The sequence below is a fragment of the Pedobacter sp. ISL-64 genome (assembly GCF_018613605.1).
Classification (GTDB): Bacteria; Bacteroidota; Bacteroidia; order Sphingobacteriales; family Sphingobacteriaceae; genus Pedobacter.
The window spans coordinates 1-57,671 of record NZ_JAGGPU010000017.1; the positions used below are offsets into that span (position 1 = coordinate 1).

Here is a 57,671-nt window from a genome sequence, read left to right on the forward strand (position 1 = left end):
AAACCATAGAATACAGGTTTATTAACAAGGTTTCTGTGCTTCCGTGGCTAAAAATTATGATCTGTTATCAATCGTCATCTCGACAGAAGTGCAACGGAACGGAGAGATCTTTGAACTTGCTCTGTGGAGATTCGCGGTATCAGCGGAAAACCCTTAGTTCTTATTTGCCCGCAGATTTAAGATGATCGACGCAGAAACGTTATAAACTTATCGTCATCTCGACTGGAGTGCAATCCCGAACTTTCGGGAGAGAGATCTTTGAACTTACTCTGCGTAGATTTGCGACACCAGCAGGAAACTCTTTTATACTAATTATAGCAAATTGTTCGTTAATAATCTTCAACAGACTTAGTTTGATATAGTAGGATGCCTGCAAGGAGAATTCTTTGAAAAATTTTATTAAAAAGCTTCATTCCAGGGGTTATTAAGCGTTCTTCTTTAAAATTAAAGGAATTGATTATTAGTGTTTTACTATTGTATTAGTTAAAATTTGTTAATTATTTAGAATAGTTCTAAATAAAGATCTATATTTGTTCATCATTATATGTTTGGTTAGTTGATGATAGCAAGACCTGTTTGCCTGCATTACTCAATGCAGGCGAATCAGGCACTATTCCACGAAAAACTTCGATTTATTTTTTTACATACGACAGTAATAAATTTGATTGAATTGATTGTAAAAAATAGGATATTGGTATATTGTGAGCCTCTAAACATCCTTATTCGCATGAAAAGATCATTTTTAAGCTTCCTTTTGATTTCTTTTTTAACTATAACTGCTTATGCCCAAAAGAAACCTAATTTTTGGGATGACGTGCAAACCATTAAAAAATACGATCAAATGTACAAACCACCCGTTCATCCGGTGTTATTTGTAGGAAGTTCATCCATCAGGAAGTGGGACGACTGTACACAGATTTTTGCCAAATACAATGCTTTAAACCGCGGTATTGGTGGTGCTGTAATTAACGATATTATCTTTTATTTAAATGATGTTGTTTTCCCTTACCAGCCTAAGCAGATTGTACTGTATGTGGGGGAGAATGATTTACCAAACGAAACGGTTACACCTGACACTGTTTTAAACCGTACCATCCGTTTAGTGCAGGCCATTAGGGCAAAGTTACCAAGGGTGCCTATTGTTTACATCTCTATTAAACCAAGTCCGAGCAGGGATAAATTTAAAGAAAAGGCAGTAGCTTCGAATGCACTGATCAAAAAATTTTTAAGTGGAGAAGCCAATACGAAGTTTGTTAATGTTTATCCATTAATGTTAACGAAAGATGGAAAATTAAGACCAGAACTTTTTGTGGAAGATATGTTGCATATGAATGCTACAGGTTATGCCATCTGGCGAAAAGCTGTAGAACCCTATTTGCTGAAATAATTGGTTTTACCACCACTGCCCGCTATTACTTAGCCCCGATTGAACGGAAAGCCCACAGCGCAGTGAGGACTTGCAGTAAAAGCGGGACTGGAACACACCGAAGCACCACAGCTATTGCGCTCCAAAAACAAGCATCATTATTTTCTTACCACCTTAGTACGCCAAAGATTTAGCCATATAAGAACATATAAGTTAATATGCTCTTTTAACTTTATTAAATGGTTTTGGCAAGCTATTTATTGTTCCCCAAAAAAGAAACTATATATTTTCTCACTACCTTAACACCCTAAATATATCACTTTAATTTATGCATTGTATCCCGTTACCTAGCCCCGATTGAACGGAAAGCCCGGAACGAAGTATGAGTGAGGACTTGTAGTGAAAGCGGGACTGGAACACAGCTAAGCACCACAGGCATTGCGCTCCAAAAACAAGCATCATTATTTTCTTACCACCTTAGTACGCCAAAGATTTAACCATATAAGACATATAAGAACATATAAGTTAACATGCTCTTTAGCTTTATTAAATAAGGCACCTAAGCACACCTAAGTTTTCGCTAAAGCGTATGATTACACAGATTTGGGGATTACACAGCTAGTTTTGCATTGGAACTGGTAGTTTTGGTCTTTTAGCTTTGGTCTTTAGTCTTTCAGCTTTAGTCTTTAATCAGAATTAAAATTATATATTTATTATTGCGTTCAAATCATCCTCCCTAACCAGATGAATAAACTTTTACTTGCGATTATATTTTGTTTAATAGGCTATGGTGTGCATGCCCAGGATCTTTTGGCTATTCCGCAGATTGTAAATTATAATAATGAGCAGTATAATGCCGGCATCCAGAACTGGGACGTAGAGCAGGATAGGAACGGTATGCTTTATTTTGGCAACAACGAAGGTTTGCTCACTTTTAACGGACGCTATTGGAACCTTTTCAGGCTGCCCAATTATACCTCGGTACGTTCGGTAGGCATCGATTCTAAAAACCGCATTTATGTGGGCGGACAGGATGAATTTGGATACTTTTACCCCAATGCACAGGGTGTTTTGAAATATACTTCTTTATTAAACCTGCTGCCAGAGAGCATGCGGAAACTGGCCGATATCTGGGGTGTTTCCATCATCAATGACGAGGTGTTTTTTAGGTCGATACATGCTATTCTGCATTATAAAGATGGAGTAATTAAAAGTTATAAAACCACCACCACCTGGCTGTTTATGGGAATGGCGAACAATAAAGTCTTTTCGCAGTCTTCAGATTCAGGTTTAATGATTTACGACCACGAAATGTGGAAACCCTTTTGTAGCGATAGTGTTTTAAACCGCTCGAGCATTACAGCTGTTCTGCCTTATGGGGGCGATACCCTGCTGGTTTCTGTTTTGAAAAAGGGTTTCTTTCTGGTGGTTAACCACCAGCTAATACCTTTAAAAACAAAGTTGGATCAGGTGTTTTTAAACGATAGGATTTATTTTACCAATCAGATCAGCCAGCATTTGTATGGTGTAGCCACCACCTCAGGCGGTGTGTACATTATGAATAGCAAAGGCGAGCTGGTTCAGAAATACAATTATAGAGAAGGTTTGCAGAACAATAACGTAAGGGGTATTCTGATCGATCGTGATAAAAATATGTGGCTGGCCCTGGATGATGGAATAGCCTATGTGGCCATTAACAGTGCAGTTAAGAATATTTTTCCTGACCGTAATAAACAGATTACCAGCTATGCTTTCCGGAAATTTAACCAATCGATCTATATTGGTACATCAAACGGCTTATACCGGGCAAAAGTAAGTTCAGGGGTACAGGATTTAAGCTACTCACCTGCCTATTTTGAAGAGGTAAAGAATACCAAAGGCCAGGTTTGGGGCCTGGATGAGATTAACAACCAGTTATTAATGGCGCATGAGGATGGAACATTACTGGTAGAAGACAATGTAGCCAGGCCGATTTACAGCCTGATCGGAACGTGGATGTACCAAACCCCGGATAATATTTATCCGAGTAGTGAGGTAATTGCCGGAACTTATGCCGGACTGCAAAAAATAACCTATAACAACTCCAGTTTTATCAACGCGGGGAAAATAGGAGGCATTGCCGAAACCTTACGCTTTATTGTAGCAGATAACAATAATCCCGACCGCATCTGGGCATCACACCCTTACCATGGCGTATATAAAATAGAATTGCAACCCGATCATAAACGTGTGCTCCGAACCACTTTGTATACCGATAAAAGTGGTTTACCCTCCAAACTTTACAATTATGTTTTCCATATTAAAAACAGGGTAGTTATTGCGACGTCTGATGGTATTTATGAATATGATGAAGGCAGACAAAAATTTGTCCGTTTTAAATTATTGGCCAATGTCCTAAATGGCGTTTCTGTTCAATACATGAAGGAAGATGGTGATGGGAATATCTGGTTTGTAAGCAATAAAAAAGTAGGCGTGATCGATTTTAAACATCCTTCTGGTGCAAATCCCTTCACTATCTTTTACCTGCCCGAACTGGATGGGAAAGTAGTTGGCGGTTTTGAATCTATTTATACGCTCGATAGCAAGAATATATTTATTGGGGCAAATAAAGGGGCTTACCATATTAACTATGAAAAGTATATTCAAAACATCACCAAGCCAATTGTAACCCTAGGGCAGGTTAAATTGCTTGGAAATAAAGACAGTTTGGTATTTGGTGGTTATTTTGTGAGCAAAGGGGTAATTTCTGCTAAACAAGACCAACAAGAGATACCAGAATACATCAACAGTTTAAATTCTATCCATTTCGAATATGCTTCTACACTTTTTGAGCACGATAAGAACATCAAATTTAGCTATCAACTGGTTGGCTTCGATCGCGAATGGTCTGCCTGGGGCACCAAAAGTGAAAAGGATTACACCAATTTGCCAGCTGGGAAATATACTTTTAACATTAAGGCCAGAACAGACGTAGGCAACGAGTCGGTCGTGGTGGGCTATACTTTTGTGGTGTTACCCGCCTGGTACAATACCATCTGGATGAGAATTTTTTACTTGATCTTAGTTGTACTGCTCATCAGACTGATTATTAAATGGCAAAAGCGGAAACACATTAAAGAGCAGGAACGGATGAGTTATCTCCATCAGCTCGAACTGGACAGGAATGAAAAGGAAATTGTGAGGCTGCAAAACGAAAAGTTAGAAGCGGATGTAAATTATAAAAACAAAGAACTCTCTACCATGACCATGCATTTGGTTCAGCGGGGTAAAGTATTAGCCAAAATAAAAGAAGTAATATCGGCGGTAATTAAAAACCACGATATTAATGAGAGCTCGCCAAGTTTCAGGCATTTAATCAGGCTGATCAGGGATGTAGAAAAAAAGGACCAGGAATTGGATCACTTGAGCGTTCACTTTAACCATGTAAACACCGAATTTTTCAATAAACTCAAAGACCTTTATCCTGATTTAAGTCAGAACGATTTAAAGTTTTGTGCCTATTTATCGATGAATCTATCATCAAAAGAAATGGCGCAGCTGATGAACGTAACCATTAAGGCCATCGAAGTGGGTAGATACCGTTTAAGAAAGAAGCTTCAGCTTAAACCAGAAACCAATTTATATGAGTTTCTGATCAATATTGCCCGTCAAAAGACATCTTAAGCCGATGTTTTTGTTACAATTGAAACATTTTCTATTGAAATAAGTTAATTATCTGATTTTCAGTATTTTTATCGCTTGCCTGTAGGGCTTATGTAGGTCTGTATTTCTTTTTTTTAAGTGAATTGAGGGCTTCTGTATGGTTCGTGTAGTAGCAACAAATTCTGCTATTGTTACGCACCGCTATAGATTTGATTTATGAAACGGGGCCACCAAACTCCCCGGTCATAAACTAACCAAATATTAACTTAAAACTAATTTCTATGAGAGGAAGATTTACATTCGTATTCTTCGTTTACTGTATCTTGGCATTTCCCTTTGCCTTATTGGCACAAGACATTCCCGTTACAGGAAAAGTAACAGAACAAAATGGTGCGCCGTTACCTGGCGTAACCGTTAAGCTTGACGGAACAACTAAGGCAGCATCTACTGATGCCAATGGGGTTTTTAGCATTCAGGCACCTGTGGGTGGAAAAATAACCATCAGTTTAATTGGCATGGCCACGCAAACGGTAACTGTTCCGGCAGGAGGCCGTATCAATGTTTCGCTTACAGCCGATTCTAAAGATTTAACAGAAGTGGTTGTTGTGGGTTATGGTACACAGAAAAAAGCCCTGGTAACCGGATCAATCTCCAGCGTAAAGGCAAAAGATCTGGAATCGATGCCTATTAACAGAGTAGAGCAAGCTTTACAGGGAAGAACATCTGGTTTAACCATTGCAAGTGGTAACGGACAGCCAGGATCGGCTTCAACTGTGAGGGTGAGGGGCTTCACCTCTTTTGCATCTTCTGGTAATAACGATCCGCTTTGGGTTGTTGATGGTGTAATTGTAGATAATGGCGGGATCGGTTATTTAAATCAGTCAGATATCGAATCTATTGAGGTTTTAAAAGATGCAGCTTCGCAGGCAATTTATGGTGCCAGAGCCGCAAACGGCGTAATTATTATCTCAACCAAGAAGGGTAAAGAAGGAAGGTTAGCTATAAATTACAATGGATTTTACGGTACACAAGCACCAGCTAAAAAGCTCAAATTGCTAAACGCAAGTGAATACGCAACAATCAGGAATGAAGCCTATTCAAATAGCTATAATGCAGCAACCGATGGCCCTTTAACACTTCCGTATGCAAATCCATCATCTTATGGAGAAGGTACTGATTGGCAATCGGTTGTTTTTAATAACGACGCCCGCAGACAGACCCATGAGTTTAGCGTTTCGGGCGGAACGAATAAATCTACCTTTTATACTTCTTTTGGTTATCTGGATCAGGAAGGTATTGTAGCCACACCGATTTCTAATTTTAATCGCGCTAACATTCGCCTTAATTCTACATTTAAGCCTGCTAAGTGGATAAGCTTTGGTGAGAATTTAGGCTATAGCCATTCGGTTAACAGCTCATTAGGTAATACCAATAGCGAGTTCGGTGGTCCTTTAAGTTCAGCAATCCATTTAGATCCAATTACCCCGGTTATTCAAACCGACCCAACGGCTATAGGCAAGTCTCCTTATACCATTGCGAATATTATTAGAGACCCCGCAACAGGATTTCCTTATGGTATTTCAGGCCCTGTTGGTCAGGAAATGAGTAACCCGCTGGCTTATATTCAAACCAGATTGGGTAACTACGGTTGGGACCACAACATTGTTGGTAATGCTTTTTTAGAAATTGAGCCTATTGAAAATTTAAAATTCAGATCTTCATTAGGAACTAAACTTGCTTTTTATGGTTCTGAGTCTTATACCCCTTTATTCTGGTTAAGCCCATCTAATACAAATACCAAGACGAATTTCTATCGTGAGATGAATATGACCTTAAATTATAACTGGGAAAATACCATTAGCTACTCAAAAAGTTTTGGTAAACACCATGCATACGCCATTTTTGGTCAAGGTTATTATATGGACAATAATAACCGTGGCTTAAACGTAAGGTTCAACAATATCATTGCGCAAGACTTTTATCAGGCTAATTTAAATTATAAACCGGCCACTGCCGATATTCAGGGTGACGGTAGTGATGGTACCTTGCATGTTGTTAACTCTTTATTTACCCGCGTAACTTATGATTATGATGAAAAATATCTATTTACGGGTATTGTTCGTCGTGATGGTTCTTCACGCTTTGGTACGAACAACCGATTTGGTTACTTTCCTTCAGCCTCAATAGGATGGGTGCCTACAAAAGAAGGTTTCTGGAAAGAAAACAAGATCGTTAATTTCTTAAAATTACGCGGCAGCTATGGAATTACAGGAAACGATGCCATTGGTGATTTCAGTTATGTATCATTGGTGAATAGCGGGCGTAATTATTCTTTTGGTACTACAGATGTAAGTACTATCGGATGGAGTCCGGCTGCTTTATCAAATCCTGATTTGAAATGGGAAGAAACTCACCAAATAGATATAGGTTTGGATGCTACTTTATTTAACGATTTTACGCTTAGTGCTTCTTACTTCAAAAAGAAAACTATTGGCGTATTGCAAACACCATCTATCCCGCTTTATTTAGGTGCAGCTGGTGGTGCCGCAGAAAATGTTGGCGATATGCAGAACACCGGTATAGAATTCGAAGTCGGCTACAGAAAAAAAATCGGAGAACTTAGTTTAGGTATCAACGCTAATATCTCAACCTTGAAAAATAAGGTAACCAAGTTATTGCCCGGAAGAGAGTTTATTGAAGATAACGCACAGAGCTTTCAAGGCATGGGTAACTTTACCCGTACCGCACTTGGACGTGCATTCAATGAGTTTTATGGATATGAAGTGGCTGGTATTTTCCAATCACAAGCAGAAATTAATGCTTACACAGGGCCAGGTGGTACAATACTGCAACCTTCTGCAAAACCCGGAGATATTAAATTTGCCAATTTAGATGGAAATGAAACGATAAATGGTAGTGATCGAACTTATTTGGGTAGTCCGCTTCCAAAATATACCTACGGTATTACCATTAATCTGGCTTATAAAAACTTTGATTTTGTTGCCTTCGGAAACGGTGTAGGCGGAAATATGATCTTCCAGGGATTAAGACGTTTAGATGTAACTTATGGAAACTGGCAACAATCAGTTCTTGATAGATGGACGCCTACAAACCCATCCACTACTGTTCCGCGTGTTGCAGATAAGGATCTTAACGGAAACTACACAAAGTTCTCTAAAAATTATTTGGAAAAAGGAGATTACTTCCGTTTAAAAACCCTTCAGGTAGGATATAATCTTCCAGCTAATGTGATTAAAAAAATTGGCGCACAAAAAGTCCGGGTATATCTGATGAGTGAAAACCTTTGGACCATTACAAAATATTCAGGTTACGATCCCGAAATCGGTGGAACTGTATTGGGGGTAGATAGAGGTATTTATCCACAGGCCCGTTCGTTTATGGTAGGTTTAAATGTTGGATTCTAAAAAAAAATAAAATGAAAAAGAATATTTTAGCTATTGCAGCCCTTTTAACCGCTTCTCAACTAATCGTTTCTTGTCAAAAACAACTGGATGTAAATCCGCGTGAACGTATTCTGGAGACAGGTTATTATCAAACCCAGCAGCAGGCTTTTACTGGTTTGGTAGCTGTTTATGATCAATTGGGTAATCAGTCTAGTGGCTACCTCACAAAACTTAATTTATTTAGCTCTGCATCAGATGATCATTTCGCCGGTGCCGATTCTCCATCAGATTTAGGAGATATGCAAGCGATGAATAACTATACGGTAAACTCATTATCAGGTGCCCCAAGTTATTTATGGAGTAAGGGTTTTACCGGTGTTTACCGTGCAAATGTTTTATTGAAAAAAATAGAAGGTATTACAATGGATGCTTCAACCAAGGCAAGGTATATTGCCGAAGCTAAAGCATTGCGTGCTATATTTTATTTTGATTTGGTACGTATCTTCAAAAATATACCATTAATCTTAGCACCGGTAGAGCCTTCTGGTATGTTTGATGTTACGCAGGTTGCCCCCGCAGATGTGTATAAACAAATAGAAAAAGATTTAGCTGAAGCGTTACCTGCTCTTCCTCTAACTATCCCTACTGCGGATGCAGGGCGTTTGAATCAAGGTGCAGTTCATGCAGTTTTAGGTAAGGTTTACTTATGGGAAGAAAAATGGGCTCCGGCAGCCGCAGAGTTTGCGCTTGTAAATGGTACGGCTCCTGGTGCAAGCACTTATGGCTATAAATTACTTCCAAACTTTGCCGATTTATGGAATGTTAAAAACAAGTTCAATTCAGAATCTATTTTAGAACTCAGCTACAATACTACCTCTAACATGGGCTGGGGTAACGTTGGAAGCCGTGAAGGTAATGTGATGGGCATTCTGGTAGGGCCTCGTAATTATGTGCCTGTAATTGCTGCAAAAGCACCAGACTATGTTTCGGGATGGAGTGTTATGCCAATAACGAAAGAATTATTTGACTTAATTCACTACGACCCGCGTAATAAACCTACTGTTGCCAATTTAGATAGTTTGGAAAAAGCGGGTATTGTAACCTACAAACATGCCAATGATAATACCGGATATTTTGTTGAGAAATATGCGGGAAGAGTTTCTACCAAAGCAGCTGTTGGCCAGTTAGAATTAAACTTTGGTCAGAATATGTACGAAATACGTTTAGCTGATACCTACTTGATGGAAGCCGAAGCATTATTGAAAAGTGGTGCTGCAGTTGGTGCAGGTACCAGGGCTTATATTTTCCTCAATGCCGTAAGAGCCCGTGTAGGTTTAAATCCTGTTGCGGTAACCATGGATAATATCATGAAAGAAAGACGTTTGGAACTGGTGGCTGAAGGACAAAGATGGTTTGATTTGGTGAGATGGGGACTTGCCCCAACTAAACTGGCTTCTAAAGGATTTCAGGCAAATAAAAACGAGACCTTGCCGATCCCACAGGCTGAGTTAAACAACACCAAAATTCTTCAGAGCAAAGAATGGGGTGGAACAAAATAATTGCTCATCTATACACGCTTAAAGTTTAATTGTTAACAGGGAGAAAGCACAGTCTTTCTTCCTGTTTTTTAATCCGATTTTCATTTTTATCTATGCTTTCTACCAAACCGCTTCGTCTTTTTATTGCTTGTATTTTTACCTGCTCTTCTCTTTCCGTTATTGCCCAAAACCAGGCAGAAGTTTGGCTTACCAAGGCAGATCGATCTGTATTATTTGCTAAACAGGCAGCAGGTTTAAGTTTTGCTACAGCTAAAAATGATCACGCAACGATTGTGGTAAATGAAAAAGAAACTTTTCAAAGCATTGATGGTTTTGGTTCTGCCTTAACCGGCGGAAGTGCACAGCACATTGTTAAGATGTCGCCCTCAGCCAGGGCCGCCTTATTGAAAGAGCTATTTGCTACCGATGGAAACAACATCGGCGTGAGTTACATCCGTTTGAGCATTGGTGCTTCTGATTTAAACGAAAAAGTATTTTCATATAACGACCTTCCCGAAGGACAAACCGATTTAATACAGGCTAAATTTGATTTAGGCCCGGATAAGGTGGATGTGATTCCGGTAATGAAGGAAATCCTTGCGATTAACCCTAAGCTAAAAATTATGGGTTCGCCATGGTCTCCACCCTTATGGATGAAAACTACTTATGATGCCCGTGGGGGCATGCTAAAGCCCGAATATTACGATGCTTACGCTAAATATTTTGTTCGGTATGTACAGGAAATGCAAAAAGAGGGTATTCCTATCGATGCCATTACTGTTCAAAACGAACCTTTGCATCCGGGCAATAACCCTAGCTTACTCATGGTTGCACCAGATCAGGCGCTTTTTGTAAAGAAATTTCTCGGTCCGGCTTTTGCTAAGGCCAAGATTAAAACTAAAATTCTGGTGTATGACCATAATGCCGACCGCCCAGATTATCCGATTACGATTTTAGATGATCCGGAAGCCAAAAAATATATCGATGGATCTGCCTTTCACCTGTACGGAGGAAAAATTGAAGCTTTAAGCGATGTGCACAATGCCCATCCCGATAAAAACATTTACTTTTCTGAGCAAATGGTGGTAGAACAACCAGATGCTACAGATATTAAAATTGTGAACCCGGTTAGGCGTTTAATTATTGGCGCTACCCGCAACTGGAGTAAAAATGTACTGGAGTGGAATTTGGCCGCCGACCCAGAAAATAAGCCTTATACCGATAGGGGTGGCTGTTCGATGTGCCAGGGCGCAGTAACCATTGATAAAGATTCTTATAGCAGAAATCTGGCTTATTATTCCATTGCGCATGCTTCTAAATTTGTTCGTCCAGGTGCTGTTCGCATTGCTACTAACGATTTATCCGATCTGCCAAATGTTGCCTTTAAAACACCTAGTGGAAAACATGTTTTAATTGTAGCCAATAGTGGTAAAAATACCGCTAAGTTTAATATTAGCTTTAACGGCCAATCACTTGTTGCAACACTCGATAAAGGCTCTGTAGCCACATATATCTGGTAATTATCTAAAACCTAATCTTATTTTATGTCTTTTACAAAATCAATCTTATATATTTTTCTGTTCAGCATTGTTTCGTTTACAGGGTTTAGTCAAGGGTTTTTAAAAGCCGAGGGTAAAAAAATAGTGAACGCAAAAGGCGAGAATGTTTTGCTCCGCGGCTTTGGTTTAGGTGGCTGGATGTTGCAGGAAGGTTATATGCTCAAAATCAACCAAGAGGCACAACAATACCGCATCCGCGAACGGATAGAAGAACTGATGGGCCCAAAACAGACCCAGGAGTTTTACGATGCCTGGTTGGCCAACCACATGCGCAAAATCGATGTCGATTCGTTGAAACGCTGGGGCTTTAATTCCATCCGTTTACCCATGCACTACAATTTATACACCCTGCCAGTAGATAAAGAGCCGGTTGCAGGCAAAAATACCTGGCTGGAAAAGGGTTTTGCCTTAACCGATAGCCTGTTAGCCTGGTGTAAGGCCAATAAAATGTACCTGATTTTAGATTTGCACGCTGCACCTGGCGGACAAGGGAATGATTTAAACATTGCCGACCGCGATCCATCAAAACCGTATTTATGGGATAGCAAGGCCAACCAGGAAAAAACCATTGCACTCTGGAAAAAACTGGCCGAACGTTATAAAGATGAACCTTATATTGGTGCATACGATATTTTGAACGAACCTAACTACGGTTTCTCAAATCCTGAAGAAGATAAAAACGGAACAAAAGAAAAAGTGAATGCGCCTTTAAGAAAATTAATGATTGAGATTACCAAAGCCATCCGCGAGGTTGATCAAAAACACATCATTATTATCGAAGGCAATGGCTGGGGCAATAATTATAATGGCATTTTTCCACTGTGGGATAAAAACATGGTTTTGAGTTATCATAAATACTGGAATTATAACGATCAGGCGTCAATAGCACACATTATTAAGGCCAGAGATGAACAGCATATTCCGGTTTGGCTTGGTGAAACAGGAGAAAATTCTAATGTTTGGTTTACTGATGCCATCCGCCTTTTAGAAAAAAATAACATCGGCTGGGCTTGGTGGCCATTGAAAAAAATAGGAGCGAATAATCCGATGGAAATTAAATCGAACCCCAATTACGATGCGCTGGTAAAGTACTTCAATAACGGTGGAGACAAACCTAAAGATAGCAATGTATACAGCGGTTTAATGGAACTGGCTATTTATTCGAGATTAGAAAATACGATTATTCACAGGGATGTGATCGATGCGATGATCCGTCAGCCTTTTAGTAATGAAACCAAGCCGTTTAAGCCCAGTCTTATTAGAGATAAAAGCATTGTGTATGCCGTAGATTACGATTTAGGTAAAAATGGCAAAGCTTATTTCGATACAGATACTGCCGATTACCATACCTCAACAGGAAAAAGAAGTGCAGGTAACCGTGGTCGGATTTACCGGAATGATGGGGTGGATATTGCAAAAGATTCTACCCAATACGAAAAGTATTATGTAAACCATATCGAAAAAGGAGAGTGGTTACAGTATACCGTAAATGTTTCGCAAAAGGGAACCTACACTTTAAAAATAAATGCTGCGGCAGATAATGCTTCAGGTAGAATGACCATTATGATCGATAACAAAGTAGCGGCTAAAGATATTGCGGTTCCAAATACCGGAGATAATAAGAAGTTTGCAACCTTTGCGGTAAAGAACGTTGTTTTAAAGGCGGGCAAGCAAAAAATTAAGGTGCTGACAGATGCAGGGGGCTATAATTTTGGTTATATTCAATTTGTAAATTAAAACAAAACATCATCTTGAAAGGCGTAAAACGTATCCTGCTCATTTTGGGAGCAATTGCCATTGCGGTTGTTGTTCTTAGATGCATGAATGTTGCCGACCGATTGCCTGAAGATGCGAGGGGCGAAGCCTATACCGGAGCGGCTACCTGTGTTAAATGTCATAAAGATTTATCGCAGTCTTATGCACATAGTCCGCATGGTTTAACTTCTAAGCCCGTGGTAGATGCAGCTTTATTAAAAATTTTCGCCCCTGATTCGAACAGTTTCCAATATGATGCAACCCAAAAAGTAATAATAGAAAAGAGGGATAGCGGCATATTTCAGGTGGCTTATCAGGATGGCAAAGCTGTGCGTGCGCAAAAGTTTGATATGCAATTTGGTTCAGGCGAAAAAGCCTATACTTATACCTATTGGCAAGGCAAGAAAATGTACGAACTGCCTTTATCTTACTTCGCTGCTATTAAGAATTGGGCCATCAGCCCTGGTTTTCCAAAAGAAAGCTTTTATTATGACCGGGCGATAACGAGCCGTTGTTTAGAGTGCCACACATCTTATGTAGCTATTAAACTCACACAAAAATCTACTTTTTCAAAAGATGAGGAAATGGAAAAGGGCGCTGTTATTTATGGGATAGATTGTGAACGTTGCCACGGACCCGGCAAACAGCATGTTGTTTTTCATCTGGAGAACCCCGAAGAAAAGACAGCAAAATTTATCACATTGTATAAAACACTTACCCGAAAACAAAAGATGGATGTTTGCGCTGTTTGTCATTCGGGCAATACTTTGGTGGCACAGCGATCTGTATTCGGTTTCCAGCCGGGCGACGATTTAGAGGCTTATTATTCGCAGGATTTTACAGGTTTTGGCGGTGGTAATATTGATGTACACGGTAACCAAAGTGCCATGCTAAAGGGCAGTAATTGTTATCGGAAAAGTGAAACCATGACTTGCCAATCCTGCCACAATACACACGAAAATATTAAAGGGAATTTAAGCCTCTATTCTCAGCGCTGTATCAATTGCCACAAAATTACCAATCATAGCGAAGCTACTTTAGCTAAAGGATCGCTCAGTACCAATTGTATCGACTGCCATATGCCTGAAGAATCTTCAAAACTGATCACCTTTCAACAGGCGGGTAAAGATCATTTGAGTCCGTACCGGTTACGCTCACACCATATTGCCATTTATCCCGTTATTAATAAGTAAAACCCAAACTTGTATTAAGAAATTCCCCACTATCCATTAATAGGACTTGGATTTCGTACATTTGGTTTCCACCTTAAAAATTAGATAGTAGCCAATATGCTCATAAAACACTACTTAGCTTTATTCTTCCTCCTTTTTCTCTCAACCCCTATTTTTGCTCAAAAGAAATTTACCATTAGCGGCACCATCCGCGATGCAGGTACAGGCGAAACTTTAATCGGTGCAACCATCCGGATTTCCGGAGCTTCTACCGCAGCAACCCTAACCAATAATTATGGTTATTTTGCTTTAACACAACCTGAAGGTACCTACACTGTGGCTGTAAGTTATACGGGTTATGCATCCATTGTTAAAACCATCAGTTTAATTAAAGATACCAAGCTGAACGAGGAATTAAAAAGTGCAAACGATTTGGATGAAGTAACAGTAAGTGCCAATAACCGTAAAAACGAAAACGTTAAAAGTGCGCAAATGGGTTTGGAAAGGATCGATATGAAATCGCTTAATTCTATACCTGTACTGCTTGGTGAAAAGGATATCTTAAAAACCATCCAGCTGTTACCAGGCGTAAAATCGGGTGGTGAGGGGAACACAGGTTTCTATGTGCGCGGTGGTGCTGCCGATCAGAATTTAATTATTCTGGATGAAGCGGTGGTATACAACTCCTCTCATTTGCTTGGCTTTTTCTCCACTTTTAATGCTGATGCAATTAAGGATGTAAGTTTATACAAAGGTGGTATGCCTGCTCAGTACGGTGGTCGTTTATCGTCGGTTTTAGATGTTAAAATGGACGATGGGAACAATAAGGAATTTAAATTTCAGGGTGGGATCGGATTGATTGCCTCGCGTGTAAAAGCAGAAGGGCCGATTGTAAAAGACAGGGGTTCTTTTATGGTGAGTTTCCGCAGAACGTATATCGATCTGTTTTTAAGGTCTTCGCCCGATTCGACCGTAAATGGGAGTACCTTAAATTTTTATGATATTAATGCAAAGGCAAATTATAAGATCAATGATAAAAACACCATTTATATTTCCGGCTATTTTGGCAAGGATAATATCGGCGTAAAAGATCTATTCGAAAACAACTGGGGCAATGTAACCACCACCATCCGTTTAAACCATATTTTTAGCGATCGTTTGTTTTCAAATACCTCGTTAATTTACAACAACTATAATTACACCGTTCGCTTATTAAATGATGCGACCAACTTTAAAGCAACCTCACTGGTTCGGGATTTTAACTTTAAAGAAGATTTCCAGTATTTCAGCAACAAGCATACACTTCGTTTTGGTATCAATGCTACACAGCACCGTATTTCGCCAATTGATATTGATAGTGATGAAGCATCACAGGTAAATTCGCTTACGCAGGAAAGGCGTTATGGCATAGAATCAGCAGCTTACATTTCTGACGAATGGGCCGTAAACGAACATTTAAACTTTTTATATGGTGTACGTTTGGCTGCTTTTTCTTTAATGGGGCCTGGTAATTTTAGTACGTATGATGCCGATGGGAATACCCTGTCGACAGAAAATGTAGCCAAGGGAAAATTCCATAAAAACTACTTTAACCTGGAGCCACGTTTTTCGGTGAGCTATCTGTTTAACGAAGAAAATTCGATAAAGGCTTCTTATAACCGCAATACCCAGAACGTCCATATTTTAACCAACGCTACTTCCAGTTCACCAACCGATCAGTATGTGTTGAGCAGTACCAATATTAAACCCGAAATTGCCGATCAGGTGGCTTTGGGGTATTTCAAAAATATTCAGGATAACAATTACGAACTCTCGGGAGAAATTTATTATAAGTGGCTCCAGAATCAGATCGACTATAAAAATGCGGCCGAATTATTGGCTAACTCAAATGTAGAATCAGAACTTTTATATGGAGTAGGCAGGGCTTATGGAATGGAACTGTTTTTTAAGAAAAAATTTGGTAAGCTGAACGGTTGGGTGGGATATACCTTATCGCGTACTGAACGTAAATTTACAGAACTTAATGATGGTAAATATTTTCCCGCACGGCAAGATCGTACGCATGATATTTCGTTAGTGGGCATTTACAACATGACCAAGCGGTGGACTTTCTCCTCGAGTTTTATCTACAGCACTGGTAATGCCGTTACTTATCCGGCGGGGAAATATACTATTGGTGGCCAGGCTGCTTATTATTATACGCAAAGAAATGCAGGCCGAATGCCCTATAATATGCGTTGGGATGTAAGTGCAACTTTAGAGGGGAAAGTGAGGAAGAAATACCAATCGAGCTGGAATTTTGGAATCTATAATTTATTGGCCCGGAAAAATCCTTATGCCATTGAATTTATTACTGATCCTGATCATCCAGGCAAAACTGCTGCCCAGCAAACTTCGCTGTTCGGTCTTATCCCTTCGATTACCTGGAACTTTAAATTTTAAAAGCATGAAAAAACTGATTATATACCTTTCGCTGTTCACTTTCTGTTTTACAGGTTGCAAGAAAATTATTCAAATTGAAACCGAAAATGCCGATCCTCAACTGGTAATTGAAGGTGTGGTTAACGATTCGCTGATCGACCAGCAGATTAAGATCAGCAAAACCATCGGTTATACCGAAGCCAATATTTTTCCGAAAGTTTCGGGAGCAAGCGTAACTGTAACCGATAATAAGGGAAATACTTATGTTTTTAAAGAAGGCACAACGCCAGGAACTTATATCAATAAAATGAAGGGCGTGCCGGGTGTTACCTATAATTTAACCGTTACTGCCGAGGGACAAACTTATACCGCCAGTTCAAAAATGCCCAATGTGGTTAAAATGGATTCGATAGGGGTGATTAAAAACTTTTTCTTTGGTCGCGAACGCAAAACTGCTGCTGTATTTTTAAAAGACCCGGTCAACGAAACCAATTTTTACCATTTTAACCTTTATGTAAATGATATTTTATCGGAACGTTTCTATGTAAATAACGATCGTTTAACAAATGGAAACGACTTAAGGATTCAGCTATTTTTTAAACCACCTACTAACGACCACGACAGTGATGAGTTGAATTCGAACGATAAGATTAAAGTAGAAATGGAGTGTATCGATTCGAATATTTTCGATTATTGGTATGCTTTAAGTCAGCAATCGAACCGGGGGCCAAACCAGGGTACAACTCCAGCCAATCCAGCTTCTAATATTTCTAATCAGGCATTGGGCTATTTTAGTGCCAATACTTACCAGGTGCTATCAGCAACTGTGAAATAGTATCCATAAATAAGTCAATTCGTATTATCCAAAACACCTTAGAATTTTTAGTGTTAAATAAAACATGAAAGTATTTATAAGTGGCAACATTGCTTCAGTTGGCATAAAAGAACTGGAAGAAAACAATATTTCGATTACCCAATGGAAAGAAAACCGACAGATTACAGCCGAAGAACTGATTGAAGCCTGTCAAAGTCAGGATGCCTTGATCAGCGTCGGGCCAAATAAGATTAATGCCCAATTTTTAAAGGCCTGTAGTCATTTAAAGGTTATTGCTTTACATTCTGTAGGTTACGATCAGGTAGATGTAGCTGCCGCCAAAAAATTAAATATTCCAATCGGAAATACGCCTGGTGTTTTGAGCGGCGCAACTGCCGATACTGCTTTTTTATTGATGCTTGCCGTATCGCGAAAGGCCTTTTTCTCGCACAAAAAAATCATTAAAGGCGAATGGAAAAACTATGAGCCATCACCCGAACTGGGAATTGAGGTAAACGGCAAAACGCTGGGTGTTTTTGGTCTGGGGAAAATTGGATTAGAGATGGCTAAAAAATGTAAGGCTGCCTACCAAATGGAGGTAATTTATCACAACAGATCACGTAACGAAGAAGCTGAAAAAGAGATCGGAGCCAAATATGTTTCGTTCGAAGAACTTTTGGCACAAAGTGATGTATTATCTGTACATACTGCGCTAACGCCCGAAACAAAGGATAAATTTACGCTTGATGTTTTTAAACAGATGAAACCCAAATCGATTTTTATTAACACGGCCAGAGGTGGTATTCACAATGAAAAAGATTTGATCCAGGCGCTGGAAGACAAGATCATTTGGGGAGCAGGTTTAGATGTAACCAATCCGGAGCCAATGGATAAAGATAATCCTTTACTATCGATGGAAAGTGTTGCTGTTTTGCCACATATCGGCTCAGCTACCGAAGAAACCCGAGCAGCCATGGCACGGATTATTGTTAAGAATGTTCTGGCTGGGTTAAAAGGGAAAAAGTTGCCTTTTGAGGTGATGTAAGATGAATGAGCGTAGTAGGTTGCAAGGAATCGTTCTACTGCAAACTTCAATGATATGTTGTTGAAGGCCTTTTATAGTCGAAAATAAAAAACATTTGCCCTTCGATAGGCTATCATTGGCAGGTTCCAAAAGAAGGTCGTCATCTCGACCGAAGCAACGCGGAGCGGAGAGATCTTTTAATATAGTCCAAAGATCTCTCCTCCGAAGGAGTTCCTTTGGAACACTACGGTCGAGATGACGATTCATTGCAAACCTGCCATCCAGCTTGCAATCCTATTTCCCTTATTCCCTATTTAACAAGATACTTAAACACCGATCTTCCTAAATTTCCGTTAGCATCTATACCCTCGATAATTACTTTATACTGGCCTTTGCCATCTGCATTGTAATATTCGAAAGAAGTATTACCCGTAGCATCGGTTACCACTTTAGGGTTCCAGTAAATGGTAGTTCTTAAATCATTGCGGTTCATGCTCGCAGGAACATCGTATTTTGGAGAATAGAACTGTTTTTCTTTGTTGTAACCCTGTGGTGAGAAAGTAAGTTCGTAGTATTTGGGTAGCATATCCATTAGCTGCGCTTTAGATATTTTAGTGCCTTTAGGTGCTTTCTTTTGATTGAATACAATAACCCCATTTACATTGTTTGCACGGTTTACCAAGCCTAATTCATCTCTTAAAAATACCTCAACTGATTCGATCTGATTGGCATCAAGTGTATTGATCTGGTTTACATCCACGTTCATTCCATTGATAAAGATACCCATCGGGATTTTTTTGCCCTGGTTATAATCTCTGCTCACGTAGAAATTGTTATCTGCAAAAGTAACACCAGCCAACATGCCCTGTAAACAGTTAATCAGTAAACCACAACCTTTTAATCGATCGCCACTCACTTCATGGTCGGCCATTTGGCTAAGTCCGCTTAGTGCCGGGTAATCTTTATGGCTTACTTTAGGAACCACGGCTGCTTTAATGTTTACATCTTTTAAAGTGTGTAAATAAGCATATTGTCTTTTGCTGTTATCGAGGTAACTGGTTAAAGCACTATCGATGTTTAGAACCTCTTCGGCTGCGCTAAAGTTTCTCGTTAAAGCAGGAATAGGTGCACCGTTTAAGCTTAATGTCATGTTTTTATAGTTTACATTATACTTGGCGGTAATGGTCACTTTAGAAGAATCGTTGAACATCAGGTTTTGAAATTTAAAATTCCCAACAGGATCTGTGGTGCTTTCTAAATTAAAACGTTTATCAGGTATGGTTAATAATAAAGCTCCTTTTCTAACCGGTATGCCATTGTTCTGCCTTAGAATACCCGAAATTTCGATGCCTTGCTCGGGTAAGAAATCAATTTTAGGTAATTTATTGGCGATAATATCGGTGTATTTGAAACTGCGGTAGCCTTGGGTAAGTAACAATACATCTAAATCTGCGTTTTTCTTCTCATCGGGTGCATTAAAGTAATAATTTGCTTTTTCGATATAACCCTTTACATCGCTGCTTAATAATAGCTCCGTTAATATAGTACTGGTTGCGTCCTCACTTGATGGAACCTTCGACTCATCTACAACCGCTACCGAGAAGCTGCCTTCTACAGGGGCGCCGTCTTTTTTAGCCGCCACATTTATTTTAACCTTTTTCTTGATTCCGTAGGTAGTTGCAGCGCTGGTTAAAGTTACGGCCATGGTATTTTTATGCTGAACAAAAACCAAGCGCTCGCTTAATGGTTTACCAAATTCATTAAATAAGGTAAACTGTGCAATTCCATTCGGGAATTTAGATTTAAGTACGGTGGTATTGTACGTTTTGTTTGATAATGCTGTTTGCGCACCATAGCAGATAACGCCTTTACTCTGCGCAATTAAATAAAGCTTTTTGCCTTGGTTTTGCTCAAAGAAAGCATCATTTGCTGCAATTTTTATGGCCACATTATCGGCGCTGCTATTATCTATATTTATGGCAACACCATTTGCTGCCACTGCAGGCAAATTATAATTTTGAGTAGTGCCATCAGCATAAGCAACTGCCGCTTTGTAGGTTTTTCCAGCTTCAGCCAATAAGTTGAAACTGCCCATTCCTAAATGCTGAGCGGTAAAAGTAGTAACAGTTTTGCCGTCGTTATCGGTTACCGTGCCTTTAGCGTTAATGCCCAAACCATCACTTTTAATGGCTTTAAAGGCTACCTTGTTGGTTAAGCCGGCTATTAAACTTCCACCTTCAGGGAAAAATTGAAAATCTTTGCTTACGATAGCATTTTTAAGTTGAAAGCTACTGCTGGCTACATCTTTATCAGTTGTATTAATGCTGGTAATCAGTTCGCCTTTTTGTAATTGATATTCTGCCTTTTGCGCATTGCTCATGGCTATTGTTAAAAAGCCATTGGCATCTGTTGTACCCCTTCCTTTGGCAATAACTGTATAACTGGTAACCACTTGCCAGCTTACATTTTTATTGGCATAAGGTTTATTATTGGCATCTTTAAATTGTACGCGCGCATCAATTTTTTCTAACTTATCAGTAGAGGTATTTTTATAAGTGATATGGGTTTTTACTTCCTTGTCAATGGCTTCCCCTACATAAAAAGTCTTGTTAAAATAAGCAGGATCTTCACTATTTAGCATCCATAAAGTATAAGCCCTGATATGGTAGTTACCTTGTTTATAATTAATCTGATCTAAGGGGAAACTGCCGTAAGCAAAACCACCGGTAATCGGTAATTTTAGGGTTTGAATAAGCGAATCTTTCTGATTGATCACATCAACATAAATGATCTTACTAATTGCAGATAAGAAATTCTGGTTTTCGGTAACATATGCTTTAAACCAAACCGTATCGGCAACAGCGTAATAGGGTTTATCGAAATGAAGATAAATTTTCTCTGCAGGATAATCGCTCAATACCTTATTCGTTTTGGTAATGATGCTGTTTATGCTAATGGTGTCGGTTTGTGCCGACGAAGAAAAACTTAGTGCTGATAGAAGTGACAGTATTATAAACGATAATCTAAAAATCTTCATGTATTGGATATTAAATGCTAAGCCCGTAAATATATCCAATTATAAATAGAGCACATAAAATGTGATGATGTTTAACATTTTTTTACAAAAGATTTAAGTTCATTGGTCATTAGTTCTCTGGTTCATTCCCCGTATACCGTCCTCCTGAACTTGTTTCAGGATCTAATACGAGAGTACTTTTTAGGTTAACCGGTTAATTGTTTAAATCGGTTAATCGACTCCAAACGCCCAGCTCCAAACTGACTCTCCTAAAACAAAACAAGCCGCTAAATAGCGGCCCGTTTTAAATATAGTGTTGTTTGCCTGTTATTTAAACTCGATCAAAAATTCTTCTTTAGGTGAACGTACTTTTTTAAGGTTTACCAACCAATCGCCAGCTTCATCCCTGTTTCCCAATGGCAATAGGGTAACACTTTTTAAGCCTTTTTTATCTAAACCTAAAAGTGCATCTAAAGCAGGGCCATTAAAGCCTTCCATTGGTGTGGCATCTACTTTTAACAAAGCTGCTTCTGCAATGGCAATGCCGAAACCGATATAAGCCTGACGGGCAGCATGGTTAAAGTTTTCTTCTGCTGTTCTAGATAAAACCATACCTTTTAACTGCGCTTTGTATGCATCAGTTCCACTTTCTGGTAAGCCACGTTCAGCGTTCATTCTGCTAAAAACGGCATCAATACCTTCTTCAGTATAGTTCTCGTTGGCTGCGAAAATTAGCAGGTGAGAAGAATCGATAACCTGCGATTGGTTATAAGCAATCGGTGCGATTTTTTCTTTTAACTCCTGGTTGGTTACCACAATCACTTTAAATGGCTGTAAACCAGAAGATGTTGGTGCCAAGTGTGCAGCAGCAATAATTTTATCAACCTTTTCTTGTTCAACAGGTTGACCGTTCATTTTCTTAACGGCATAACGCCAGTTTAGGGCATCTATTAAGCTCATATTTTTGAAGATTTTTTTTAAATTTTATGAAGCAAATATGGAGATAAGGAATAAACCTATTGTTGATGTATGGTAAGAAAATAAAATAGCGAGTAATCTGGTCGTCATTTGCATAAAGCTTACATGTCGCTTATATTCTTATATGGTTAATGTTGTTTCATTATTAGAAAATGATCAGTTTGTGGTTCTTGGCGGTTTGCAGTCCCGCTTTCGCTTATAGTCCTCGCTACGCTCCGGGCTATTCCGCTCTATCGGGTTTATGAACAAGGGTTCTGCACCCTGCAACCCCAAAAATGAAATACTGTTTGAACCATCTAGCCCCGGTTGCAGCGTTACCCTGCAGCAACGAGGTACGAGGAAGCGAAGCGTAAAAGCGTAAAACGGGAAGAAACTTATTGTTTTATACAGGACTTGCGCTCCAATAAGGAATGATCTGTTATAAGCAATTGCCATGATTCTTGTTTATATCCAAGTCAACGCCAAAGAAGAGCCTTAGTTTTGGCCGTTGACTTCAGTCAACGGAATATTAAATCTTAAAAGAAATTAAGGCACAAACCTCAAATCGCTGCGCACCGGAAAGTGATCGGATAACTTGGCCTGGGTAATTTTGTAATTTAACACTTCAAGTTCCTTAGAAGTAGCAATATAATCGATCTGAAAATTAGGGAACTTACCATTATAGGTTTTGCCAAAACCGGTACCCTTTTTAATAAAACTGTTGTTTAATCCGGAGGTAATTTGGGTAACTACATAAGAAGCCGGGGTATCGTTAAAATCGCCAGCAATAAGGTAAGGCGTTTTACAGGTTGCCATTTCCTTTTTCATAATATCAACCTGACCGCTACGTTTCAAAAAGGCACTTTTCAGCATTCTTAAAATCCGTTTAGATGGCTGCAGTTCGGTATTCATTTCTTTTACCTTATCCAAGTATTCGTAATCCTGCTTTTCGAAAGAAATAGATTGAAAGTGCACATTGTAAACCCTTAAGGTTTTTCCTTTGATGTTTAAATCGGTATAAATACCCATGTTGCCAGGGAAACCTTCAACAAAAGGGATTTTACCAGAATCCTTGATGGGGAATTTAGAAAATATGGCTAAGCCAGTAGCTTCGTAATCGTTTTTATTGGTGGGTACGAAGTAGTAGTATTTTGTATTTAGTAGTACCTTCAAGCTATCAACCGTATCAAAAGCGCCTTTGTAACGGGTAAAAAACTCCTGGAAACAGATGATATCAGGATTTTGATCTTTCACCACCTGAAGCATTTTTTCTTTTACCGATTCGGTATTGTCTTCTCCGTATAATTTAAAGCTATGCACGTTGTAGGTCATCATCCTGATGCTATTGTCTGCTTTTTCAGTGCCACCTTCATCGCCACCAATGGCAAAAGTTGCTTTTAAAGTTTTAGCACCTAGTGCGATAACCAAAACGGTGGCAATTGCAAAAATCCATTTCTTGCTTAAAAACCACCACACCAAGAAGATAATATTAGCGAATAGGACAAAGGGATAGGCGAGACCAAAAAAAGCAATAATGGCATGTTTTCTTGGATCCATATTTCCGGCAAGAACCCCCAATAGCAATGCAATTGCCAATACAACGGCAATGGGCAAAAGGAGTTTATCCACTAAACTATACTTCTTCTTTTTTGTGGCCATTAATCTTTACTTGCCTTAAATAGTTTTTCTTTTTCTACTGCTGTTAATTTATCGTATCCTGAGGTTGATATTTTATCTAAAATGGCATCTATTTCCTGCTGGGAAACGCCGCCTTTAAATTCGGGTTTTTTAACCGGTTTTTCATTCCGAACTACCTTTAATTTCGGTTTGCGTTCGAACAACTTGCTCCAATCTCTTCCACGCTGCAAACTTTTAATAAAAGTGAAACCTAAAAGTGCGCCACCAATGTGCGCTAAACTTCCGCCGGCATTTACTGATCCAATGGCAATAAAATCGAGTACAAAATAAATAATGGCAATCCATTTAATTTTAACCTCTCCAAAGAAAAGCAACATGATGGTATAATTAGGCACCAGCGTTGCAGCAGCGAAAATAATGGCCATCACTGCGGCAGATGCCCCTACAATGGTTACTCCTGCTAATCCACCAGAATAAACTGGAAATATATTTAATATGGCTATGGCAAATAAGCCGCCAAATAAACCGCCGGCAAGGTAAACAAAATGAAATTGTCTGCTTTTTAAGAAATTCATGAATATGTTGCCGAACCAAAATAAACCGAGCATATTGAATAGGATATGAAGAATCCCATCATGAAAAAACATGTACGTAAATATGGTATAAAAGCGTTCAGGTAGTTTGGAAATACTGGCAGGTAAACCAACATATTCTCTAAGCCATAAATCAAAATCGATAGGGATACGACCTAAAAAAACAATTACACCAATAATGGCGGTGATTAAAAACAGCATCACATTAACCCCAATGTAAAAGAACAATGGGTTGCCCGATTGAAAAACCTTGTATTTTAAATCTTTGAAAGTATTATTCATAGAGTGTATAAAATGTATCGTTTTTGTCTTTCCATATTTTAACGAGTATAAAGCCAATTAAAGCACCACCTAAGTGGGCATAATGGGCTATAGAATCGCCTTCGAACTGGGCAACACCCAAAGATAACTCTACTAAAATATAAATTGGTATAATATATTTTGCTTTCACCGGAACCGGAATAAACATAATAAACAATTCGGCATTTGGATAAAGCATGCCAAAGGCAACCAATAAACCAAATATAGCACCCGAAGCACCTACCATACCGCCAAAATAGATGCTGCGTAGTGTAACCGCTTGTGCCATAGAAAGTTGGTTTGTGTTAAACTCCCCCTGAAATAATGCGGTAAGGTTTATCTTTCCGTTATTAGTGGCACTACCTATAATATGATGTACTTCGTAAGCCTGTACGGCCCACTGCAATGCCAGTGCACCTAATCCGGTAATAAAATAAAAGACAATAAATTTTTTGCCTCCCCATCTCGATTCTAACAAACTTCCAAAAGAATACAATGCAAACATGTTAAAAAAGATGTGTGCTATACCACCATGCATAAACATGTAGCTAATCGGCTGCCATATCTCAAACTTCGGAGAATCAAAATAATATACAGCTAAACGATCATCAAGGTGGAGCGTTGTGAGTAGGTAGCTAGCCGCGAAAAATAAGATGTTAATAATCAGTAGGTTTTTTACTACCGGTGGAATATGTATATTGTTCATTTAATTCTTTATTCTTTTTAAGCGGCAAAGTTTAATCTTCATTTGTTTTCCCTAAACCCTAAACCCTAAACCCTAAACCCTAAACCCTAAACCTATTTCTCAAACTTCTTATCCAACTCTGCCAAAGTAATGGTTTGGATAATCGGTTTGCCGCTCACGCTAAAGTTAGGTGTTTTACAGGCAAAAAGCTCATCAATCAAAGTATTCATTTCCTCTTGACCAAGGCTTGTTCCCGCTTTTATAGCGCTGTTTTTTGCTAAACTTCTGGCCAAGCTATCGCGTTTGCTTAATTTTAGTTCCTGCTGCGAGTTTTTAAAGCCCTCAATCAACTGTTCAAATAGCTGCGTTTCGTTAATATTGCTGCTGCCCAGATCAACCGGAACGCCTTCTACTACCAACGTATTTTTACCAAATTCGCGCACATCGAAGCCTAAACTTTTTATATCATCCAGTAAACTTTTGGCCAGTTCGAAATCATTGGCATTTAGTGTAATGGTTTGCGGAAATAAACTCTGCTGCGATGCACCTTTGCGATCATCCAGATGTACGAGAAAACGCTCGTAAAGGATTCGCTCATGTGCCATTTGTTGATCGATCACCATCAATCCCGACTTAATCTGCGAAACAATATAACGGTTATGCAATTGCATGTACTGCTTTTGCTTGGTTTCTAAAACGGTCTCGTCAGCATAAATAGAGGTTTGTTCTACAATTGGCTGTTCCGTTATTTCGTAAAGCGACCCCCAGTTTTTAGCACTCGGTTTGGCTTCATAATTTCTTGGCGAAGTGGCATAACCCGATGTAGAACTGCTATCGATGGCAAATGGATTAAAATCTGGATTGAAATTAATGCTTGGTGGAACAATATCTTCAACCGCTTTATGAGTAATCATATTGCTAAAACCTGTTTCCTGATCGAAATCTAAAGTCGGCGAAATGTTATAACGGCCAATTGAACGTTTTACTGCCGATTTCATGATTGCATAAATGGATTTTTCATCCAGATATTTAATCTCTGTTTTAGTGGGATGAACGTTTACATCAATTTTTGATGGATCAATCTCTATAAACAGTACATACAGCGGATAACTATCATCTGGTAATAAATCTTCGAAAGCCGAACTTACTGCGTGGTTTAAATACGGATCTTTAATGAAACGGTTATTCACAAAAAAGAACTGTTCGCCCCTGGTTTTCTTTGCAAAAGCTGGTTTACCAATATAGCCTTTAAGGTTAATAATGGTCGTTTCCTCTTCAACAGGAACCAAACGTTCGTTATAGTTGTTGCCAAAAAGGTGGACAATACGTTGTTTTAAATTGCCTTTTGGCAGGTTAAAAATCTCGGTGCCATCATGGTGCAGACTAAAAAAAACAGCGGGGTGCGCCAATGCAACACGTTGAAATTCATCCAGAATATGGCGCATTTCTACCGGATTGCTTTTAAGGAAATTCCTTCTGGCAGGCGTATTGAAAAATAAATTTTTAATCGAAATCTGTGTCCCAGCTGAGGTGGCAACGGGCTCTTGGTTGGTTACCTGTGCACCTTCGATGGAGATACATGTGCCGATTTCATCCTCATGCCTACGGGTTTTCATTTCTACCTGCGAAATTGCCGCAATAGAAGCCATGGCCTCGCCACGGAAACCCATGGTACGGATGGCAAATAAATCTTCGGCTTTTTTTACCTTCGAAGTGGCATGGCGTTCGAAACACATTCTGGCATCGGTAACGCTCATCCCACAGCCGTTATCTATAATCTGAATCAATGCCTTTCCGGCATCTTTTACTACCAGTTGAATTTTATCTGCACCTGCATCTATCGAATTTTCGAGCAATTCTTTTACCGCAGAAGCAGGTCGTTGAACAACTTCTCCGGCAGCAATTTGATTGGCAACAGCATCAGGCAATAAGTGAATAATATCAGTCATGTATTAAGGCAAAGTGAATTTGCTAAATTATGCAAAATAAGCTTAAAGAACCCGATTTGTTTAAAACTCAACATGTAAATGACTGTTGGTAAATAGGATTGAATTGCTTAGCAGACAATTTTACATAAGTTGTCATCCTGAGGAGTAATTTATTTTATAAGAATCAATATAAATGACAAGAGAATTTATAGAGGTGAGTCGATTAGAAGTATCGTCATTTCGACCGTAGTGTTCCGAAGGAACTCCTTTGGAGGAGAAATCTTTAAATTCCATTTCAACAACATAGTTCAAAGATCTCTCCACTCCGCTGTGCTTCGGTCGAGATGACGATTTTTCTATTGGAATCTGTCAATGGTAGCGGAGTCGAAGGATCTTTAAAACACGAAAAATTACTTTCTTTTTTAATCTCTGGCCCATGAGGCTGTCATTCTGAACACAGTGAAGAATCTTTACCGATAAAATACAGCCGCTGAAATTAAGTAGTAAGAATTTAACAGGTGTACTGATTGGTTACAGATGCTTCGTGCCTCAGCATGACAATCGTCCTTTCTGTAAAACCGAATTTACAAAGGCAATGATTTCAATTTTCTATCTTTATCGATATGAAATCCATTTTATACAGCCTTTTTCTAGCTATACTTTTGACTTCTTGTACCAAGAAAGAAGAAGCCGATGTAGTTGTTTATAATGCCAAGGTTTATACCGTAAACAACAAGTTCGAAACAGTTGAGGCCTTTGCAGTGAAGAATGGTAAGATTCTGGAACTTGGCAAAAGTGATGATATCAAATTAAAATACGCTGGCAAAGAAGAGATTAATGCCGATGGGAAAGCTGTTTATCCTGGCTTTATAGATGCTCATGCCCATTTTTATGGCTACGGACAAAGTTTGCAGACAGCTGATTTAAGAGAAACAAAATCGTGGGATGAAGTGCTTAAGCGCTTAACCGACTTTGCCAAAACGCACCCCGATGGTTGGTTAATTGGCAATGGCTGGGACCAAAACGATTGGGACAATAAAGCTTTCCCAACAAATGAAAAACTAACGGCACTTTTTCCTGATCGCCCGGTATTTTTAAACCGCATTGATGGCCATGCGGCCATTGCTAACCAAAAAGCCTTAGATGATGCAGGCATTAAAGGCGAGCAGAAATTGGTAGGTGGCGATATGCTTACCCAAAACGGAAAGTTAACTGGTGTTTTAATCGATAATGCCGTGGCTTTAGTAGAGCGTAAAATCCCATCACCAGACGCTAAACTGGCTGAAAAAATATTTATCGATGCACAGAAAAACTGTTTCGCGGCAGGCTTAACCACCATTGATGATTGTGGCTTAAGTTATCTGGCTGTCGAATTCATCGAAAAACTGCAGAAAGAAAACAAGTTTAAAATGAGGCTTTATGTAATGCTTTCTGACGAGCCTGATAATTATAAATATCTTTTTAGTCGTGGGCCGATCAAAACCGATCGGTTAAATGTTCGGGCATTTAAAGTTTATGCTGATGGTGCTTTAGGCTCGCGTGGGGCCTGCCTGTTGCATCCATATAGCGATATGCCAAATAAAACAGGTTTTCTATTGAGCGATCAAAAACACTTTGAAGAAGTGGCCAAACAGATCGCAGCCAATCATTTCCAGATGTGTACCCACGCCATTGGGGATTCGGCCAATAGGGTAATTCTAAATATTTACAATAAAATTTTAAAAGGCAAAAACGATCAGCGCTGGCGCATTGAACATGCACAAGTGGTAAATGCCAACGATTTCGATCTATTCGGAAAGGCCAGCATTGTTCCATCCGTTCAGCCTACCCATGCCACTTCCGATATGTACTGGGCCGGACAGCGTTTAGGTGCCGAAAGGTTAAAAAGTGCCTATGCTTACAAACAATTGTTAAAGCAGAACGGTTGGATTCCTTTGGGCACTGATTTTCCGGTCGAAAACATTAATCCATTATTAACGTTTTATGCTGCAACAGTGAGAGAAGATGCAAAAGGTTTTCCGAAAGGGGGCTTCCAAATGGAAAATGCCCTAACACCCGAAGAAGCTTTACGCGGAATGACCATCTGGGCAGCAAAAGCCAATTTTGAAGAACATGAAAAGGGTAGTTTGGAGAAAGGCAAATTAGCCGATTTTGTTATGCTCGATCACGATATTTTGAAATCAACACCACAAAACATATTAAAAACCAAAGTTTTAAAAACCTACCTGAACGGAGAAAAAGTATATGAAGCGAAATAGATTGTGTATCCTGGTTGTAGCATTTTGCTGCAATATTTTATGTTTAATGGCCTGCGCACAGGAGCATACAGCGAATGAGAAAAAACTGGCTATTGCCAATGCGATAGCTAATACAACCGTATTGTTAAACAATCAGGATGGTGTTATTCCCTTAAAATCACTGGAGAAAAAGAATATTGCTTCAGTTAGTCTGAGCTTTGCTTACAGTACTGTTTTTGATAGTTTGGCGAATAAATATGATAAAATTACTTCATTTTCTGCCGATTCTTATAAAGATAGCGTGAATTTGAACGATTTAGAAGATGATTTAAAATACTTTAATACCATTTTAATTTCCATTGATGATCAGAATGTAAACAAAGCCAAATACATTAACTTTATCAATAGCATCAGTAAAAATAAACATGTAATTATTTCTTTTTTTGGTAACGGACCGGGTTTAAAATCATTCGACCTGTTAAAATCGCCAATTGTTTGGACTGCCCAGAACAATGCAGATGCTGCCGCAATTGTGCCGCAATATATTTTTGGTGGCATTGCCGCTTCAAATAAGTTAACTACTGCTTATTCTGCCCGTTATACCATGGGCTCAGGTTTTACTACAACGGCCACACGCTTAAAGTACACGGTACCAGAAGATGCAGGTTTAAATTCGAACAACTTAAAAGAAATTGATGCCATTGCTGCTGAGGCCATAGCGCAGAAAGCAACGCCGGGATTGGTGGTTTTGGTGGCTAAAGATGGTAAGGTGATCTTTAACAAAGCCTATGGAACGCATACTTATGACACCAATGTGCCCGATAAGGTAACCGATATTTTCGATCTGGCCTCAGTAACCAAGGTAACCGCAACCACACCTGCCGTAATGCGTTTGTTTGAAGAAGGAAAGTTAAAATTAGATACCAATATTGGTGCTTATATCCCAAAGGCACGTACTACGCCAATGAACAACATTCAGGTGCGCGAAGTGATGTTGCATCAGGCAGGTTTCATTCCCTATATCCCTTTTCATGATTATGTGAAAACTGGCGATTACAGCAGGGATTCCTCGGCAGCATATCCTACCAAAGTGGCCGATAATTATTACATTAAAAAAGGCTTTTTTAAAGATTTTATGTGGCCTAAAATGTTAAACTCGCCAATAAAAACACGTGGCAAATATGTATACAGCGATATCAGCATGTATGTAATGAAAGATATTGTAGAGCATATTAGTGAAGAGCCCTTAAATCAATATACCTACGAAAACTTTTACAAACCATTAGGCATGCAAACGGCAGGTTTTTTACCGCGTAACCGTTTTAAACCAGAGCAGATTATTCCAACCGAAATGGACAGCTATTTCAGGAAAACCCTTTTAGTTGGCTATGTTCACGATCAGGGTGCGGCTTTGGCTGGTGGTGTTTCTGGTCACGCAGGTTTATTTGCCAGCGCCAACGATCTGGCCATTATTTACCAGATGCTTTTAAACCGTGGTACTTATGGCGGGGTAGAATATTTCAAGAATTCGACAGTAGATATGTTTACTTCGAAACAATCGAATGTTAGCCGCAGAGGCTTGGGTTTCGATCGTTGGGATCCAGATACGACTAAACATTACCCATCTGAACTGGCTTCGCCGCAAACTTATGGTCATACTGGTTATACCGGAACTTGTGTTTGGGTAGATCCATCGCGCGGTTTGGTGTATGTGTTTTTGTCTAACCGTGTTAATCCTACCGTTACGGATAAACTATCCAATCTGAAGATTAGAGGAAGAATTCAGGATGTGGTAAATAAAGCTATAGACGAATCGAAGAAATAAACCTGTAAAATATCTAAATATGAAATGAATCAAAACTTTAGCGCTGTTCTTGCTTTTTATCGGAGGGATAAGCGTTGCAAACGCACAACAGATTAAAGATGGAGAAACCATAAATGTAGATGGAATTGCAGTAACCTATTCTGTTGTTAACAAAGAAAAATTAACCATAAAAGATCAAAATTTCGATCGTTACAAAGTGTTGGCTTCGGTAAAAAACAATAGCGGTAAATCTTTTAATATCCGTTTGGCAAGTTCACTCGATCTATCGGGGCTAAACAGCTCAAAAATCATAGAGTTGGATTGCATTAATGCTACAGGAGCAAGGCTAACCTCAAAAAAGGTTCAGGTTGCGATGAAAAGCCATTTGATAAATGTTACTTATCCAACAAAAGATAAAGACGGAAAATGATCAGCGCGATAATGCCAGTACCGCAGGTTATTATTTCGATGAAGGGCAAACGATAGAAAATGATGCCATTTCTATTGTACCGGCGGGTGAAACACCACAGATTTCTGTAAGGAGTTTGTTGAAGAATTAAAATTCTGGCTTGTCAACTTTAATAGCCGATTTGTTAAAGTCGACAACACTATAAAGCAAGCAATTTAATTCCAAATACCGTTTTCTTTTTGTTTCTTCAAAATGCTAATTATGACTTCATTAAAATATTGTGGCTCATTTTCTAAAATTTCTTTAAGTAAGGGATTTTTATCCTTTAACAAATTAAGATATTTATTAACGACATCGTTTTGCTTCGAATTACTACATAACGACCATTTTGCCGAAGCACCAGCCAAAAATAAATTTACATCAGTTCTGTTTTCCATATGCGGTATGTGTGATATAATGTTATCAAGATATTTGGTATAGCCTGTTGCAAAAAACGAAGACCAATTCATGTCATTTAATGACACTGAAATTTTAGTTTGCGAATAAAGCGTATCAATGTTTGAAGATAAAATAAAAATAAATAATTGTTTAAATTCAGCTTTTTCTATCCGATTAATATTCAGTGTGAAATCTTTTTTTAGTGCTTCATTGGTAAGAAATGCTGCACCAAAGAAACCTGTTATTATTGGGTTTAATCTACTATAATCCATTGTGGTATTGTTTACGAAATCAATGGCTTTATCAACAACATCTTTATCTTTATATAAATAATAGGTCTGCAATATTTGCTTAAAATCCCTATTGGTATTTTGTGCAAATGAAATTTTAGATAGCAGTAATGATGCCGCTAAAAATAAAATCATAAATAAGTTTTTCATCTTGTTTAATTATCAGTAAGTATCAATTATTAGAAAGGTTAGTGCTTATGTACATCTTTAAACTTTATCATATCCAATAGTCTTTGTTCCTTTTCATTGTCGAACCCACACGAACTTTTAAATTCTTTTGGGTTCTCGTAAGTTCCGAATAACATATCCCACCAAACAATATCTCCATAATTATTACTGTGTTTTTCGTATTCATGATGAATACGGTGCATCTCTGGTCGTTGAAAAATATAACCGATCCATTGAGGGGTTTTCACATTGGTGTGATAGTCATTAGAAATCTTTTGAATTAATACTTTTCAGGTAATCCCTCTTTTTTTCTATTCTGTAAAATTTGCTCTTCAGAAATATAGGGGAGCATAAATCTTTTATAATGGACAACCCATTCATGCCATTCCCAAAACCGCCAAGGCTTTAAGGTAAATGTTCTGTATAATTGTTTATCCTTAATATTTGGATCGCTTTTAATTCTTTCATCAAAGCTTTCTGCGTAAGTATTAAAATTTGTTCCTTTCATTAAGTTTTCTTGATATTGAATTACTCCATTATAAGAGGAATAAGTATAGTCTTCGGTAATTATCTTGCAAAACCAAGATATTGGCGGAACATTAATCAATATCAAAATAGCAAGGCAAATTATTAGTGTCTTTTTCATGATTTCCAATTTATTTACAAGAACCTTTTCCTAAAGGAGCTTTCCCTGGACTTGTCTTAATTCTACTGTCTCCCTTGTTTTTTAAAGCGCGCATTGATTGGCCTAAATCAGTTTGTAATTCTATCCTTCTAAAAATCTTGGTAAGAAGTAGCATACTCCAAATCATACCCTCGCCGTGTTCTAACCTCTTTCCAACTTAAATAAGGCAAGTCATATCGTTTATCATTAAAATAGCTTGCCCATCCCAAAAACATAATGGATTTTTAGAAAATAACCTGTGTATCTTCAACGGTTTTAATGACGTGTTTTTTTTTGACTCATTAAACCTCCTGTTCATCATGGCAAAATTAACTCCCTTTGAACGTTCTACAAAAGTAAATTCGCCATTATATGTACTGTACCTGAAATGTCCACTATCAAGATCTAAAAAAAGCGATAATACAGAGTGAAGCGGACCAACGTTAGATGCTATGATTACTAGCATTCCAATGAATATATAGATAATTTTAGTTTTCATAATTAGTCGCAGATTGTAGATGTTGGAGCATTGGCTTTTGATACTTTAGCATTTGGATTACCTGAATTTTTCATTGCTTCAATTTTTTTATACAGACCGTTAGGAGTTTTTCCAAAATTTCTATCTGTATTTTGCGCCAATGAAATTTTAGAAGACAATAATGCTATTGCTAAAAATAAAATAATAAATAAGTTTTTCATCTTTGGTTTATGAATGGTTTTGTTGCATATAATTCAATTAGTATTTTTTGTGAGTTCATTTAATATGAATTTAAACTTTATCATCACTATTAATTTGATGATCTTTTGATGCAATTTCCCTAATCGTAAATGCTAAACTTATTATAGATGTAGATAAAAACAATATAATTGTAGCTATAGGATATGTATTTTCTATAGGCTTAGAAAGTACTTGTCAAGCAGGTATTGTAAGAATTAGGAAAGATAGGGCTTGTTGGATACTGTTGCTTTGTACTTTTCGGAAGTAGGTTAATAGTAAGTGAAATATTGAAAAATAAATTCCAGCTATATATAATATATCGATTATGAATATAGTTTCTTTGTTTATGGTTAAGGAAAATATATTTCCTGAGTCATCAATGATTAACAATGGAAGAAGTATTATATACATAAACATGAACAACGAATTTTTTTCGCCAGTTATAAAAAGATTGCTAAAAAAGATATAACAACAAAAAGAATAAGAAGCCTTGGATGTTGAACGTTTTTCATATTAATTACACTCTCCTTTCTTTGCCGGAGCTTTTTTTCTCCTTTAGTAATATTTGTATAACCATTTTCTTTCATAGTTAATAGTTTGTTGTATAAGCCATTTGGGGGTTTCCATAATTGAAACCAGAAGTGCCTTTCCAATCGTTAATTTCAATTTGGTGGTCTGCATCTCTAATAATGTTAAATATATTAATGCATAATTAGTACAATTATAATTGTTTATATCATAGCTAGAATTTTTTTGTGCTAGAGCTTTTGTTTGAACCAATTGAAATTCTTCTGGAGCGATATTTAACATAGTCATGCTAGCATCATAAGCGTGGTCACCATTGTCATTAAGTTTACTTCCAACTGGCCCGGTAATCAGACTTAAAATATCGTGGGATGGATAAATAGCTGGCTTTTGACTTTTATCAAAAAGCGATTCGATAATAATTGAATTTTAGAATCATCAGCTAATTTTTTGCCAAACGAACTATAGATACCTTGTAGATTGATTTTGATAAATATCCAATAAAAAAGTTAAGATCAAAAGGAGCGATGAATTCTCACCACTCTTAAGCGTATTATTATAAAGTTTAACCGAAAAGCAATATATTTAAGATATAATATTTAAACAATTTTCTTAAAGCTTTTTGCAACTAGTGTTATTGAACTTACTAAAAACACCAACATTGGAAAGATAAACCAGGGATCTATCTTATCATAATAACGTAGCACTCCCGACATGTATATCTCAATGCCAAGTAGTATAATTAATGAAAGCGCTAATAAATAGCGATCTTTATATTTTTTTGCTAACAGTATAATTGAAATACAAATAATTGTAGAAATGCCAATTAAGCCTAATGACCAAGAAATCTCTTTATTGTTATTGTGGATGAATGTGAGTATATCATTTATAAACTGATATATACAAAGCCCAATACCAGCAAAAGTTGGAATTCCATGTTCTCCTAATCCGTTAATGAGCAGAAAAGAAATGATTGATAAAATTTTTAAGTATCTCATAGTATTAAAATTAATCACAAGTTCTTTGAGTTTTTGGGGCTTTACCATTAGTACTTGTTGCGTATGGTTTAATTAAATCATATATATTATCCGGAGTGCAAATTCCTGTAATATCTGTTACTCCCAATATTCGTAGTACTTCTAGTGCAAAGTTAGCACAGTTATTATTGGTTAATATATAATTACTTGATGAGAATTTGATAGCAGTATCAATGATCTTTTGTAATTTTTCAGAAGAGATATCTCCGTAATTGGTAGCTGCATTATATGCATGCTCACCATTTTCACCCATTACTCCAGGTCCTGAAACAGTGCTAGGAAAGCTTTCTTTTGGATAAAATCCCAATACCATTGTATTAGATCCCTGTTTAATAGATATAAAAGCATGCCCAGGAAATGACGTTGCTATCTTTTCTGCGTAAACAGTTAGGCTTGCAGACTTACTTTTATCAAAACAACTTAGGAACTTTTTAATGTCTGTTATTGGTATAGCAGGAGGCGGAGGCATGGTCATGCTTGTTGTGCCGCTATCTCCTGCTCCTCCACCTCCTGGGGCATTCGGATTAGTAATTCCCCCTCCACTTCCACATCCTGTAGAACCTAAATAAATACTATATACATTTTCACAGTAGGTGTAATAAGCGCCAATATCATAACAGTCTGTTCCAATTACTTCGTAAACAGGTGTACCCACACAATTATCTGGGATAGCTATGCTTATTTTATCTTTAGGGGTTGGATTAATCGAAGCTTGTTTATTAGCTAGTTTTAATTTGCTAATGGAAAAAGCATTAAGCATTTTACCACTTAGATCATGGTAAACAATGGTGCCTTCAAAATCACTTTCTTTTCTTAAATGAGAGTTGTTGTAGGGGTTAGAGCCATTTTTTGCAAGGTAGGTGTCGCTACTAATTATGGTCATGAAATAGCCCTCTGTTTTAAGTGCTGTTTCAATGAATAAAACCCTTGTAAAACTTTTGTTGATACTTATCTTTTTATCATTTGCAGGTTCTGTGTTAAATTTAAAAATACCTTTGGTATTAACAGGTACCTCTATTATAGTGCTATCATTTGATTGATATTGCTTGGCATTTTTCCATTCTATATTTAAGGTATGATCTGCATTTGCAGGTATCGATGCAAAACTTTGTGGGCTTAGGGTAGAAAGTTTATTAATGCCTTTACTCCTAAACATGGAAGTATTTAAATTTTGATTAATTGTTTTTGAGCGGAACCATTCTTGAGCTTCTTGTATCGTATCTTTTTTTAAGATTGTTTCTTCATTTTTCTTACACGAAATAATAAATAATAGGGTAAATACTAATAAAAGTAATAATCTTGATAAGGGATGATTGTGAGATTTAGATTTGTTTTTCATAGTTTTTGTTTTAGATAAACAAATCTATATGCTCAGGACCACCTAACTTTTGATAAAAGTCAAAAAAACACCTTACTTTCTAATCCTGCTTAATGTTTCTTGTGAGATGCCGAGATAGGAAGCAATATGGCCTAAAGAAACCCTTTGGAAAAGCTGGGGATTTCGTTTGAGTAACTGCTCATAACGTTCTTTTGCGCTCAACATCCGCAGTTCGTTGGCCTGTATTTCGTTACGGATATAATAATACTCTGTGAGTTTTCGGCCGATAAAATTAAATTCCATAAACTGGAGATACATTTCATCGAGTTTTTCTCTTTTTACTACTATTAAGGTTGTGTCTTCTAAGGTTTCAATATATTCAAAACTGGGCTGTCCGGTAAAGAAGCCATAAACAGAAATCAATAGTTCATTTTCGAATAAAAACCAGGTATTGGTTTGTTTGCCATCTTTATCAAGATAGTATACCCTGGCCCCACCCGCTACAATGAAATATATGGTATTGCTACTTTCACCAGCGCTTAACAGCGTGGTTTTTCTTTTGACTTGAGCAATATGACTATTCTTAATAATAGCCGATTTTAGTTCCTCACTAAGGGGGTGAATGGCATTAAAAACAGCAAATAAATTTTGATAATCTTGCAGGTAATTCTCTTTAAGCATAATTATTTTTTTAGCAGGATGCTATCAGAAAATAAGGAATCAATTCGAATATAGGATTAATATTTAAATTAATGATTTATCACCAACTTATAAATCACCGTTTTAAGTTCTTCGTTATCACGATCCTCACACAATAAAAAAGTTGTACTACGCTCGTTTTGGCTAAGTAAAGTAATGCCTTCAAATTTATGTTTGCCAGAAATTTTATTGCTGAAGGTTAGCTTCAAAATCTGTAGGTTAATACTGCCGATAAAACTGCCCAGAATTTCGCCATCGGCATAAGTCGATTTGGTATCTTCGGCGGTAGCGATGAAAAATATTTCATTTTTCACCAATACAGCATCGGTAAAAGAGGATTCTACATGATCAATATTTGGAAGCTTAAAATGGTTGAACTTAACTTGTTTTGTTTTAGCTAAATCTGCTCCCTGGATTTTGAATACGCCATTCTTTGCATCAAGCCCATTGCCACGGTTAAAAAGTAGCCACTCATTGCCTGTAAAGGTTGCGCCTTCGAGGTTAAAGTTCTGATCATCTATTTTGGAAATAGATTTAAGCAAGGAATAAGTTTCAGTCAGGTCTTTCTGAATAACTTTTTGAGTTTTCAGGTCGAATTCGATCATCAGGTTTCTTTTGGGCGTAGAGCCCGAACCTAATATGTAGAGCTTATTGTTATTATGACAAAGGATTTCGAAATCGGGTTTTAAGGATTTAGGTATATTTTCTAACTGATCAAGTGTTTTATCAAATAAAATCTGAATTTTGCGTAGCTTTTTGGTTTTGATGTTATATTCGTTCAAGTAGCCGCTGTTGTCGCCAATGATATAAAGGAAATCTTCGTGAAGGAATAGACCCGAAGCAGAGCCAATGCCATCAATCTCGGCAAAAACTTCTAAAGTTGTTGAATGCATGTTTGAAAATAACAAAAAAGCACCGGTTTTTTGGGCCGATGCTTTTATTTTTGTTTACGATTCGCTAGGGAGTCATGACTGAGGACTCACGACTCCGAACTACTTCTTCAATCCAATTTCTCTTAATCTTTCATCCAAATATTCGCCCGCAGTCATATCGCTATAAGCTTTAGGGTGTTCGGCATCAATGGTTGATGGTAAACTTGTTAGGTCCATGTCGCTGCGTGGGTGCAAGAAAAAAGGAACAGAGAAACGCGAGGTTTTCATCAGTTCACGAGGTGGGTTTACCACCCTATGTGTCGTCGATTTTAATTTATTGTTGGTTAAACGCTGTAACATATCGCCCACATTCACCACAATATCAGTGTGATGTGCTTTAATTGGCAACCATTCATTGCTGCGGGTTAAAACTTCTAAACCGTCTGCACTGGCACCAATTAATAAGGTAATCAAATTGATGTCTTCATGTGCACCTGCACGTACCGCATCATCAGGAATGGTTTCAGGATTTTCTATCGGGAAGTAGTGGATACCCCTTAAAATAGAATTTCCGTTATGAACGTGTTTGTCGAAATAATTGATCGGCAATTCCAGGTAAGTAGCAATGGCGCGTAATAAATGTGTCCCGTTTTCTTCCAGTTTTTTGTAAATATCGCCTGTTACTTTGTTAAATTCTGGTAATTCTTCTAAAACTTCATTATCAGGGTATTCATTTTTAACAGGATCACCATCAATTACTTCCTGGCCAATCTGCCAGAATTCTTTCAAATCTGGGGTTTTGGCTCCTTTAGCAGTTTCTTTGCCTGCACTGGTGTAACCACGTTGACCAGCTAATTCTGGTTTCTCATATTTCCTTTTGGTTTCAACCGGAAGCGAAAAGGCAGCTTTAATATTTTCATAAAGCTTGTCAATTAATTCCTGGCTTAAACCATGGTTGGTAATGGTAACAAAACCCGAATCGTTAAAAGCCCTGCCCAATTCATCAGAAAACTTTTTACGGTCTTCTGCAGAACCATTGATGTAAGAGCCTAAATCTAAACAAGGAATATACGGTGTAGACATAATTTTATATTTAATGTTTTACGAATTTAAAAAGAATTGTTAATAAGTGCGTTTCGGTTGTGTATTAAGTGCTTAATAAATTAATATACAGTTTTTTAAGTTATTAACAAAATTGCAAAAGCAATAGAATAGTTGATTGTCACACTAAATCCATTATAATTTAAACGCAAACTACAACTTATTTAATTTCGTATAATTAGCTAGAAAATAACCTGATGAACTGTAAGGTAAATTGGTTATTTGCGACTAATAAAATAAAACACACACAATGAAACCATCATGATTTGCCATATCAACAATCAGATAAAAATCATGATAGCCTCATTACAATTAAAAACAAATAAACACGAAATGAGAAAAATAATTTTAATTCTTTTATCGGTATTGGCCTTAAATCAGGCAAATGCACAAGGAAAAAAGACAGAGAAAGCTACATTCGGAATGGGCTGTTTTTGGTGTACTGAAGCCATTTTTCAACGTTTAAAAGGCGTGGTATCGGTTAAATCTGGTTATGAAGGCGGTACTTTAACCAATCCAACTTATGAGGAGGTATGTACCGGTGCTACCGGGCATGCCGAGGTTTTAGAGATTACCTATAACCCAATGGTGATTTCTTACGATGACTTATTGGAAGTTTTTTGGAAAAGCCACGATCCTACAACATTAAACCGTCAAGGCGCTGATAGCGGTACACAATATCGCTCTGTAATTTTTTACCACACTGCTGAGCAAAAAGCTTTGGCAGAAAAATATAAGGCAGAGCTGAATAAAACCAATGCTTATGGCAAAAAAGTGGTAACAGCTATAGAAGCGGCCAAACCATTTTATATTGCAGAAAATTACCATCAGAATTATTTCAACAAAAACGGAAGTGAACCTTATTGCAGATTGGTGATTCAGCCCAAAATAGAGAAACTGGAAAAAATATTTAAGGCGAAGCTTAAAAATTAATAAGCGTGCTTGACTAGCCCTGCAATAAACATTGCAGGGCTTTTTGTTATCTTAGGAATTTAAACTTCTGTTTATGGTGAAAAGAATAGTACTTAATATTAATACTCAAAAAATTGCTGATGCAGCCAGTTTTTATAAAGATATTTTGGGGCTTGATCTACTAATGGATCATGGTTGGATTGCAACTTATGGTGCGACAGGGCAAAAAATGGGTGTACAGATCAGTTTTGCTTCCGAAGGCGGATCGGGTACCCCAACACCAGATCTATCCATTGAAGTTGAAAATGTTGATGAAATATTGGAAAAGGTGAAAGCCGCCGGATTTCCGATCGAATACGGCCCGGCTGATGAACCATGGGGTGTAAGGCGGTTTTACACCAGAGATCCATTTGGTAAATTGGTTAATATTTTAAGCCATTATTGAGGGACAGTTTATTGTGCATAGAGATCAACACGAATAGCCTCGGTTGTCGTCATTTCGAGCGGAGTGCAACGTAGTCGAGAAATCTAACTTATAGATCTCTCCATTCCGCTACGCTTCAGTCGAGATGACGAATCATCTTTTAGTTCAAAAAACCTTTAGCTTTTTCGAGCAGTTCGCTGCCTTTTTTGCCAATCTCTTTTTTCCCTTTTTCTATAGTTGAAGGCTGAGTATACTCACTCACCGAATTAGAAAGCGCCTTAAACTTGCCTATGCCGGCAAATACTTCTTCGGTATAAGGAACACCCTGCTGTTTCATCAGTTTTTCCCAGTTTATTTTCGAGAGTACCGCAATCATGTATTTAGTGGCAATTTTACCGATAAACGCTTTGTCGTACACACCAGTTAGTGCCTTATCTGATTTACGGTCTTTTACATATACCATAGTTTGTTGTAGTGCTTCGCGTTCGTTTTTAGAAAATAATGGGCTTTTGCTCAGCTTTTCCAATGCTGGAAGCGACTGCTCTGGTCTTTCCTTTTTTAAATTCAGATAAACGGTTATCCCCCAAACCAGTTCGTTTTGGATGCCGAGTTTGTTCATGTCGTTTAAAAAAGCCTCAAAATCTTCAAGCGATCTTTCCTCATCAATTTTTCGCTCCATTCTCATTCGGTCAAAACCTCTAAAAAGATAGTTCATACTATGGAAAGCCAAATGAGTCTGCTCATCGTTTAAACGGCTCCAGCCAAAAAATGATTTGGTGTAGGGGAGTGGGATTTTCTCGTTTTTATCCAGCCATTTAATGTTTCTCGAAAGACCATCTTCAGATAGATAAAATAAGTTGTTGCTAAAAAACAAGAAACCGCGCACAAATTCTAAAAGTGTTTTAATTTCGCAATCATCAAGCAGTTCTGGTTGAGTTTTAGCACATTCATATAACGCAAAAGGTTGCCCCAGATCTCTGGTGGCCAGTACAGCCATGCTTAAAATGGCATGTTCTATATTTTGATAGTAGGCCTTGTTTGTATCCTTAAAAAATGGTTGTGGTGTTTTTACGCCCGTTTTCATCGCGATAAAGCCTGCAGTTAGCAATGGAAAAACATCTTCATCGGTTTCTTTTACAAATTGTTTAACCGAACGATATTCTTTATACACCCTTAAGGCGTCTATTACAGAAATGTTTTCATTGTTGTGTGCGTTTACTTTGTTCAGCGTCCTGACAACACTTTGGGCCTGTTTGCTGAATTTCTGATACTCGGGCTGGGTAGTATCTTGAACGGCAGTTGAACGGACTGCTATTTTAGCAAATTTATAAAATATGATTTTATCATAATTGATGTTTTCAGCCAGTTTCTTTTTATCAAGTTCGAGTAAAAGCTGATCGGTTTTTTCGCCAGAACAGGCAGCTAAAAATAGGACAACGCAAAATAAAATTATTTTCTTCATGAGGCATGTTTTAAACAAATAGATGTATAAAACTAACATTTTAGGGAAGAAAAAAAATGAAAAATGCAGATTCTTATAAATTTAGCCTTTCAGAACATGTCCTGATTGTCAAAATTTAAATTTTTTCAAGCGTTTAAAACTAAAATGATAAATTTTCAAAAGAAAAAGAAAGTGTTATTAGCAAATTAACAATGGGTTTCGATGGTTAGTTTAATGTTCTTTTTACTTAGTTATTAATTAAACTATTTTTTGGATTAAAATTTGATTAGAACATGTCAAAAAGAGAGGGGTATTTCTAATTTTTTAGCAATTTTTTCAGATTTAATGCCCTAAAATTCGTGGGATGTTTAAAATCATTCTAAATTTGTAACTCCTTTAAGCTAAGATGACAAAAAAGAAAAAGACAGTTGGTAAAACTGACGCTGATGTAATTTTAATAGGGGCTGGCATCATGAGTGCAACCCTGGGTGTTTTGTTAAAACAATTAGAGCCCAATTTAAGCATAGAAATTTACGAACGTTTAGATATTGCGGCGGCAGAAAGTTCTGATGCCTGGAATAATGCCGGAACGGGACACTCTGCTTTTTGCGAATTAAACTATACACCCGAAAAGAAGGATGGCACGGTTGAAATAAAAAAGGCAGTTCAGATTGCTGAGCATTTTGAAGTTTCCAAGCAGTTTTGGTCATATTTAGTGAACAAGGGATTGGTTTCTGACCCTTGTAATTTTATCCGCAATATTCCTCACATGAGTTTTGTTTGGGGGAAAAAGAATGTAGAATATCTTAAAAAACGCTACGACGCATTAACCCAATGTGATCTGTTTAGCGACATGCAATATACCGAGGATACTGAGCTTGTAAGAAACTGGGCACCCTTAATTATGGATGGCCGTAAAAAGAGCGAAAAAGTTGCAGCAACAAAAATGGATCTGGGAACCGACGTTAATTTTGGAACCTTAACCCGTGATATGTTTAACAACTTAAAGGAACAGAGTAATGTTAATCTGCATTTCAATCACGAAATCCGTGACCTGAAAAAGAATAAAGACGGCAACTGGATTGTAAAAGTTAAAGATTTAGAAACCGGCGATAAACGTAAACGTGTAGCTAAATTTGTATTTATCGGTGCCGGTGGTGGTTCTTTGCCATTATTGGAAAAATCAGATATTCCTGAAGGAAAAGGTTTTGGAGGTTTTCCTGTAAGTGGGCAATGGCTGAAATGTACCAATGAAGAAATTATTAAAAAACACCATGCAAAGGTATATGGCAAGGCTGCGGTTGGGGCGCCGCCAATGTCGGTTCCACATCTAGATACCAGAATGATTAATGGCAAGCAGGCACTGTTGTTTGGGCCGTATGCTGGTTTTTCTACCAAATTTCTTAAAAATGGTTCATTCCTGGATTTACCAAAATCAATTAAATTTAATAACATCCGTCCGATGCTTTCTGCCGGATTGCACAACCTCGACTTAACAAAATATTTAATTGAGCAGGTTAGGCAGTCGCCAGAAGACAGGTTGGAAGCGTTGAAAGAATATTTGCCAACTGCCGAACTTAAAGATTGGGAGCTAGAATATGCAGGGCAGCGTGTTCAGGTAATTAAAAAAGACGAAAAACAAGGTGGTATTTTAGAGTTTGGAACCGAGGTGGTAAGTGCTGCTGATGGTTCTATTGCGGCTTTGTTGGGCGCTTCTCCTGGTGCATCAACAGCTGTTTCTATTATGCTCGATCTATTAAACCGGTGCTTTGCAGAAGATTTAGCTACCGACGAATGGCAAGCGAAAATCAGAGAAATGATCCCAACCTATGGAAAAGCCTTAGCTCAGGACCCAGAACTTTGCAAAGAAACCAGAACAAGAACATCGAAAGTATTGAAAATAGAAAATGCTGTAATAGCTTAATTGAAACAACGATATTATTTTATACAAAGTCCTGATGTAAATCGGGACTTTTTTGTTTTAGGTATTTCCATGGTCTGTGTCCGCACAGACCATAATGGGATAGGTAATTGATCATTTGCATCACCAAACGTTCCTACGGAACGAACACAAATAACAAAATGTTATTTGCTACCTACCATTCGTCCCGAAGGGACGGCCGATACGTTATAGCTATCTGTCATCATATTCTTATGGATGGTTCATGAGTAACATTGGTTTTCTTTCGTTCCGTTAGGAACGTTTCACAGGTAACACTTGTGGAGAAAGATTTTTTCGTTCCGTAGGAACGTTTGATGTTCTATTCACAGACCCTAAAGGAATAAACCTGATGGGAACGGCAGCTCCCGAGTGGAAAAATCGGGACTACAGTGTACAGCAGGACCACAGTAACCGATAGCAGACCAGACCTTGCTTTTCAAAAAAAATATGGCATATATTCTTACTACACAAAAGAGGGTATCCAATTGCATGAATACCCTCTTTTGTGGAAAATACTTTATGGTTAAGCCGCGATTACTTCTGCAACTTCATCTGCAGAAATATCGCTATGCGATGCTTCCAATACACAATCGCCATCTTTAATCAATAAAATCTGCGGTGATTGGTGTGCTACCTGAAAGATTTCGGCAATCTGGTTGGAAATATCACGATAGCTGATTAAATCTAAAAAGTAAAGTTTTGTGTCAGCGGGAATGATGTCCCAATCAAATTCGAAGTTCTTTTTAGCCATTAAACTAATTGAGCAACGTGTGCTGTGCTTAAAAATAAGGCTAAAACCGCTTGTATTCTTGATCTCGTCAAGCTGTTCTATTGAAGTTAAGTTAACCCAAGTCATGATATTATACGTATTGTTTTACAGGACAACAATTACAGTTAAATAAAGTTCTGTAAATGACCTGAATATGAGATTACAAATGAGGTAGATTAATTCCTTCTGCGTTTTCCTTCAGGATAAGATCCATAAGCAGGACAAAGCTTAGAAGAACAGGATTCTAAAATGGTAATGGTGCAAAACACCGCCAATAATAAAATGGCTACTTTTTTCATCTGCATAAGTTTGTTTCAATGGTAATGAAGCTATCATGAACCAGTTATGATGGTTTCATCGGATCTGATAGATTTTAAAATTCTAAGTTACAAATAATTATTAAAACGTAAGTTTAAATTTGAGCAGAAAAATCAGCCATTTTAATCGCTGTAATAGCAGCCTCATCGCCTTTGTTGCCATGTTTGCCGCCAGCACGATCTTGTGCCTGCTCTAGGTTATTGGTAGTTAAAACACCAAAAATAACTGGTTTGCTGTATTTAATGCCAACATTGGTTACACCCTGTGCTACTGCATCGCAAATAAAATCGAAATGTTTGGTGTCACCCTGAATCACGCATCCTAAACAGATTACAGCATCTATATCGCTTCTTTTGCTCAATAGAATTTCTGCACCGCCTGTTAATTCGAAACTTCCCGGTACCGGTAAAGAAATTATATTTTCTTCGGCAACACCATTAGCTAATAATGTTTTTAAAGCACCATTGTACAAAGCACCGGTAATTTCGGCATTCCATTCGGCTACGATAATTCCAAATTTATAGTTTGCTCCACTAGGAACGGTGGTGTGAGAGAAATCAGATAGATTTTTTAATTGTGTTGACATGGGGCAAAGATAATGTTATGCTTCGAATGTTAAAAACCTTAATGTTTGTTACTTGTAACATTTAGTTCAGTTATAGTTAGATTAGTATAATCATCAGATAAAATTTTAACCGCTTATGGAATTTTTACGTTCTGCCCATCTATAATAAAACGCAAAGCCATCTTATGAACATATCATTACGTATCTCCGCTTTATTTCTTTTTACCTTTTTGTTTTCCTTCGATGTTTCTGCTCAGCATAAATATACGCTGGCCGATTTTTATCGGGTAGATTCTCTTGCTAACCAGGCCAAACCCAAGGATGCCCTGGCTTTGATCGAAAAAATAAATCAAGCGGCAAATAAAGAGAACAATGCACCATTGCTGATCAAATCGGTTATCTACCGGATGATGTTTCAAAGCTATTTGGAAGAGAATGCCTTTGATAAAATTTTGGTTGACCTGCGCACAGATATTAGCAATGCCAAACAACCCGAAAAAAGCATTTTACAGTCGCTTTTAGCCGAAACATATTGGAATTATTTGCAACAAAACAGGTGGCAAATTGGATCGCGTACACAAGTACAGGGCGATATTGGCAATGATATTAAAACCTGGAGCATTAAAAAACTAAACGAAGAAACGATAAAATACTACCTGTTATCGTTAAAAGAAGCCGAAATTTTGCAACAAACTAAAGTTGATGTTTTGGATGCCGTTTTGGCGGGTGATAAAAATAACCGGAATTACAGGCCAACACTGTATGATCTGCTTGCACACCGGGCCATCGATGTTTTTAGCAACACACAGATTAACCTTACACAATATGATGATGACTCAATTGATATGAGCAATGCTGCTTGGTTTGGCAACAGACAGGATTTTTTGGTGATGGAACTCACAAATGATAGTACATTGTTTAAACCGCAAGCTTTGCAGTTGTTTAAAAATCTGATCAGATTTCATCAAAACAGCGATAACTTTTCGGCATTGGCCGATGTTGATTTAAAACGCTTAAAATTTGTGCTGCAAAATTTCAGTGGCGAGAATCAGGAATTGTACAATAACGCTTTGAGTAATTTGGCTGAACAAAGCACCCAAACCGAAGTTTATGCCGATATCTTATATGAACAGGCCCTTATGCATAAAAATGCGCAATTGCCTGTTGATACCAACAAACAAAATCTTTTAACAGCCGTTGTTTTAGCCAAAAAAGCTGTTGAGGCCTATCCCAAAAGTATCGGTGCCCGAAACGCTGAAAATTTAATCAAGCAGATTAAAAGCAGTGAGTTATCAATTAAAATAAAAGGATATATCCAGCCGGATAAACCTGCACAGTTGCAATTATCGTATAAAAATACAGATACAGTACATATTAGGTTGTTTAAAGCGCCTGAATCTCAAAATGATTACGAACAGTTTAAAAACAAGGGCGATTTTTTGACTTTTTTTAACCAAAATAAAGTAATCAAAAAACGGTTGGTCGTGGTGCCAAAAACTAGCGATTACCAAAGCCATACACTAATTGATAAGATAGATGGTTTACCCTTTGGTAATTATACTTTGATTGCCCAAACCGTTAACCGTGAACAAAAAGATACTGTTTATAGCAATATTAATTTTAAGGTTACTGCAATGGCTGTAATCAACAGGCGCAATATTGAAAAACATGAATATTTTGTTAGCCAGCTTAGCGATGGTGCACCCTTAAAAAATGTTAAAATCCAACAACAGCGATATGATTATAATAAGCGGAAATATATTAATGGCGATTTAATTATCACTAATGAAAATGGTTATGCAACTACAAATGAAACCGAAGGGAATATGTCTTTTGCGGTGGCCACTCTTGGAAAAGATGAATTGAAAGTAAACATCAATAATTATAACACCTATCGGGATGACGATGATAAAGAACGTGTAATTCTTTTTACTGATAGACCTATTTATCGGCCAGGGCAAACCATTTACTACAAGGGTATATGCTTGCAATCGAAAGATGGCAAAAATAAAATAGAAGTAAATAAAACACTTGAGGTTTTTTTTAATGATGCCAACGGAAAGGAAATAACTTCGACTAATGTAACGAGCAATGATTTTGGTACTTTTCAAGGATCTTTTAATATCCCGATGGGGAAATTAAATGGCCAGATGGAAATTGAAACCGATTATGGACGTATTAATGTACAGGTTGAGGAATACAAACGCCCAACTTTTGAGGTCGTTTTTGATAAACCTAATCAGCACTACAAACTGAACGACAGCATTAAAGTACAAGGTAAAGCCAGTTCTTTTTCAGGATATTCCGTAAATAATGCAAAGGTAAATTATAAGGTTTTCCGTAGAGTATTGTACGATTACCACTTAACTTACACGCAACGTAATGCTATTTATGGTTCAAATATATATAGTGAAAGAAAGCAGATTGCCAGTGGCAAAACAAATACCAAACCAGGTGGCAAATTCGATATCACCTTTTTTGCAAAGGCCACCAATACCAAACAGAATTATAGCTACGAGATTGAAACTGAGGTAACGGATTTAAATGGCGAAACCCGAACGAAAACCACAGCGATAAATGTGGGGCAAAAAGATATCAATCTTAATGTCAGTACCGAACAGGTTATTTATGTAAGCAACAAAACCGATAGTATCCCATTCTGGGTAACCAATTTAAACAACGAACCCATTAAAGCGAATGTTAAGGCAGAATGGAGTTTGTTGCAGGCGCCATCCAGGTTAATGAACAAGAGCCCGTTTTATGCCGAGAACTATGCATTAAGTAAAGAGGAGTTTATTAAAAATTTTCCGGATGAGGATTATAACAACGAACTCGAAGTCGCCAAATGGCCAATAAAATCGGTAGAATTGAAACAAAGCCCTACTGTTAAAAATGGTCGGGGGAGTTTAATCTTCAACCAAAAAAATCTAAAACCAGGTTATTATAAAATCAATTTAATGGCCATAAACGAGCAGAACGATACCATTAAAGTAAATAAGTATTTAGTTATCTATAATGAAGCGCCTGCAACGATACAATCTAATATCGAATGGATTGCTCCTGAAGTAAGCGTGATTAAAGCGACTGAAAGTGCTGTTTTCCGCTTGGCAGGCTTAGCCGATAACAGCAGGGCATATTATGAAGTTTATTATCGTGACAGTATAGCCGAAAAAGTATGGCTTAATCTATCGCCAAAACAAAGTTTTGTTAAAATTAAACCGAAAAGTAATTACGAGGATGGCTTTGCGGTACAATTTACCATGGTACATCAAGGTATGGTTTATAGTTCTATGCAACAGGTTAAAATTATAGATCCGAAAAAAGAGTTAGATATCAGGTTTTTAACCTTTAGAAATAAGCTTCAGCCCGGTGAAAAAGAAAGCTGGAAACTACAGATCAGTAATAAAAATGGTGAAAAGCAGATGGCCGAAATGGTGGCTACGTTATACGACGCAAGTTTGGACGACTTGAAAAGAATGGATTGGAATACGCAGTTACCTACAGGCTTTAACTATTATTTTTACATTTGGCACTTCAATGTAAATGACATCGCGAACCCAGGTTATTTATGGTTTTTAAGATCTGAAAATAATTATAGCCTAATTACACGTGGTTACGAAAACCTTAATTTATTTGGTTACAATTACTATGGTGGCTACAACTATAGTTACCGCAATTATATAAACAATCTGAAAAAGCCCAAAAGAAAGGGTTTATCTCCTGAGGCTGTTCAGAAATTAGCTGAGTTGGCCAATGGTAAATTAACCTACGGGGTGGTATTCGATGAACACGGTGAAATATTACCAGGTGTACAGGTAAAATCGGGCAAAACAGTAACCACTACAAATGTTTTTGGTATTTATACTAATGATGCTAAAATAGGAGAAACATTGAGTTTTGCTTTTATAGGTTTTAAAAACCATTCTATAAAAGTAGGCGCTAAAAAACGGATTGATGTGACGCTGAAAGAAGATGGGCAAGCTTTAAATGAGGTGGTGGTTACCGGATACGGAGCACAAAAAAAACAAAACATGACTGGCTCGGTTGTTCAAATTAAAGGGATGTCAACTTTGGAAGGGAGGGCTGCCGGATTAAGTGCCGCAGCTCCAACAGTTGAAAAATTAAAAGAAAAAGCAGTTGCAGTAGATGATGCTGGGACATATGATTTCGTAAGCATTAACAGCTATGACCCTAAAACAGGTTTAGAAATCGTGAATGGCAAGCCTGTCATCAAAAAACCCAACATTACACCGCGTACCAATTTCAGCGAGCTCGCATTTTTTTATCCGCAATTGTTAACCGATGCCAAGGGCGAAATCAAGATCGAGTTTACCATCCCGCAAAGTTTAACACGCTATAAAATGATGGGTTTTGCACACACCAGAGATTTAAAAACGGCATCCATCACCAACGAATTGGTTACCCAGAAACAATTGGCCATTGCCATTAATGCGCCACGTTTTTTCCGCGAAGGGGATACCATTTTATTAAGCGCCAAACTAAATAACCTGGCAGGCAAAAAACTTATCGGTAATGCCAGTTTAGCACTTACAGATGCCTTAACCGCAAAACCGATCCAGATTTTTGGAACAAACGAAAAAACCGGAAAAACTTTTGAAGTTGATGATGCGGGCAATACGGTTTTAAAATGGACATTAATTATTCCGTCGGGAATTAATGCCATTACCTACAAAATTTTGGCCCAAAGTGGTAAGTTTAGCGATGGTGAAGAAAATACCATTCCTGTTTTGGCAAATGCTATGTTGGTTACCGAAAGTATGCCCATAAACGTGCGTGGCAATACCAGTAAAACTTTCGACTTTGTGAAGCTGGAGAAATCAGGAGCTTCAAAAACCTTACGTAACCAAAGTTTAACTTTCGAGTTTACCTCAAATCCCATCTGGTATGCCGTGCAAGCTTTACCTTATTTAATGGAATACCCCTATGAGTGCGCTGAACAAACTTTTAGCCGGTTTTATGCCAATAGTTTTGCAACAGGTATCATTAATTCCTCACCAAAAATTAAAACCGTTTTCGAACAATGGCAAAATACAAATAATGGCGAAGCCCTCTTGTCTAACTTGGAGAAAAACCAGGAGCTCAAATCAATTTTGTTAGAAGAAACGCCTTGGGTGCGTAATGCTGACAATGAAAACGAGCGTAAAAAACGTTTGGCCATACTTTTCGATTTGAATAGAATGACTTACGAGTTAAAAAACAACTTCGAAAAGTTAGAGAAAATGCAATTTAACAATGGTGCCTTTCCGTGGTTTAATGGCATGCAGGAAGATCGGTACATTACACAGCACATAGTTTTAGGAATGGGCCAGTTAAAAAAACTAAAACTGATTGACGAAAAAGCTTATCCTAGTTTTAATGTAATGCTTAACAAAGCCATTATTTATTTAGATGCACAGCTGGTTAAAGATTATAAAGATGAAGTGAAAGGAAAACGTTTTGCCTATTTGCCGTTGCACTATCTATTCGCCAGAAGTTACACCAATCAAAAAAATAACAATGCAGATTTTTTAAAGGCCAAAGATTTCTATCTGAAAAAATTAATAGCGAGCTGGAAAACCTTTGATACTTACCAGTTGGCACAAACCGCCTTGGTTTTAAATAGAAACGGCAATGAGGTAGAAGCCAAAAAAGTCATTACGTTATTAAATCAAACGGCTCAGCAGAATGATGAACTCGGCATGTACTGGGCTACAAATAAAGCTGGCTGGTGGTGGTACCAAAGCCCGATAGAAACACAGGCTTTATTAATAGAGGCTTTCGACGAAGTGGCTAACGATGCCAAATCGGTGGAGGAAATGAAAATCTGGTTGCTCAAAAACAAACAGACCAACGACTGGAAAACAACCAAAGCCACTACGGCGGCTTGTTATGCATTGCTAATGAAAGGTACTAACCTTTTGACAGAGCGCAATGAACCTGAAATAACTATTGGCGGTCAAAAAATAGCAGATTTGCAACAACCTAATGCCGTAAAAGAAGCCGGAACGGGTTATCAAAAATTAACTATTGCAGCGGCTAATATAAAACCAGAAATGGGGAAAGTAGAGGTTAAAAACAACAACCAAACCGTGGCCTGGGGCGCATTGTACTGGCAATATTTTGAGCAATTGGATAAAATTACCCCAGCCAACACAGGTGTTAAAATCAACAAACAATTGTTTGTTCAAAAAGCTAGCGCAAAAGGCGATGTTTTAACTCCACTTACGGCAACCAATATTTTGGCCCCTGGCGATTTATTGAAAGTGCGTATTGAAATTTATTGTGATAGGGATATGGAATATATTCATTTGAAAGATATGCGTTCATCGGGCTTTGAGCCTGTAAACGTAATCTCCATGTATAAATATCAGGATGGTTTGGGCTATTATGAAAGTACAAAAGATGCTTCAACCAATTTCTTTATTAGTTATATGCCTAAAGGAACCTACGTATTTGAATATCCATTAAGGGTTACTCATGCCGGAAATTTTTCAAATGGAATTACTAGCTTGCAAAGTATGTATGCACCAGAGTTTACTACCCACTCAGCAGGAATTAGGGTAAATGTAAAGCCTTAATATGGCATAAGTGGCTGTTATTGATTATTAACATTTGAAGAGCAATTTCAGTAATGGTTTGGTTGCTGCAGTCCTGCTTTTGGTACAAGTCCCGGTGAAACCTGTGAAACAAGCAAGCACATATAAAACAGTGAAAACAAGTGCTTAAACCGGGAGCTTTCCCCGTCAATCAGGTCTAGGTTTGAGGTGGTTTTACTGCTATTTAAGGATAAATAGCAGGATGTAAAATCATATCTGTAACAGTGTTAGGTCAACTGAATGCCTCCATAAGTTGCACCTATAGGAATAATTTTTTCTCCAATCCAAATCTGGTTGCGGTCAAATTTGGATATTTTGTTTTTAGCTACAATAAAAGCCCGGTGACAGCGAATGAAATCTGCTTTTGGCAACAGTTCAGCCAAATCGTTAATGGTAATCCTCGAGCTTAAAAGTTTGTCTTTCAGCTGTATCTTGGTGTAATTGCCTGAAGCCTCCACATGAAGGATTTCGTCCAACTCCACCTTAATTTGCTCGTAACCATCTTTTACGAAAATATATGCTGTTTTTGTTTCCTGCTTCTGGTTGCGCAGGTTAAAAAGTTCCTGGGCTTTATTGCAAGCCTTTAGGAAACGAGAAAGTGAAAAAGGTTTTAACAGATAATCTACAGCATCGAGTTCAAAACTCTGCACAGCATGCTCAGTGTAGGCTGTTGTAAAAATAACCATTGGAGGTTTGCTCAAACTCTTTAAAAAATCAATTCCACTGATATCTGGCATTTTAATATCCAGAAAAATTAAATCAACCTTGTTCTGCTGGAGATAGCTGATGGCTGCAAAGGCATCTGTAAAAGTTTGTTGCAATGTTACAAATGGAACTTTTGAGGCATGCGATTTTATAATCTCTAGTGCAATCGGTTCATCATCTATAGCAATGGCAATCATTTTGTATGTTCTTTTCTTTACGTTTTTTCTCTTTTTGTGGTGCTGACAAAGGAAGCATTTTCAAGGTAACATGCAATCGTCATCTCGACTGAAGTGAAACGAAATGGAGAGATCTGCTGATATAGATTTCTCGGCTTCGTTGCACTGCGCTCGAAATGACGACATCTTGAGATCAATAATAGGGATTTTTACAAACAAATTTCTGGTTAGGCCAATTTTCGTTTATCAATTGTTCTCTTGGGGAACTTACCGCCTTAATCCAAATGCAAAGTTAAATGAATAAAAAACTCATTGGCACTTTCGCGGATAATTAATTCGTGTTTTCCGTAATAAAGTAATGATAAACGTTGTTTAACATTTTCTAATCCGATGCCACTTTTTAATTTTTCCGGATCGTTATCTGCCTTAATGTAAATGCTATTGCTTACATCAAAATACAAAGTTTTTTCTTTGGTTTGCAAGGTAATTTTAATGTACGAAGGCTGTTGCAAACTAATACCATGTTTAAATGCATTTTCAATGAATGGAATCAACAGCATCGGCGTAATCTGCAGGCTATTTAACTGCTCTTCAATATGTGTATCGATCCTGATATCTGCAGATCGAGAGGTACGGAGCTTTTGTAAATCAATATAATTGTTCAGGTATTCTACTTCTCGGGTTAACGAAATTTTATCCTGGGTATTTTCATGGAGCATAAAACGCATCATATCGCCCAGTTTCTGGATCCCTTCGCCCGTTCTTTCTGCATTTTCCTGCAAAGCTGTTCCGAATAAGGTATTTAAAGCATTGAATAAGAAGTGCGGATTGATCTGCGATTTTAAGAAATTTAGGTTCGCATCCGATTTGCCTAATTCTGTTTTAAGCATCTGGATTTCGCTCTGTTTTTCAAATTTATGTTTGTAAATATACCATGCAGATGGCGTAGTGATGCAGATTAAGCATATTGCGTTTAAAAGTAAGGTAATCGGCACTACAGCACCATTACGCATAAAAGGGATAAGGACGATCGACAGTAGCAGTGAGAGGATAATGGTTAAACCTACATTTCCCCAAAAATACCGGCCAAAACCTTTAAAATCCTTTCTGAGGTTTGGAATAACGTAATAAATAGAGCAAAAAGCTAGAAAGATATTTACCGGTGGTACAATTACCCAAACGATCAGTATTTCGTAATCTATTCTTACTGAAAGTACGGCTGCAAAAATCATGAGCGAAATCAGCCAGATTTTGGTGCTTATAAAGAGCTCTGGAACGATGTTGCTATGGTAATTTTTTAATACCGGGATTCTTTTTAGTAATTCTAAGCCCCGCTCATTAAAATAGGCATAAGCATTAAAGAGTAGATATAAAAAGAAAATATAAGTAAAAGCTTCGCCAAAAAAGATCCCATAAGCGTTATCGATGTTATCATATTCAACCAACCTGTATGCTTGAGAATAGGTATTGTAAACCATCCAGGCTACTACAGAGAATACTGTGACCAAAACCGTAAGAATAAGATTAAGGGTTATGTTATTCTTATTTGCAAGTTGTGGCATGAGGCAAAAATTGAACAATAAAAAGCTGATATACAGATTGGTGATCTTAAATAATTCTGGAATAAAGAAGTTTGCCATTACACTATAATCAAGATGGCTTTCTTCAAAACGGTAAGAATTGCCCGAGCTATAGATTGTGGATGAGCAGATACCAATTAGGGCCAGCACATATAGTGTTGTAGAAATCCAAAATTCAAGCTGGTTGATGCTTTTGGTTTTTATTGTAGATGGGTTACCTGATAGAATTACCATTTGTTTTAGTTTATACCACAATTTTACGAAGAGAATTTACATCTATATTTAAAATGTGATGGATGGGGCAAAAAATGGGATGAATGAATAGGACTTTTAGGTTATTTGATTTTAAGATCGGTTTTTTAGCGTTGTCAACTTTCTTCATTGTGCTGTCAGATGTTACCATCTGACTGATAGTTGGATTCATACCCGAATGAATAATTACGATTAGTGTCAGATAGAAATATTGGAAACTACATCCAGCGCCACAATAAAATAAGGATCTTCAAAATATTAAGTATAAAGCTAAACAGTTTATTAACTTTGCTTTTACATTCAGTCAACCATTAAAAATTCATTCATTCAATATGACCGTTTACGGAATTCCAAATTGCAATACAGTTAAAAAATCGCTCGATTGGTTAAAAGCACATCAGGTTGATTTTGAATTTCACGATTTCAAGAAAAAAGGCATTACAACTGAAAAATTAAATGAATGGTGTAATACCTTTGGTTGGGAAACGGTATTAAACCGCAAAGGTTTAACCTGGAAAAAACTCACTAAAGAAGAGCAGGCTAAAATTGATAACCAAGATTTGGCAATAGCTTATTTAAAAGAAAATACCAGCGCAATAAAACGTCCGATTATTGAGCAAAACAACATAGCCATATTAATTGGATTTGATGATGACAATTATTTAAAAACACTAGCCTGATTCAATTGTTCTAATGTTAAAGTTTGTTAAATGCAGCTTTTAAATGTCGAACTAAGTTACTTTTGAGTATGTACAAACTGATCATTTTTCTATTGCTTGCCTTGCCCATTGGCGTTTTTGCACAAACGGTAACTACAGGCACGGTTTTCGATTACTCGAAAAAAACGCTCTCTCTTCCTGGTGTTAGTATCAGAAACCTGAACAGTAAAAAATCAACGAGTACAAATAAAGAAGGTAAGTATGCCATTGGTGCAAACATTGGCGATCTTTTAGAGTTTTCTGCCGTTGGCTATCATACCGATACGCTGTACTTAACCAACCTGTTAAATAGAACGATATATCTTCCGGTTAAATCGAACAGTTTAAAAGATGTAGATATTACAGCAGTGCGGATGAATAGCCGGATTACAGATGCGAAAGATCCATTAGCGGAAAAATATACACTATTAAGTACAGGTGGAAACCTAAACCGTAAACGCATGACCGACAAGGTTGGGGGCTTAAACCTAAATCTTGGCTATGGTAAATATAGAAGACAACAACGAAAAGAGGCCGATTTGGAGGAAAAGGAAATGTATCTCCAGGAAATCGATGAGAACTTTACCGCAAAGGCCATTACGGATATGACCAAGCTAGAGGGCGAGGAACTTAAAAACTTCATGATTATTTATCGCCCCTCAGTAGAGACAGTAAAGGCAGAAAGGCCATACCGTTATGCTTATTATATTTCACGTGCCTTTGTAGCGTGGAAAAAATTAACCCCGCAAGAAAGAAAACTACAGGATTTGCCGAAGTTAAAAGCAAATTAATATACAGTAATCACTATCGGTAGCATTATAGCGATTATTGGTAACATTATAACCACATATAAATCTATATGTGGTTATTTTTTATATTTACCACCTGATTACAACCTTATTATTATCATGAAATTGACTAAACTAATAACTTTATGTTTGGTTTGTTGCGTTTTTGCCTTTTCTGCATCGGCCCAGCAAGCTACAACACCGGCACCAGCTACAAATTATAATCCTGCTGAAGCCTTTGGACCATTATTTTATACACAAAACGGGAATGAATTCCGCTCTGCAATTGGCGCACCCGGACCAAAATATTGGCAAAACCGCGTTGATTACAACATTACAGCTAATCTCGATGAAACTAAAAATACGGTTACGGGTACCGTTACCATTACTTACAAAAATAACAGTCCCGATAA

The 57,671-nt window shown here is 37.6% G+C and carries 43 protein-coding genes (1 of these 43 running past the window's edge); 21 read left to right on the top strand and 22 right to left on the bottom strand.

Going from position 1 to position 57,671, the window contains the following annotated elements; genetic code table 11:
• The first annotated feature begins 727 nt into the window (after positions 1-727).
• The 10 genes from J7E57_RS19300 (at position 728) to J7E57_RS19345 (ending at position 18,716) form a co-directional block, all read left to right on the top strand.
• The gene (locus J7E57_RS19300; protein WP_215124857.1) at positions 728-1,387 is read left to right on the top strand and encodes a GDSL-type esterase/lipase family protein; all 660 of its coding nucleotides are present in this window, start codon (positions 728-730) and stop codon (positions 1,385-1,387) included.
• 723 nt (positions 1,388-2,110) lie between these two features.
• Positions 2,111-5,029 carry a triple tyrosine motif-containing protein gene (locus tag J7E57_RS19305; RefSeq protein ID WP_215124856.1) on the top strand — a complete coding sequence of 973 codons (2,919 nt, stop codon included), beginning with the start codon at positions 2,111-2,113 and terminating at the stop codon, positions 5,027-5,029.
• Positions 5,030-5,289: 260 nt separating this feature from the next.
• Positions 5,290-8,433: a SusC/RagA family TonB-linked outer membrane protein gene (locus tag J7E57_RS19310; protein WP_215124855.1), complete on the top strand. Its 3,144-nt coding sequence runs from the start codon at positions 5,290-5,292 to the stop codon at positions 8,431-8,433.
• Between the two features lie 11 nt (positions 8,434-8,444).
• A complete protein-coding gene (locus tag J7E57_RS19315) occupies positions 8,445-9,971 on the top strand; it encodes a RagB/SusD family nutrient uptake outer membrane protein (protein ID WP_215124854.1) in 1,527 nt (508 codons plus the stop codon).
• A 92-nt stretch (positions 9,972-10,063) separates the two neighbouring features.
• Positions 10,064-11,470 (top strand): glycoside hydrolase family 30 protein, encoded by a 1,407-nt coding sequence (locus J7E57_RS19320; protein ID WP_215124853.1) that lies wholly within the window; start codon positions 10,064-10,066, stop codon positions 11,468-11,470.
• 24 nt (positions 11,471-11,494) lie between these two features.
• Entirely contained in the window at positions 11,495-13,246 is a 1,752-nt protein-coding gene (locus tag J7E57_RS19325) for a cellulase family glycosylhydrolase (RefSeq protein WP_251029977.1), read from the top strand.
• 14 nt (positions 13,247-13,260) lie between these two features.
• Positions 13,261-14,457: a cytochrome c3 family protein gene (locus tag J7E57_RS19330; RefSeq protein ID WP_215124852.1), complete on the top strand. Its 1,197-nt coding sequence runs from the start codon at positions 13,261-13,263 to the stop codon at positions 14,455-14,457.
• Between the two features lie 96 nt (positions 14,458-14,553).
• Positions 14,554-16,878, top strand: a complete 2,325-nt coding sequence (locus tag J7E57_RS19335; protein ID WP_215124851.1) for a TonB-dependent receptor — start codon at positions 14,554-14,556, stop codon at positions 16,876-16,878.
• 4 nt (positions 16,879-16,882) lie between these two features.
• Positions 16,883-17,692, top strand: coding sequence for a DUF4249 domain-containing protein (locus J7E57_RS19340; RefSeq protein ID WP_215124850.1), 810 nt, complete (start codon positions 16,883-16,885; stop codon positions 17,690-17,692).
• 64 nt (positions 17,693-17,756) lie between these two features.
• The gene (locus J7E57_RS19345) at positions 17,757-18,716 is read left to right on the top strand and encodes a 2-hydroxyacid dehydrogenase (protein WP_215124849.1); all 960 of its coding nucleotides are present in this window, start codon (positions 17,757-17,759) and stop codon (positions 18,714-18,716) included.
• Between the two features lie 289 nt (positions 18,717-19,005).
• On the opposite strand, the gene J7E57_RS19350 is transcribed toward J7E57_RS19345, so the two are convergent.
• The 6 genes from J7E57_RS19350 to mutL all read right to left on the bottom strand — a co-directional run bounded on the left by J7E57_RS19350 (position 19,006) and on the right by mutL (position 27,833).
• Entirely contained in the window at positions 19,006-21,732 is a 2,727-nt protein-coding gene (locus J7E57_RS19350) for a carboxypeptidase regulatory-like domain-containing protein (protein WP_251029978.1), read from the bottom strand.
• 306 nt (positions 21,733-22,038) lie between these two features.
• Entirely contained in the window at positions 22,039-22,671 is a 633-nt protein-coding gene (locus tag J7E57_RS19355) for a nitroreductase family protein (protein ID WP_215124848.1), read from the bottom strand.
• 543 nt (positions 22,672-23,214) lie between these two features.
• Positions 23,215-24,327 (bottom strand): endonuclease/exonuclease/phosphatase family protein, encoded by a 1,113-nt coding sequence (locus J7E57_RS19360; RefSeq protein ID WP_215124847.1) that lies wholly within the window; start codon positions 24,325-24,327, stop codon positions 23,215-23,217.
• Positions 24,327-25,181, bottom strand: coding sequence for a rhomboid family protein (locus J7E57_RS19365; RefSeq protein WP_215124846.1), 855 nt, complete (start codon positions 25,179-25,181; stop codon positions 24,327-24,329). Before J7E57_RS19365 ends, J7E57_RS19360 begins: the two co-directional genes overlap by 1 nt.
• On the bottom strand, positions 25,174-25,905 hold the full coding sequence (locus tag J7E57_RS19370) for a rhomboid family intramembrane serine protease (protein WP_215124845.1): 732 nt from the start codon (positions 25,903-25,905) through the stop codon (positions 25,174-25,176). The genes J7E57_RS19365 and J7E57_RS19370 overlap by 8 nt, the downstream gene beginning before the upstream one ends.
• A 92-nt stretch (positions 25,906-25,997) precedes the next feature.
• A complete protein-coding gene (gene mutL / locus J7E57_RS19375; protein ID WP_215124844.1) occupies positions 25,998-27,833 on the bottom strand; it encodes a DNA mismatch repair endonuclease MutL in 1,836 nt (611 codons plus the stop codon).
• Between the two features lie 602 nt (positions 27,834-28,435).
• Here mutL and J7E57_RS19380 point away from each other — a divergent pair.
• From J7E57_RS19380 to J7E57_RS19395, 4 genes are read left to right on the top strand one after another with little or no spacing between them, the layout of a single operon-like run.
• Entirely contained in the window at positions 28,436-30,070 is a 1,635-nt protein-coding gene (locus J7E57_RS19380) for an amidohydrolase (protein ID WP_215124843.1), read from the top strand.
• Positions 30,071-30,116: 46 nt separating this feature from the next.
• The gene (locus J7E57_RS19385; RefSeq protein ID WP_251029979.1) at positions 30,117-31,874 is read left to right on the top strand and encodes a serine hydrolase domain-containing protein; all 1,758 of its coding nucleotides are present in this window, start codon (positions 30,117-30,119) and stop codon (positions 31,872-31,874) included.
• A gap of 49 nt (positions 31,875-31,923) precedes the next feature.
• Positions 31,924-32,283: a hypothetical protein gene (locus tag J7E57_RS19390; RefSeq protein ID WP_215124841.1), complete on the top strand. Its 360-nt coding sequence runs from the start codon at positions 31,924-31,926 to the stop codon at positions 32,281-32,283.
• On the top strand, positions 32,246-32,413 hold the full coding sequence (locus J7E57_RS19395; RefSeq protein ID WP_215124840.1) for a hypothetical protein: 168 nt from the start codon (positions 32,246-32,248) through the stop codon (positions 32,411-32,413). The genes J7E57_RS19390 and J7E57_RS19395 overlap by 38 nt, the downstream gene beginning before the upstream one ends.
• Positions 32,414-32,477: 64 nt before the next feature.
• On the opposite strand, the gene J7E57_RS19400 is transcribed toward J7E57_RS19395, so the two are convergent.
• The 10 genes from J7E57_RS19400 to J7E57_RS19445 form a co-directional block, all read right to left on the bottom strand.
• Positions 32,478-33,140 (bottom strand): hypothetical protein, encoded by a 663-nt coding sequence (locus J7E57_RS19400; RefSeq protein WP_215124839.1) that lies wholly within the window; start codon positions 33,138-33,140, stop codon positions 32,478-32,480.
• A 38-nt stretch (positions 33,141-33,178) separates the two neighbouring features.
• Positions 33,179-33,439 carry a sterol desaturase family protein gene (locus J7E57_RS19405; RefSeq protein ID WP_317196561.1) on the bottom strand — a complete coding sequence of 87 codons (261 nt, stop codon included), beginning with the start codon at positions 33,437-33,439 and terminating at the stop codon, positions 33,179-33,181.
• On the bottom strand, positions 33,439-33,804 hold the full coding sequence (locus J7E57_RS19410; RefSeq protein ID WP_215124838.1) for a hypothetical protein: 366 nt from the start codon (positions 33,802-33,804) through the stop codon (positions 33,439-33,441). Before J7E57_RS19410 ends, J7E57_RS19405 begins: the two co-directional genes overlap by 1 nt.
• A 196-nt stretch (positions 33,805-34,000) precedes the next feature.
• Positions 34,001-34,321 carry a hypothetical protein gene (locus J7E57_RS19415; RefSeq protein WP_215124837.1) on the bottom strand — a complete coding sequence of 107 codons (321 nt, stop codon included), beginning with the start codon at positions 34,319-34,321 and terminating at the stop codon, positions 34,001-34,003.
• 2 nt (positions 34,322-34,323) lie between these two features.
• A complete protein-coding gene (locus J7E57_RS19420) occupies positions 34,324-34,521 on the bottom strand; it encodes a hypothetical protein (RefSeq protein WP_215124836.1) in 198 nt (65 codons plus the stop codon).
• A 1,143-nt stretch (positions 34,522-35,664) separates the two neighbouring features.
• The gene (locus tag J7E57_RS19425; protein WP_215124835.1) at positions 35,665-36,063 is read right to left on the bottom strand and encodes a hypothetical protein; all 399 of its coding nucleotides are present in this window, start codon (positions 36,061-36,063) and stop codon (positions 35,665-35,667) included.
• Positions 36,064-36,073: 10 nt separating this feature from the next.
• Positions 36,074-37,441 (bottom strand): hypothetical protein, encoded by a 1,368-nt coding sequence (locus J7E57_RS19430; protein ID WP_215124834.1) that lies wholly within the window; start codon positions 37,439-37,441, stop codon positions 36,074-36,076.
• Positions 37,442-37,513: 72 nt separating this feature from the next.
• The gene (locus J7E57_RS19435; protein ID WP_215124833.1) at positions 37,514-38,101 is read right to left on the bottom strand and encodes a Crp/Fnr family transcriptional regulator; all 588 of its coding nucleotides are present in this window, start codon (positions 38,099-38,101) and stop codon (positions 37,514-37,516) included.
• 68 nt (positions 38,102-38,169) lie between these two features.
• Complete coding sequence (locus J7E57_RS19440; protein WP_215124832.1) at positions 38,170-39,012, bottom strand: DUF6929 family protein; 843 nt, start codon at positions 39,010-39,012, stop codon at positions 38,170-38,172.
• Positions 39,013-39,111: 99 nt separating this feature from the next.
• Positions 39,112-40,074: an isopenicillin N synthase family dioxygenase gene (locus tag J7E57_RS19445; protein ID WP_215124831.1), complete on the bottom strand. Its 963-nt coding sequence runs from the start codon at positions 40,072-40,074 to the stop codon at positions 39,112-39,114.
• A 351-nt stretch (positions 40,075-40,425) separates the two neighbouring features.
• Between J7E57_RS19445 and msrA the strand changes: the two genes are divergently transcribed.
• Positions 40,426-41,025 carry a peptide-methionine (S)-S-oxide reductase MsrA gene (gene msrA, locus J7E57_RS19450; protein ID WP_251029980.1) on the top strand — a complete coding sequence of 200 codons (600 nt, stop codon included), beginning with the start codon at positions 40,426-40,428 and terminating at the stop codon, positions 41,023-41,025.
• Between the two features lie 73 nt (positions 41,026-41,098).
• Positions 41,099-41,449 carry a VOC family protein gene (locus J7E57_RS19455; RefSeq protein ID WP_215124829.1) on the top strand — a complete coding sequence of 117 codons (351 nt, stop codon included), beginning with the start codon at positions 41,099-41,101 and terminating at the stop codon, positions 41,447-41,449.
• Positions 41,450-41,588: 139 nt separating this feature from the next.
• On the opposite strand, the gene J7E57_RS19460 is transcribed toward J7E57_RS19455, so the two are convergent.
• Positions 41,589-42,890: a hypothetical protein gene (locus J7E57_RS19460; protein ID WP_215124828.1), complete on the bottom strand. Its 1,302-nt coding sequence runs from the start codon at positions 42,888-42,890 to the stop codon at positions 41,589-41,591.
• A 385-nt stretch (positions 42,891-43,275) separates the two neighbouring features.
• Between J7E57_RS19460 and J7E57_RS19465 the strand changes: the two genes are divergently transcribed.
• Positions 43,276-44,793: a malate:quinone oxidoreductase gene (locus J7E57_RS19465; protein WP_215124827.1), complete on the top strand. Its 1,518-nt coding sequence runs from the start codon at positions 43,276-43,278 to the stop codon at positions 44,791-44,793.
• A gap of 541 nt (positions 44,794-45,334) precedes the next feature.
• Here J7E57_RS19465 and ytxJ read toward each other — a convergent pair.
• The 3 genes from ytxJ to ribH form a co-directional block, all read right to left on the bottom strand.
• Positions 45,335-45,667, bottom strand: a complete 333-nt coding sequence (gene ytxJ, locus J7E57_RS19470; RefSeq protein ID WP_215124826.1) for a bacillithiol system redox-active protein YtxJ — start codon at positions 45,665-45,667, stop codon at positions 45,335-45,337.
• Positions 45,668-45,756: 89 nt separating this feature from the next.
• Positions 45,757-45,879, bottom strand: coding sequence for a hypothetical protein (locus tag J7E57_RS27285; protein WP_255420130.1), 123 nt, complete (start codon positions 45,877-45,879; stop codon positions 45,757-45,759).
• A 113-nt stretch (positions 45,880-45,992) separates the two neighbouring features.
• The gene (gene ribH / locus J7E57_RS19475) at positions 45,993-46,484 is read right to left on the bottom strand and encodes a 6,7-dimethyl-8-ribityllumazine synthase (RefSeq protein ID WP_025145257.1); all 492 of its coding nucleotides are present in this window, start codon (positions 46,482-46,484) and stop codon (positions 45,993-45,995) included.
• 164 nt (positions 46,485-46,648) lie between these two features.
• On the opposite strand from ribH, the gene J7E57_RS19480 reads away from it, so the two are divergent.
• A complete protein-coding gene (locus J7E57_RS19480; RefSeq protein ID WP_215124825.1) occupies positions 46,649-53,041 on the top strand; it encodes an alpha-2-macroglobulin family protein in 6,393 nt (2,130 codons plus the stop codon).
• A 245-nt stretch (positions 53,042-53,286) separates the two neighbouring features.
• Here J7E57_RS19480 and J7E57_RS19485 read toward each other — a convergent pair whose 3' ends face one another.
• Both J7E57_RS19485 and J7E57_RS19490 read right to left on the bottom strand, forming a co-directional pair.
• On the bottom strand, positions 53,287-53,961 hold the full coding sequence (locus tag J7E57_RS19485; protein ID WP_215124824.1) for a LytR/AlgR family response regulator transcription factor: 675 nt from the start codon (positions 53,959-53,961) through the stop codon (positions 53,287-53,289).
• A 254-nt stretch (positions 53,962-54,215) separates the two neighbouring features.
• Positions 54,216-55,754, bottom strand: coding sequence for a sensor histidine kinase (locus J7E57_RS19490; protein WP_215124823.1), 1,539 nt, complete (start codon positions 55,752-55,754; stop codon positions 54,216-54,218).
• A 350-nt stretch (positions 55,755-56,104) separates the two neighbouring features.
• Between J7E57_RS19490 and J7E57_RS19495 the strand changes: the two genes are divergently transcribed.
• The 3 genes from J7E57_RS19495 to J7E57_RS19505 form a co-directional block, all read left to right on the top strand.
• Entirely contained in the window at positions 56,105-56,452 is a 348-nt protein-coding gene (locus J7E57_RS19495; RefSeq protein ID WP_215124822.1) for a Spx/MgsR family RNA polymerase-binding regulatory protein, read from the top strand.
• Between the two features lie 68 nt (positions 56,453-56,520).
• Entirely contained in the window at positions 56,521-57,261 is a 741-nt protein-coding gene (locus tag J7E57_RS19500; RefSeq protein WP_215124821.1) for a carboxypeptidase-like regulatory domain-containing protein, read from the top strand.
• Between the two features lie 123 nt (positions 57,262-57,384).
• On the top strand, positions 57,385-57,671 hold part of the coding region annotated (locus J7E57_RS19505) for a M1 family metallopeptidase (protein WP_215166239.1) (this coding region is incomplete at its 3' end). The annotated region continues 1,048 nt past the right edge of the window; 287 of 1,335 annotated nt are visible.

Coding starts and splice junctions, on each gene's coding strand:
- J7E57_RS19300 (WP_215124857.1), top strand. CDS start 728: ATGAAAAGATCATTTTTAAGCTTCCTTTTGATTTCTTTTTTAACTATA.
- J7E57_RS19305 (WP_215124856.1), top strand. CDS start 2,111: ATGAATAAACTTTTACTTGCGATTATATTTTGTTTAATAGGCTATGGT.
- J7E57_RS19310 (WP_215124855.1), top strand. CDS start 5,290: ATGAGAGGAAGATTTACATTCGTATTCTTCGTTTACTGTATCTTGGCA.
- J7E57_RS19315 (WP_215124854.1), top strand. CDS start 8,445: ATGAAAAAGAATATTTTAGCTATTGCAGCCCTTTTAACCGCTTCTCAA.
- J7E57_RS19320 (WP_215124853.1), top strand. CDS start 10,064: ATGCTTTCTACCAAACCGCTTCGTCTTTTTATTGCTTGTATTTTTACC.
- J7E57_RS19325 (WP_251029977.1), top strand. CDS start 11,495: ATGTCTTTTACAAAATCAATCTTATATATTTTTCTGTTCAGCATTGTT.
- J7E57_RS19335 (WP_215124851.1), top strand. CDS start 14,554: ATGCTCATAAAACACTACTTAGCTTTATTCTTCCTCCTTTTTCTCTCA.
- J7E57_RS19340 (WP_215124850.1), top strand. CDS start 16,883: ATGAAAAAACTGATTATATACCTTTCGCTGTTCACTTTCTGTTTTACA.
- J7E57_RS19345 (WP_215124849.1), top strand. CDS start 17,757: ATGAAAGTATTTATAAGTGGCAACATTGCTTCAGTTGGCATAAAAGAA.
- J7E57_RS19350 (WP_251029978.1), bottom strand. CDS start 21,732: ATGAAGATTTTTAGATTATCGTTTATAATACTGTCACTTCTATCAGCA.
- J7E57_RS19355 (WP_215124848.1), bottom strand. CDS start 22,671: ATGAGCTTAATAGATGCCCTAAACTGGCGTTATGCCGTTAAGAAAATG.
- J7E57_RS19360 (WP_215124847.1), bottom strand. CDS start 24,327: ATGGCCACAAAAAAGAAGAAGTATAGTTTAGTGGATAAACTCCTTTTG.
- J7E57_RS19365 (WP_215124846.1), bottom strand. CDS start 25,181: ATGAATAATACTTTCAAAGATTTAAAATACAAGGTTTTTCAATCGGGC.
- J7E57_RS19370 (WP_215124845.1), bottom strand. CDS start 25,905: ATGAACAATATACATATTCCACCGGTAGTAAAAAACCTACTGATTATT.
- mutL (WP_215124844.1), bottom strand. CDS start 27,833: ATGACTGATATTATTCACTTATTGCCTGATGCTGTTGCCAATCAAATT.
- J7E57_RS19380 (WP_215124843.1), top strand. CDS start 28,436: ATGAAATCCATTTTATACAGCCTTTTTCTAGCTATACTTTTGACTTCT.
- J7E57_RS19385 (WP_251029979.1), top strand. CDS start 30,117: ATGGCCTGCGCACAGGAGCATACAGCGAATGAGAAAAAACTGGCTATT.
- J7E57_RS19395 (WP_215124840.1), top strand. CDS start 32,246: ATGTTACTTATCCAACAAAAGATAAAGACGGAAAATGATCAGCGCGAT.
- J7E57_RS19400 (WP_215124839.1), bottom strand. CDS start 33,140: ATGAAAAACTTATTTATGATTTTATTTTTAGCGGCATCATTACTGCTA.
- J7E57_RS19410 (WP_215124838.1), bottom strand. CDS start 33,804: ATGAAAAAGACACTAATAATTTGCCTTGCTATTTTGATATTGATTAAT.
- J7E57_RS19415 (WP_215124837.1), bottom strand. CDS start 34,321: ATGAAAACTAAAATTATCTATATATTCATTGGAATGCTAGTAATCATA.
- J7E57_RS19420 (WP_215124836.1), bottom strand. CDS start 34,521: ATGAAAAACTTATTTATTATTTTATTTTTAGCAATAGCATTATTGTCT.
- J7E57_RS19425 (WP_215124835.1), bottom strand. CDS start 36,063: ATGAGATACTTAAAAATTTTATCAATCATTTCTTTTCTGCTCATTAAC.
- J7E57_RS19430 (WP_215124834.1), bottom strand. CDS start 37,441: ATGAAAAACAAATCTAAATCTCACAATCATCCCTTATCAAGATTATTA.
- J7E57_RS19435 (WP_215124833.1), bottom strand. CDS start 38,101: ATGCTTAAAGAGAATTACCTGCAAGATTATCAAAATTTATTTGCTGTT.
- J7E57_RS19440 (WP_215124832.1), bottom strand. CDS start 39,012: ATGCATTCAACAACTTTAGAAGTTTTTGCCGAGATTGATGGCATTGGC.
- J7E57_RS19445 (WP_215124831.1), bottom strand. CDS start 40,074: ATGTCTACACCGTATATTCCTTGTTTAGATTTAGGCTCTTACATCAAT.
- msrA (WP_251029980.1), top strand. CDS start 40,426: ATGAGAAAAATAATTTTAATTCTTTTATCGGTATTGGCCTTAAATCAG.
- J7E57_RS19455 (WP_215124829.1), top strand. CDS start 41,099: ATGGTGAAAAGAATAGTACTTAATATTAATACTCAAAAAATTGCTGAT.
- J7E57_RS19460 (WP_215124828.1), bottom strand. CDS start 42,890: ATGAAGAAAATAATTTTATTTTGCGTTGTCCTATTTTTAGCTGCCTGT.
- J7E57_RS19465 (WP_215124827.1), top strand. CDS start 43,276: ATGACAAAAAAGAAAAAGACAGTTGGTAAAACTGACGCTGATGTAATT.
- ytxJ (WP_215124826.1), bottom strand. CDS start 45,667: ATGACTTGGGTTAACTTAACTTCAATAGAACAGCTTGACGAGATCAAG.
- J7E57_RS27285 (WP_255420130.1), bottom strand. CDS start 45,879: ATGAAAAAAGTAGCCATTTTATTATTGGCGGTGTTTTGCACCATTACC.
- ribH (WP_025145257.1), bottom strand. CDS start 46,484: ATGTCAACACAATTAAAAAATCTATCTGATTTCTCTCACACCACCGTT.
- J7E57_RS19480 (WP_215124825.1), top strand. CDS start 46,649: ATGAACATATCATTACGTATCTCCGCTTTATTTCTTTTTACCTTTTTG.
- J7E57_RS19485 (WP_215124824.1), bottom strand. CDS start 53,961: ATGATTGCCATTGCTATAGATGATGAACCGATTGCACTAGAGATTATA.
- J7E57_RS19490 (WP_215124823.1), bottom strand. CDS start 55,754: ATGGTAATTCTATCAGGTAACCCATCTACAATAAAAACCAAAAGCATC.
- J7E57_RS19495 (WP_215124822.1), top strand. CDS start 56,105: ATGACCGTTTACGGAATTCCAAATTGCAATACAGTTAAAAAATCGCTC.
- J7E57_RS19500 (WP_215124821.1), top strand. CDS start 56,521: ATGTACAAACTGATCATTTTTCTATTGCTTGCCTTGCCCATTGGCGTT.